The organism is Brenneria salicis ATCC 15712 = DSM 30166, assembly GCF_003315515.1.
Lineage (GTDB): Bacteria > Pseudomonadota > Gammaproteobacteria > Enterobacterales > Enterobacteriaceae > Brenneria > Brenneria salicis.
In genome coordinates this window covers 115,344-156,951 of the sequence record NZ_QNRY01000003.1, presented here as the reverse complement: position 1 = coordinate 156,951, position 41,608 = coordinate 115,344, and the positions used below count along the sequence as shown (strand labels likewise).

The 41,608-nt window shown below is 53.5% G+C and carries 37 protein-coding genes and 6 pseudogenes (1 of these 43 running past the window's edge); 15 read left to right on the top strand and 28 right to left on the bottom strand.

Annotation, left to right across the window (positions count from 1 at the left end):
* On the bottom strand, window positions 1-709 hold a 709-nt coding region (locus tag DES54_RS03065), incomplete at its 3' end, for an IS256 family transposase (RefSeq protein ID WP_113865144.1).
* 85 nt (window positions 710-794) lie between these two features.
* Here DES54_RS03065 and DES54_RS03055 point away from each other — a divergent pair.
* The 5 genes and pseudogenes from DES54_RS03055 to DES54_RS03035 form a co-directional block, all read left to right on the top strand.
* Window positions 795-1,592 (top strand): annotated as a pseudogene (locus DES54_RS03055) (MFS transporter); the annotation flags it as partial.
* Between the two features lie 398 nt (window positions 1,593-1,990).
* On the top strand, window positions 1,991-2,329 hold the full coding sequence (locus DES54_RS19080; RefSeq protein WP_276309727.1) for an aminotransferase class I/II-fold pyridoxal phosphate-dependent enzyme: 339 nt from the start codon (window positions 1,991-1,993) through the stop codon (window positions 2,327-2,329).
* Window positions 2,326-2,409: pseudogene (locus DES54_RS19075) on the top strand (hypothetical protein); the annotation flags it as partial. The gene DES54_RS19080 and the pseudogene DES54_RS19075, both read left to right, overlap by 4 nt.
* 16 nt (window positions 2,410-2,425) lie before the next feature.
* Window positions 2,426-3,268, top strand: coding sequence for a Gfo/Idh/MocA family oxidoreductase (locus DES54_RS03045; protein WP_169050396.1), 843 nt, complete (start codon window positions 2,426-2,428; stop codon window positions 3,266-3,268).
* A 475-nt stretch (window positions 3,269-3,743) separates the two neighbouring features.
* Window positions 3,744-4,642: pseudogene (locus tag DES54_RS03035) on the top strand (GlxA family transcriptional regulator); the annotation flags it as partial.
* On the opposite strand, the gene DES54_RS03030 reads toward DES54_RS03035, so the two are convergent.
* A complete protein-coding gene (locus DES54_RS03030; RefSeq protein ID WP_276309728.1) occupies window positions 4,572-5,393 on the bottom strand; it encodes a LysR family transcriptional regulator in 822 nt (273 codons plus the stop codon). The pseudogene DES54_RS03035 and the gene DES54_RS03030 overlap by 71 nt on opposite strands.
* Before the next feature lie 202 nt (window positions 5,394-5,595).
* Here DES54_RS03030 and DES54_RS03025 point away from each other — a divergent pair, with 202 nt between their 5' ends.
* The 3 genes from DES54_RS03025 to DES54_RS03015 are packed head-to-tail and all read left to right on the top strand — an operon-like array spanning window position 5,596 to window position 8,528.
* On the top strand, window positions 5,596-6,291 hold the full coding sequence (locus DES54_RS03025; RefSeq protein WP_113865139.1) for an RraA family protein: 696 nt from the start codon (window positions 5,596-5,598) through the stop codon (window positions 6,289-6,291).
* Window positions 6,292-6,326: 35 nt separating this feature from the next.
* Window positions 6,327-7,655 (top strand): CitMHS family transporter, encoded by a 1,329-nt coding sequence (locus DES54_RS03020; RefSeq protein WP_113865138.1) that lies wholly within the window; start codon window positions 6,327-6,329, stop codon window positions 7,653-7,655.
* A 24-nt stretch (window positions 7,656-7,679) separates the two neighbouring features.
* Window positions 7,680-8,528, top strand: coding sequence for a fumarylacetoacetate hydrolase family protein (locus DES54_RS03015; RefSeq protein WP_113865137.1), 849 nt, complete (start codon window positions 7,680-7,682; stop codon window positions 8,526-8,528).
* Between the two features lie 50 nt (window positions 8,529-8,578).
* Here DES54_RS03015 and DES54_RS03010 read toward each other — a convergent pair.
* The 6 genes and pseudogenes from DES54_RS03010 to blh all read right to left on the bottom strand — a co-directional run.
* Window positions 8,579-8,962, bottom strand: a pseudogene (locus DES54_RS03010) (MFS transporter); the annotation flags it as partial.
* Between the two features lie 408 nt (window positions 8,963-9,370).
* Entirely contained in the window at window positions 9,371-10,141 is a 771-nt protein-coding gene (locus tag DES54_RS03005; protein WP_205680162.1) for a sulfite exporter TauE/SafE family protein, read from the bottom strand.
* Window positions 10,138-10,569, bottom strand: a complete 432-nt coding sequence (locus DES54_RS03000) for a YeeE/YedE family protein (RefSeq protein ID WP_113865135.1) — start codon at window positions 10,567-10,569, stop codon at window positions 10,138-10,140. Before DES54_RS03000 ends, DES54_RS03005 begins: the two co-directional genes overlap by 4 nt.
* The gene (locus DES54_RS02995) at window positions 10,566-10,943 is read right to left on the bottom strand and encodes a YeeE/YedE family protein (RefSeq protein ID WP_205680168.1); all 378 of its coding nucleotides are present in this window, start codon (window positions 10,941-10,943) and stop codon (window positions 10,566-10,568) included. Before DES54_RS02995 ends, DES54_RS03000 begins: the two co-directional genes overlap by 4 nt.
* 29 nt (window positions 10,944-10,972) lie before the next feature.
* On the bottom strand, window positions 10,973-11,314 hold the full coding sequence (bigR, locus tag DES54_RS02990) for a sulfite-sensing transcriptional repressor BigR (protein WP_113865153.1): 342 nt from the start codon (window positions 11,312-11,314) through the stop codon (window positions 10,973-10,975).
* On the bottom strand, window positions 11,311-12,609 hold the full coding sequence (gene blh, locus DES54_RS02985) for a bifunctional sulfur transferase/dioxygenase Blh (RefSeq protein WP_113865133.1): 1,299 nt from the start codon (window positions 12,607-12,609) through the stop codon (window positions 11,311-11,313). Before blh ends, bigR begins: the two co-directional genes overlap by 4 nt.
* 397 nt (window positions 12,610-13,006) lie before the next feature.
* On the opposite strand from blh, the gene DES54_RS02980 reads away from it, so the two are divergent.
* A complete protein-coding gene (locus DES54_RS02980) occupies window positions 13,007-14,383 on the top strand; it encodes a salicylate synthase (RefSeq protein WP_169050435.1) in 1,377 nt (458 codons plus the stop codon).
* A 153-nt stretch (window positions 14,384-14,536) separates the two neighbouring features.
* Here the strand turns inward: DES54_RS02980 and DES54_RS02975 are convergent, their stop codons facing one another.
* On the bottom strand, window positions 14,537-15,658 hold the full coding sequence (locus tag DES54_RS02975; RefSeq protein ID WP_113865131.1) for an MBL fold metallo-hydrolase: 1,122 nt from the start codon (window positions 15,656-15,658) through the stop codon (window positions 14,537-14,539).
* Between the two features lie 180 nt (window positions 15,659-15,838).
* Complete coding sequence (locus DES54_RS02970; RefSeq protein WP_113865130.1) at window positions 15,839-16,927, bottom strand: NADH:flavin oxidoreductase/NADH oxidase; 1,089 nt, start codon at window positions 16,925-16,927, stop codon at window positions 15,839-15,841.
* 89 nt (window positions 16,928-17,016) lie between these two features.
* Here DES54_RS02970 and DES54_RS02965 point away from each other — a divergent pair, with 89 nt between their 5' ends.
* The 5 genes and pseudogenes from DES54_RS02965 to DES54_RS02940 all read left to right on the top strand — a co-directional run bounded on the left by DES54_RS02965 (window position 17,017) and on the right by DES54_RS02940 (window position 21,742).
* Window positions 17,017-17,319 (top strand): ArsR/SmtB family transcription factor, encoded by a 303-nt coding sequence (locus DES54_RS02965; protein WP_113865129.1) that lies wholly within the window; start codon window positions 17,017-17,019, stop codon window positions 17,317-17,319.
* Window positions 17,320-17,417: 98 nt separating this feature from the next.
* A complete protein-coding gene (locus DES54_RS02960; protein WP_113865152.1) occupies window positions 17,418-17,885 on the top strand; it encodes a YehS family protein in 468 nt (155 codons plus the stop codon).
* A gap of 123 nt (window positions 17,886-18,008) precedes the next feature.
* Window positions 18,009-19,958: pseudogene (locus tag DES54_RS02955) on the top strand (methyl-accepting chemotaxis protein).
* A 390-nt stretch (window positions 19,959-20,348) separates the two neighbouring features.
* On the top strand, window positions 20,349-20,843 hold the full coding sequence (locus tag DES54_RS02945; RefSeq protein WP_113865127.1) for a CesT family type III secretion system chaperone: 495 nt from the start codon (window positions 20,349-20,351) through the stop codon (window positions 20,841-20,843).
* Window positions 20,844-20,851: 8 nt separating this feature from the next.
* Window positions 20,852-21,742 (top strand): hypothetical protein, encoded by an 891-nt coding sequence (locus DES54_RS02940; RefSeq protein ID WP_113865126.1) that lies wholly within the window; start codon window positions 20,852-20,854, stop codon window positions 21,740-21,742.
* Between the two features lie 97 nt (window positions 21,743-21,839).
* Here the strand turns inward: DES54_RS02940 and fdhE are convergent, their stop codons facing one another.
* From fdhE to fdnG, 4 genes are read right to left on the bottom strand one after another with little or no spacing between them, the layout of a single operon-like run.
* Window positions 21,840-22,766 carry a formate dehydrogenase accessory protein FdhE gene (fdhE, locus tag DES54_RS02935; RefSeq protein ID WP_113865125.1) on the bottom strand — a complete coding sequence of 309 codons (927 nt, stop codon included), beginning with the start codon at window positions 22,764-22,766 and terminating at the stop codon, window positions 21,840-21,842.
* 5 nt (window positions 22,767-22,771) lie between these two features.
* Window positions 22,772-23,401, bottom strand: a complete 630-nt coding sequence (gene fdoI, locus DES54_RS02930; protein ID WP_113865124.1) for a formate dehydrogenase cytochrome b556 subunit — start codon at window positions 23,399-23,401, stop codon at window positions 22,772-22,774.
* Window positions 23,388-24,308: a formate dehydrogenase subunit beta gene (gene fdxH, locus DES54_RS02925; protein WP_113865123.1), complete on the bottom strand. Its 921-nt coding sequence runs from the start codon at window positions 24,306-24,308 to the stop codon at window positions 23,388-23,390. Before fdxH ends, fdoI begins: the two co-directional genes overlap by 14 nt.
* A gap of 12 nt (window positions 24,309-24,320) precedes the next feature.
* Complete coding sequence (gene fdnG, locus DES54_RS02920; protein WP_240634910.1) at window positions 24,321-27,323, bottom strand: formate dehydrogenase-N subunit alpha; 3,003 nt, start codon at window positions 27,321-27,323, stop codon at window positions 24,321-24,323.
* Between fdnG and DES54_RS18765 the strand changes: the two genes are divergently transcribed.
* Entirely contained in the window at window positions 27,217-27,468 is a 252-nt protein-coding gene (locus tag DES54_RS18765; RefSeq protein WP_240634912.1) for a hypothetical protein, read from the top strand. The two genes, fdnG and DES54_RS18765, sit on opposite strands and share 107 nt — an antisense overlap.
* A 508-nt stretch (window positions 27,469-27,976) precedes the next feature.
* Here DES54_RS18765 and DES54_RS02915 read toward each other — a convergent pair.
* The 14 genes and pseudogenes from DES54_RS02915 to hybA form a co-directional block, all read right to left on the bottom strand.
* A complete protein-coding gene (locus DES54_RS02915) occupies window positions 27,977-28,606 on the bottom strand; it encodes an NAD(P)H-binding protein (protein WP_113865121.1) in 630 nt (209 codons plus the stop codon).
* A gap of 21 nt (window positions 28,607-28,627) precedes the next feature.
* Complete coding sequence (gene hutX / locus DES54_RS02910) at window positions 28,628-29,104, bottom strand: heme utilization cystosolic carrier protein HutX (protein WP_205680163.1); 477 nt, start codon at window positions 29,102-29,104, stop codon at window positions 28,628-28,630.
* 13 nt (window positions 29,105-29,117) lie between these two features.
* Window positions 29,118-30,446 (bottom strand): heme anaerobic degradation radical SAM methyltransferase ChuW/HutW, encoded by a 1,329-nt coding sequence (gene hutW / locus DES54_RS02905; RefSeq protein WP_113865120.1) that lies wholly within the window; start codon window positions 30,444-30,446, stop codon window positions 29,118-29,120.
* 355 nt (window positions 30,447-30,801) lie between these two features.
* Window positions 30,802-33,114, bottom strand: coding sequence for a carbamoyltransferase HypF (gene hypF, locus DES54_RS02900; protein WP_113865150.1), 2,313 nt, complete (start codon window positions 33,112-33,114; stop codon window positions 30,802-30,804).
* 172 nt (window positions 33,115-33,286) lie between these two features.
* Window positions 33,287-34,300: a hydrogenase expression/formation protein HypE gene (gene hypE / locus DES54_RS02895; protein WP_113865119.1), complete on the bottom strand. Its 1,014-nt coding sequence runs from the start codon at window positions 34,298-34,300 to the stop codon at window positions 33,287-33,289.
* A 65-nt stretch (window positions 34,301-34,365) separates the two neighbouring features.
* Complete coding sequence (gene hypD / locus DES54_RS02890) at window positions 34,366-35,481, bottom strand: hydrogenase formation protein HypD (protein WP_113865118.1); 1,116 nt, start codon at window positions 35,479-35,481, stop codon at window positions 34,366-34,368.
* The gene (gene hybG / locus DES54_RS02885; RefSeq protein WP_113865117.1) at window positions 35,468-35,755 is read right to left on the bottom strand and encodes a hydrogenase maturation factor HybG; all 288 of its coding nucleotides are present in this window, start codon (window positions 35,753-35,755) and stop codon (window positions 35,468-35,470) included. Before hybG ends, hypD begins: the two co-directional genes overlap by 14 nt.
* On the bottom strand, window positions 35,746-36,762 hold the full coding sequence (gene hypB, locus DES54_RS02880) for a hydrogenase nickel incorporation protein HypB (RefSeq protein WP_113865116.1): 1,017 nt from the start codon (window positions 36,760-36,762) through the stop codon (window positions 35,746-35,748). Before hypB ends, hybG begins: the two co-directional genes overlap by 10 nt.
* A gap of 45 nt (window positions 36,763-36,807) precedes the next feature.
* The gene (hypA, locus tag DES54_RS02875) at window positions 36,808-37,149 is read right to left on the bottom strand and encodes a hydrogenase maturation nickel metallochaperone HypA (protein WP_113865115.1); all 342 of its coding nucleotides are present in this window, start codon (window positions 37,147-37,149) and stop codon (window positions 36,808-36,810) included.
* A pseudogene (hybE, locus tag DES54_RS02870) lies at window positions 37,142-37,575 on the bottom strand (hydrogenase-2 assembly chaperone). Before hybE ends, hypA begins: the two are co-directional and overlap by 8 nt.
* Before the next feature lie 91 nt (window positions 37,576-37,666).
* Window positions 37,667-38,185 carry a HyaD/HybD family hydrogenase maturation endopeptidase gene (locus DES54_RS02865; RefSeq protein ID WP_113865114.1) on the bottom strand — a complete coding sequence of 173 codons (519 nt, stop codon included), beginning with the start codon at window positions 38,183-38,185 and terminating at the stop codon, window positions 37,667-37,669.
* Window positions 38,185-39,891, bottom strand: coding sequence for a hydrogenase 2 large subunit (gene hybC, locus DES54_RS02860; RefSeq protein ID WP_113865113.1), 1,707 nt, complete (start codon window positions 39,889-39,891; stop codon window positions 38,185-38,187). The genes DES54_RS02865 and hybC overlap by 1 nt, the downstream gene beginning before the upstream one ends.
* The gene (gene hybB, locus DES54_RS02855) at window positions 39,869-41,068 is read right to left on the bottom strand and encodes a Ni/Fe-hydrogenase cytochrome b subunit (protein WP_113865112.1); all 1,200 of its coding nucleotides are present in this window, start codon (window positions 41,066-41,068) and stop codon (window positions 39,869-39,871) included. Before hybB ends, hybC begins: the two co-directional genes overlap by 23 nt.
* Window positions 41,055-41,608, bottom strand: partial view of a hydrogenase 2 operon protein HybA gene (gene hybA / locus DES54_RS02850; RefSeq protein WP_113865111.1) — the 3' portion only. The gene runs 475 nt beyond the window's last position; only the last 554 of its 1,029 coding nucleotides appear in the window; its start codon lies beyond the right edge, outside the window; the stop codon is at window positions 41,055-41,057. The genes hybB and hybA overlap by 14 nt, the downstream gene beginning before the upstream one ends.

Below are 41,608 nucleotides of genomic sequence, written 5' to 3'. Positions count from 1 at the left end.
AGCCCTTCAGTCCGTCCACGCAGGCAATCAGGATATCCTGAAGCCCCCGGTTTTTGAGCTCTGTCAGCACACTGAGCCAGAACTTCGCGCCTTCGTTTTCGGCAAGCCACATACCCAGCAGCTCTTTCTGACCCTCGGTATTAATGCCCGGAGCGAGGAATACGGCCTTGTTAATCACGCTGCCTCCGTGACGAACTTTCACTACGATACAATCAAGATAAACAATGGGATACAGTGTATCCAGCGGTCGATTTTGCCACTCTGTTACCTGTTCTTTAACCGCATCGGTGACTTTGGATATCAGTGTGGGAGACACATCCGCATCGTACATTTCCTTGAACGTAGCGACGATTTCGCGGGTTGTCATGCCTTTGGCGTACAGGGACAAAATCTGGTTATCCATCTGCGTGATACGCGTCTGATTTTTCTTTACCAGCTGAGGCTCAAAGGTGTTTTCACGGTCACGTGGTGTGCTCAGTTCAATCTCACCCTCGTCGCACAACAGTGTTTTGGATGAATAGCCATTGCGGGTATTCGGGCCTGATTTTGGTGCGTTTTTCTCGTGCCCGAGATGCTCAGTCAGCTCTGCATTGAGCGCCGTTTCAACGGTAAGCTTCGTCAACATGCGGGAAAATGCATTGAGATCGGCTTCGGTTTTAAGGCCTCTAGCCAGTTCAGCCGCAAGGGCTTTGAGTTTCTTTTCGTCCATAATTTGCCTGTCTCCGCTACTGGAGTGAACATATCAAAAACAGGCAATTACACAATTTTAATTACAGTCTCTTGCAGCCTATGCTGTTTCAGCCCCTTTACTTGCCCCTGTCTTTGCTTCCCGAACATCTGCCCGTTTTGCGTTGATTTCAGGTATTGTCATTTTTATTGTAGGAAATCTGATCACGCTGCTGTCTCATTCCCTCAGTTGGCTTTTGTTCTCTAGGTTATTTGCAGGGTGTGGCGCAGGTATCTTCTCACCACTGACCTCTGCCTGTGCGGCCGGTATGGTTGACGAGTCGCATAAGGGAAGAGCACTAGCATTAGTACTTGCAGGACTTAGCGTGGGCACAGCTCTAGGGGTTCCTGCCGGCCTGATGGTAGAAAATAGATTTGGATGGCGGGCAACTATTGGGCTGATCGCCCTTTTAGGTATAATTTCTCTGGCAGGAATGCTTATCAATAGACTAACGTTTTCAGCACCAAAGGCCATTCCGCTGAAGGAACGATTGTCCGCACTGACTTCCAGATTACCCCTGATGACACTAATGGTCACGTTGCTAACTGGTATCGCTTCCCTGGGACTTTATACTTTTATTGCAGAAATAAGCGCAGATAAAGGTATGGGGCGGGAAATTCCAATGCTGATCTGGTTCTGGGGTATTGGCGGATTGATCGGCGCTATGTTTGTAGGGCAGGTCATAGATAAATTAATTTCACCCTGGTTAACCACTCTTATCCTGATTGCTTTGTTAATGAGTAGTTTTATCGCCTTTGGGTATGGTTCATTTTACTTGTGTTTGGCTGGCACATTTTTCTGGGGGCTGGCAGGATGGTCAAGTATCGCTCCGCAGCAGCATTCCCTGATCAATTACGCACCATAACATACCACGTCACTGATTGGTTTGAATTCATCTGCAAATTATGCAGGTGGGTCAATAGGGGTAGTGATGGGTGCCACTATTTTGAATAATCATATCCATTCAAGCTCATTACCGTTATTCGCAATATTCGTGGCTCTTTTAGCACTTATTATTCATCTGATGAAAAGTTTCATAAACAACGTCTCACAATAATTTAGGATATTAATATATACGAAATTTTCTTTAGTGAAAAGGTTGAGGCTTTAAAAAAATCTGGCCAATACAGAAATTTTGTTACGCTGAATAGAATTTGCGGTAAGTACCCTCTTGCAGATATTACAGCAGACCATTCTTCTGCTGTAGTATGGTGCAGCAATGATTACTTGGGGATGTCCCAACACCCAGTGGTAAGAACGGCTATGCATACTGCTGTTGATCTGTATGGAGCTGGTGCAGGAGGCTCCAGAAATATTGGTGGAAACCACGAACTTTTTGAGAAGCTGGAATCCAGCCTGGCTGAATGGCATAACAAGGAGGCTGCATTAGTTTTTCCTACCGGATTTAGTTCCAACGATGCAACATTACAATGCCTATTGCACCTGATGGATGATGTAGTAATTATCAGTGATGAACTTAATCATGCCTCGATAATTAACGGAATACGGGCAGTAAAGGTTCAGAAGGAAATATTTCGCCATAATGATGTTAAACATCTTGAGGAAATTCTTTCTGCTTTTCCATTAGAATGTAAGAAATGATTGTATTTGAATCTATTTATTCAATGGATGGTGATATTTCACCTATTCCGGAAATCATCAGGCTGGAAAAAAAATATAATGCCATGACATTTCTGGATGAAGTACACGCCATCGGTATGTATGGCAATAGAGGTGCCCTTAGCGACGCCTGGAGATGGATGGAAAGCGGCTTGCAACAGCCTCCAGTACCTTAGCGGATTTGCACTGGATCTTGTAGAACGTTATTCCTTTGCAACTGTTTTGCTGAAATCTCTTATTGGTGAGAGAAAATGGAAACTGATACGTGCAAGTTTCTTCTGGGGGAAAAATCGCATCAACGATTATAGACCGACATGCGGTGTGATGAGTGAGGTTATACATCCCTTGGACCTAATAACCTGGATATGTAATGACAATCACTCACTCAGTATAAAAAGTGTATCTGGGGTGAGATCTGACTTTTCCATTTCTGGTGATCATATTCTCGATACAGTATTGCTTACTGCTGAACTTAATGGTGTCCCAGTTACTGGATTTAGCAGTTTTGTGAATATTCAGCGTCAGAGAAATGTTGACTTCTCATTTACGGATGAATTTGGAGAAATTATACATTCCAGAATTACATACGATACACCTTCCTGGGACTGCGATCATCTCCGCATATGGTCAGTGAACTCAGACGGAAGTGAGAATATTATTATTGATAAACAACAAGAGAATAATGTTGAGAATTTGGCGACTATCTATAAGCTATCCAAACTATGCAGTGATGTATACGGCTATGTAAAAGAAGGCACCCCGCCGTCACAATCGTTCCCAGGTCTCGAAGTAGCAGTTCGATTACAGGAAACTCTGGATTACATCCAAGAACACGCAGTTACTCCTGAACCAGCCCGCTATACTCACCTTGGTGAAAGAAAGTTATTGCTTAAAGAGTCATCACTGGAATTGCTTGGATAATATTCATTCTGGCATCAATTGCTATTAGCATCTGATGCCAGATTTTGATCTTTGAGGATAATTTCAAGAAGCCCTGGAAATTTGTCGCTAAGAAGATTTCTGCGCAGGCTGATCCAACAGTTACGGCCTTCTGGCATTGTCCGAGTTAGCCCTGCCTCACGCAATATGCGGGTATGGTGGGTAATCGTCGATCTTGGCATTCCAGGCCCAAGTGACAAGCTGTTTACTCTCTTGGTAGAGGCAAGCATCCTTACCGTATTTAGTCGTATAGGATCGCTGAGCGCGAAAAGCACACGCTCCAGACTTACCTCACTTCGTTTCGGATGGGAATAAACTCGTGACATTTGAACCATTTTACAGAGAGATGAAATATGAAATCTTCCCAGAAATAAAACGTTTACACGTATAATATATGAGACAATATATTTTGTAGGATGCTTTTACCATATTCTTCACATTCAGAGATATTTTTTGCCTGGTGTGGTCGAGAGATGGCACGGCGGTTAAGGCGGAGTATGGGTTTGAGGCGCTGGAAAGCGCCGATATCGTGGTGGTGCCCTTCTGGGAAGATATCGACGAGCGCCCTTCTCCGCGTTTGATGGCATCGCTTGTCAACGCCCGGCAAAACGGGGCGACGCTGGTCGGGCTGTGCCTGGGCACCTTCGTGCTCGCCCATGCCGGGTTGCTCGATGGGTTGCGCGCATCCACGCACTGGGAGTTTGAAAGGATTTTCCAGCAACGCTTCCCGAGGGTGCATCTCGATGTGAACGTGCTGTATGTAGAAGACGATCGGATTATCACCTCGGCGGACACGGCGGCGGCGCTGGATTGCTGCCTGTACGTGATTCGCCAGCGCTTTGGGCGCGCATCGCCAACCAGATTACCCGCCGCATGGTGACGCCGCCCCACCGGGAAGGTGGCCAGGTTCAGTTTATTGACCGGCGGGTGCCGCACAGATCCACGGACAGTCGCATCAATACGCTGCTCGATTATCTGCAGCAACACGTTCCTGAAAGCCATGACTTTGATGCGCTGGCGCAACAGGTGTCGATGAGTCGCCGGACGCTGACCCGCCATTTCCAGAAATCGACCGGGATGTCGATTGGTGAGTGGATCAGCAGTGAGCGCATTCGGCGCAGCCAGGAACTGCTGGAAACCACCGACCGCTCTGTCGAACGCGTTTCTGAGCAGGTGGGCTTCCAGTCCGCCATCACCTTTCGTCAGGCGTTTCGCCAGAAGCCGGGCGTCAGCCCGTTCGAATGGCGCAAAACCTTTCGCGGCGCGGTCAACGCCTTGCTGCACGCTATTTCAGATCGAGCGGTTGCCCGTAGGCGCAGGTGGCTTCAATCACCTTCTGCGTGGCGGGTGAAATAAACGCCTCCTGCAGCCAGGTAATCCCCACGCGCCGCTCCATCACCAGTTGTTCGTTATCAATCTTCGTCAATAATGAGGCGAACTCTTTCTCGGCCAGGCTGTTTTCGGAAATAAAGCTCAGCAGACCGCTGCTGGCGATAAGGCCCGGTACCGCCGCCAGCGAACTGATTTCGATTTTGACATCCGGTGCCGGGCAGTGATGTTCATAAAACATCCGCTCCAGCCACTGGCGCATCGACACGGTTTTCGCCGGCAGTATCCAGCCATAGCGGCTGAGATCGCGCAGCGTCGCCGGTTTTCCTGCCAGCGGATGCGTGCGCGAGGCGGCAACCACCACCCGGTCAGCCGTGACCGGACGTTGTTCCACCGCTTTGTTGTAGCCCACCAGCGGCCCGATGATGATATCCAGCTCATGACGTTCCAACATACTGAACAGCACGTCGTTCATGCCGATTTGGATCTCAAGCTTGATGTTCGGCACGTCGCGCTGCAGCCGTTTACACACCTCCGGCAGCAAAAACTGGGTGGCAGAACCGGCGCTGCCCACCCGCACCACGCCACCGCAGCCGCTGCTCAATTCCGCCATGGTTTTTGCCATTTCATCCCAGGAGCTTTGCAGCATCAACCCCCGCTGATAGAGGATTGCCCCGACTTCGGTCAGCGCCAGCCCGCGCCCGGTGCGTTTAAATAACTTGATACTGAGGTCTTTTTCCAGGCGGGCGATGGACTTAGACAGCGCGGGCTGCGTGATATTGAGATTTTGTTATGCTTGTCCCAAATTCATTATCTTCGCGGCGGCAATGAAGTACTCTAAGTCTCTGTTATTCATTACTCATTCCTTAAATTCATCGATTAAGTAAAAAAGTATATTAGTGAAAATGGTTAGCAGGGGAAATAATGCCTGCACTGAAAGTAAGATTACACATTTTATTATTTAGATGGACAGGGAAAATATGAATAACAAACGCAGTGGCTGGCCAGCCGGGTTTTATATTGCTGAACGCCAGAATACGCTTTCTGCCGAACTGATTGCGGAATTTCATTCTATTCCGGTGGCGGTTGCCGGGGATTGCATGGGGCGTATTACCGGGGCGACCGGGTTACAGCGCTACCACCAGAACGTCAATATCAGCATCTGTGGTCCAGCGATTACGGTCAAAGTCCGTCCGGGCGATAACCTGATGATCCACAAAGCGCTGGAACAGGCACAGCCGGGCGATGTGATTGTCATTGACGGCGGCGGTGACCTGACGCAGGCGCTGATCGGCGGGTTGATTCGCACCACCGCACTGCGCAAAAAAATCGCCGGTTTTGTGGTCGATGGCGCAATCCGCGACCTGGCCGAATGGGCAGTCGGCGAGGTACCGGTCTTTGCCAAAGGCCATACCCATCGCGGGCCGGATAAGAGCGGACCGGGTGAAGTGAATGTCCCCATCGCCTGCTCCGGCATGGTGGTGAACCCCGGTGATTTGCTGCTTGCCGACAGCGACGGCGCACTGGCTATCTCCCCGGCGGATGTCGAAAGCGTACTGGTTCGCGCAAAAGTCCATCTACAAAAAGAAGAAAATATCAGAAAGAATAACGCCAGCGGTACGACAGATCCGGAGCGATTCAATTCTATTCTGCGCAAATTAGGTTGTCCGTTATAAGCCACACAGTAAATAAATAATAAAGGAGAATAAAAATGTACCTTGCTCTGGTTGGCTATGTGCTTATCGCATGCCTGATGCTCTTTCTGATTAAAGGGAAAGCAACGCCGATTTCGTTGTTTATCTTTCTTTCTATAATTGCCGGATTTTGCGCAGGCTATACGCCGATGCAAATGAACGATTATATTATGAAAGGCGTGATGCAAACCGCGCCCAACGCGGTGTTGTTTACCTTTTCCATTATCTTTTTCAGTATCGTCACCGATGCGGGTGTCTTCCAGCCGCTGGTTAACTGGATGACGAAAATCGCCGGAAACAGCGTGGTGGCGATTGTGGTCGTGACCGGCTGTATTGCCACCATCGCCCATCTGGACGGTTCATCGGTGCCTACCGTGCTGATTACCATCGTTGCAATGCTGCCCATCTACAAGAAGTTCGGCATTCGCCCTACCGTGCTGTTGTGTATGCTCGCTGCCGGGATGGGTGTCACTAACTTTACGCCGTGGGCAGGCCCGCTGGCGCGCGTGGCCGCCGTTTCCGGGCTGGATGTCAACGTGATGTACCACAAGCTGATTCCAACCCAGGTGTTCGGTCTGGTGTGCATGATTGTGCTGGGTCTGTATCTGGGAATGCGCGAGAAACGCCGTATCGCCCTGGGTTTACTAATCCCGGAGAGCATCTCCGAGCCGGATAAACTGACGGCGGGCAAAGAGCAGCACGGCACACAGGGTCCACAAAACCGCCTGCTATTTGCCATCAATGTGACGCTGGTTGTTGGCGCTACCTTGCTGCTGCTGGTTACCCATATTCAGGCCTACATTATTTTTATGTGCGCCTTCTCCGCGGCGATGATCTTTAACTACCCGAACCTGAAAGCGCAGGAAGGGGTCATGAAAAAATATGCCTACTCGGCGTATATGATCTCCGGGACGGTGATGGCGGCCGGTGCCTTTGTCGGTATTCTCAGCGGCGGCGGTGATGCCTCTATTCTGACGGAAATGGCCGATGTCGTGCTGCATATTATGCCGGATTCTCTGGGTGCTCATCTGCATATCATTATGGGGGTACTGGGTGGGTTAATCGGCTTTGTTATCGGCCCGGATGCGTTCTTTTACGGTATTTATCCGCTGGTTGCCAAAGTCGGTACCAATTATGGTCTGAGCTGGGAGCAAATGGGTCTGACCATGGTGGTAGGTAAAAATATCACCATGATGCTAAGCCCGGTATTTGCCACTACCTATTTAGCGATTGGCCTGACCGGTGTTGAATTAAAAGATCATATCCGTTTTTCCTTCTTTCCCGTTGTGGTCTTCTCCATTGTGATGGTTTTCTCACTGGTGGTGACCAACACCGTTCCACTGTAATAACTTAAGTAGCCGGATGTATTTATGAAAATTGTTAACTTTATTGCGAATAAAACCGGGGAAAGAAGCTTTGGTCTTTACCGGCAGAATGGGATTATCGATATTGGCCACCATATTGGCTGTCGCGATATAAACACCTTTTTACGCCAGCATCAGTTAACAGAACTGGGAGATTTTCAGGGTTACCCGACAGACCTGAAAACCGATGACATTTCTTTTCTGCCGGTCATCGACCAGCCGGGTAAAATCTTTGGTGTTGGCATGAACTACGCGCAAAAGCGCAAAGAGTTCAACGAGACGGAACAGGCTCCCACGCTGTTTGTGCGCTTTGCGGACTCCCAGGTCGGGCATAACGGCATGATCATCAAGCCCGCCTGTTCCGAGCAGTTTGACTATGAAGGCGAACTGGCGATTGTGATTGGCCGCCACGCCCGGCATGTTGCCAAGGAAGAGGCGCTTGCCTGTGTCGCCGGATACAGCTGCTACATGGACGGTTCGGTACGTGAATGGCAGTACAAATGGTACACCGCCGGGAAAAACTGGCTGGCAACCGGGGCATTCGGTCCCTGGCTGGTCACCCCGGACGAGATTGGCGATCCGCACCAGTTGACCATTAAGACCTGGCTTAACAACCAGCTGGTGCAGGATGACACCACCGCCAATATGCTGCACAGCATCCCGGAGATGATTGCCTATATCAGCACTTTCACCACGCTTTCACCGGGCGATGTGATCATGACCGGTTCACCTGGCGGCGTCGGGAAATCCCGCGTACCGCAGCTGTTCCTGCATGAAAACGACGAGATTGCGGTGGAAATTGAAAAGATTGGCCGCCTCAGTAATCGGGTTGTCGGCGCGCAGTACGCACAGTAAACCCGCCTCACTCGGCAGACGAGCCTCCCCGGAGGCCCGTGTGCCGGCGTTTATGCGGAGACCGGTTTGGCGCGCACACCGAGGAACACGATGAGCATCGCCGTCACCAGCAGTACGCCGCTGCCGGTAAAGACACCGCTTGCCCCGCTGAGATCGAACACCGCCCCGCCGCCTGCCGCCGCTGCGCCAATCGCGAACTGGATAGAGGCCACCATCAGCCCACCCGCGCTTTCCGCTTCATCAGGCACCGTAGTCGCAAGCCAGGTGGTCCAGCCCACCGGCACCAGGCCAAAGGCAAAGCCCCACAGGGTGACCAGCCGACCATCCAACATCGCCAGATGACCGAATAGCACCATCGTCAGCGCCAGCAGACCCATCACAAACGGCACTAACGCCAGCGTCAGGTGCAGATTGCGCGGCAACAGCGCGGCGGCATCCGTAAATTGCCGGCGCAAAATATCAACCCCGCGCAACAGCGGGCTGAAGAAACGCATTGACAATTACCAGCAAGGGAGGGAATAAACCCGCTGCTTCCGTTACTCCGGCGATATACGCCGACGTTTTAAATTCCTCGAATCCCAATTCGGGGAGCTTGATGTAGTCGAGCCGGAAACCCAACACCTCATCCAGGATGTGTTCGCGCCATCGCCCTAAAACCCGAGATTTTAGATAATGCCATGCGACAAGCTCGGCATCTTTTCAAAACGCTGAAAGGCAAGTTCCGGCGCCGAATGGCGAGCGAAAAGTGCAAGACGACTTAAACAAACAGTCTGGTCAAGTTCTGGATAATCATACTTGCGAGAAATGTATCGAAGACTACGTCACGCACCCCAGGCCAAACATCAAATTCCCCAGTTTCGGTACAAGATGTAGGCGGCTACCAAGAAGATAAGCGCTACAAACAGTCGGTTTAATACGTTTTTATAGCTGCTCAGTCGTGTTGCAAGCAGCATGCCGAGTACGCCGCCGACAATGCCGCCGCCAATGAACTCGATGGCGAGCCACCAATCTACGAGACCCGAATTCGCATAATTCAAAGCGGTCGTCAGTCCAAAGGCACCGACGGCCAAGAGCGAGGTACCAATCGCATTGATCATTGGCATGCCGGTCGCCAGCACCAGTCCGGGAACGATCAGGAACCCCCCACCGATGCCGAAGAACCCCGATGCAGCTCCAGCGACCAGTGCCATAGCAGCGGTCGCCAGACACATTCTCAAGTCAACCGGCCGAAGTTCTGCCGAGGTCGGCTTCCTGGGCTTCAACATAACGAAACCGACGACAATCATGAGAATGCCGAACAGGAAGATCAAGCGATCGCCCTCCATCGCCTTACCCAGACTTGAACCGCCGAAGGCACCTGCAACGCCGAGCGCGGAGAAGACAACGGCGCAACGCCACCAGACGTGGCCTTTTATCGCGTGGCTTGCAAAATTCACGAAGGCATTCACCGAAACGGCAAGCGCACCCGTACCAATAGCCACGTGTGGCTGCGTCACACCAACGACATAGAGGAGCAGCGGCGTCGCCAGGATGGAGCCTCCACCGCCGAGCAAGCCGAGTATGAAGCCGACGATCCCGCCGGAGCCAACTGCCGCAAGAGTCGAGGTGCTCATGTGAGTTTGCTCCACACCCTGTCATGCACTGTCATACCGATAAGCATGGCGATGACAAACAGAGCGATCTGGGGAACACCTACAGAAAGGGACGCGACTGCCGGCCCCGGACAAAAGCCGCCGAGCCCCCAGCCGAGACCAAATATAGCTGATCCGACGATCAAGGGCGCATCGATTCGCCGGTTTGTCGGCACATCGAAGCTTTCGCTGAGAAGCGGACGCCGCATACGTTTCATCACCTGCATACCGAAGAAAGCAACGATGACCGCTCCGCCGAGAACGAATGCAAGACTCGCGTCCCAGGCACCAAAGATGTCAAGGAAACCCTGGATGCGGGCCGGATTCAGCATACCGGATAAAGATAGCCCAAAACCGAAAACCATGCCCGAGCCGAGCGCAGCCGCAAATTGATAGATGGTTCTCATCATAATCCGAACTCCCGAAGAACTGCGACGGCGACCACGCCAGCCGTCAGGAAGGTGGCGACGGCGACGATGGACCGTGGAGACAAGCGGGCAAGACCAAGCACACCATGACCGCTGGTGCAGCCCGATCCCATACGTGTGCCGAAGCCGACAAGCAGCCCGGAAATGACGATTAATGGCCAGCCGGCGGTGATCTGAATGCTCGGCCAATCGCCAAAAGCAAACAGATAGACGATCGGCCCCAGCAGCAGCCCGAGGACAAAAGCGAGATTGGTCGCTATGCCGATCCCTTGCGCCAGACGCCCCACGATCCCGCTGATCCCAGCGATGCGGCCATTGAAGAGCAGCAGCATGACAGCCGAAGTGCCAATCAGCATGCCTCCAACTGTCGAGATAAGATATGTGTTCACTTACTGTCCTCCATGCAAAAAATATGATAAAGGGCGCCAACTAGTTTCGCTGCCTTCTTCTCCGTCAGGCGATAGAATATCTGTTTCCCCTCCCGCCGCGTTTCAACAATGCCCGAGCCGCGAAGGACCGTCATATGCTGTGAGAGATGCGGTTGGTGAACGTCGATCTTTTCTTCCAGCTCACCAACTGAATACTCGCCATCGACCAGCGTACAGACAATCATCAACCGCGCCGGATGAGAGAGGGTCTTCAGAAGGCTGGACACCTCGCCAGCACGCAAGGACATCTCCGCTGGTGACAGTTTTGTGTTTATCATTGTCTTCGGGTCCACGCTCATGACCATGCTGCTCCCTGCAATGCATTGAGCGGAAACTTGAGGTAGCGCTTGCCATTGCCTTCCGGATCCGGCAGGCGCCCGCCGCGAATGTTCACCTGCAACGCATGCAAGATGAGTTTTGGCATTGGCAGCGAGGCATCGCGCTTTGTCCGCAGCGCCACGAATTCTTCCTCGCCAATGCCGATGACATGAGCGTTGAAATTCTTCTGCTCAGCCACCGTGCTTTCCCAACGCGGTGAACGTCCTTCCGGTTGATAGTCGTGGCCCGTAAATATCCGTGTATCATCCGGGAGTGCGAGGATATCCTGGATAGAGCGCCACAGGCTGCGAACATCGCCGCCGGGAAAGTCGGTACGGGCAGTTCCGCTGTCCGGCATGAAGAGCGTGTCGTGTACGAAGGCTGCGTCACCCACAAGGTAGGTGATCGAGGCAAGCGTATGTCCTGGCGAAAATAGCACCTTGACGTCGATCGAACCGATCTTGAAGGTCTCACCATCGGCAAACAACCGGTCCCACTGCGAGCCGTCGGTGGCAAGGTCAGGCCAGTTGTAGATGCCCTTCCACAGCGTTTGGACGTCCTTGACGCGCTCCCCGATCGCCATCGGCGCGCCGGTCTTTTCCTTCAGATAATGCGCTGCCGAGAAGTGATCTGCATGAGGATGGGTGTCGAGTATCCAATCGATTGTCAGGTCATTGTCACGAACATAGGCGAGGATTGCGTCGGCATTGATAGTCGCCGTTGCACCGGACTTCTCATCGAAGTCGAGCACAGGATCAATGATTGCACACCTCCGCGTCGCCGGATCGGACACGACGTACTGGATACTCGATGTGTGCTTGTCGAAGAAACCTTTTACATGAGGCCGGCGCGCGGCATGGCACTTAAGCCAAGCGATCACGGCGCTGGTGTCAAAACCGCGAGTGCGCCCGAATTCGGCCGCTTCATCAACAGACATGCGACCGTCAAGAACTTCACCGATCAGATAAAGGCTGAGGGATCGTGTCCCAGTCCTGCAATGGGCTAATACACGTCCCTCTGATTGATCGACCGCCTGCTGAAACGCGCGCACGTCTGCCTCGGTCATGGTGTCGACTTTGATAGGTATAAATGCGTAGGAGAGATTGGTTCGCTGCGCCTCCCGTTGTTCGGCGCGTGTGCCCGGTTGAACAGCATCCTCATTGTCAGGGCGGTTGTTGATGAGGGTCGTAAACCCTCGTTCACGAAGCATCTGGATGTCTTCAATTTTCGGCTGAGGTGCGACAGACAGCTTTGGGGATATTTCGATAACGGTCATGACGAGCTCCATACGTTTTTAGTATAAATTATACTATAATATATATTATTTAAGTGTCAAGCTATCTGGATGCCGTGCCAACTTCATATTCGGTCCTTTGCCTTAGGTGCCTTTGGCGGCAACCCGCTTCCCTGCTTTCATTTTTGATGCGGACACCATATGTCTGAAACTAATCAAGTGATACCGCCACATAACAGTACTGACAGTACAGACGAGGAACATGACGATCCGAGGCCGATGCTTGAAAGTCTGGTAAGAAGACGTACAACGCTTTGTATCGATTTGGCGATCTTTCTCCATCACCCGACGTCCAAGTGCTTTTTGAACACATCAGTTGATTTAACTTAGGGTAGTTGCATGTACATACATGCGTTTTCAAATAAGGAATATTGTTATCATGGCAGAAAAATCTATTACATCTGGCAATCAGAATGCTCAACCAGTTCCCGTCAGGCATTACCAGCAGGAAAGCATTCCGATTGCGAGCACGCCTTTGGATCTGGCCGTAAAACTGGTCGAAAGCATTCAACATCAGGCCAGCAGCTATGTTCTCTATGAACGGGATGGCGAATGGGCAATTGGCGTGGATGCGGTCATGGAAATCATCGTTGATGCGGATGGCGTCATTCGGCGTAGTGACGGTAAAATATGGCGAGCCTCCTCTCCCTGCGCGAGTATCGAACAAGCACTGGCGGATATCCCGTTCGAAGACTGGCGGGCCTATGGCAGGGCTGATTTCGAATTCTCTTACCTGACCTATGGCGTAGAAAATATCCATCATACCGGCCCGTTGATGAGGCTTGTAATTCCCCGCTGCGAAATTCGTATACGTCAGGAATCGGCGCAATTGCGTGCCTTACACAACGCCGATATGTTATGGATGAAGGAAGCTATCGATAAAGCCGACAGAGATACCCCACCTCGGTGCGAGGTGCCGATCAAGCTGGATGTGTACTCAACTGGCAAGCAACATTATCAACAGATCGTTGCATCGGCAGTTCAGGATATGCAGGCTCATCGCTACCAAAAAGTCATTCTCTCACGTTCTGTAGAGGTAGCGGTTCCCGTGGATATGGTCGCCAGCTACTACGCAGGAAGACAGTCCAATACGCCAACACGTTCGTTCCTGTTGAACGAAGGTGAATTTCAGGCTTATGGCTTCAGTCCAGAAATTGTCGTCTCCGTCGACGCCAACCGCAACGTTACCACACAACCACTGGCAGGTACGCGCGCTCTTACAGGCGATCCCGATATCGACATGAGACTGCGCAAAGAACTGGAATCCGATATCAAAGAAATTGCGGAACATGCCGTTTCCGTAAAACTGGCGGTGCAGGAAATGTTGCAGGCATGCAGCAAAGAATCTGTCGCTGTGGATGATTTCATGAATATACTGAAGCGCGGCAGCGTCCAGCATCTGGCATCGCACGTGAAAGGCGTACTGGCTCCCGAAGCCAGTGTCTGGACGGCCTTTGAAAAACTGTTTCCCGCAGTAACGGCATCCGGCATTCCTAAGAAAGAAGCGCTTGAAAGCATCAGCCGTCATGAGGGCAAAAAACGGGGGCTTTATAGTGGCTGCGTATTGATAGCTGACAGCAACGGAGTGCTGGATGCCGCCCTGGTGCTCCGGTCCGCCTATCGGGATGGCGATCGCTGCTGGTTGCAGGCCGGTGCTGGTCTGGTGCCAAACTCAACGCCAGAACGAGAATGGGAAGAAACCAGTGAGAAGCTGACCTCCGTCGGGCCTTATCTGTTTACCTCGAAAACAGATTAATGCATTGATCAGCACACTTTGTTTGCATGCGCCATATGAAAGCAGGCGTTGCAGCAATTGATTATCCGTGCGAATCGGTATTCTCATCGTCGTCTTTCGGGTTATTGTGATGGGCCGCTGACCGGCTAAACATATCGGCTGCGCCGTCCGGCGTTATTCTGAACGTGCCGGACGGCTGGCTACCGTTTCCCACCAATGAGGGAAAGAGGGTTGATTGTCATCCATACTGACAGTTTGGCCGATCATGGGCGTCAATAGACGATATGCTTTATTCTCGCTGGCCGCGACTACCCGCTTAAGCGGATCATCCCAGGTATGGTGGGCAAGCTTGAATTTACTGTTATGTGAGGGAATGATGGCGGCGGCGTTCAGATCCTGACCCGCCTGCGCGGTTTCTTCCGGCATCATATGAATATAGCGCCAGTTTTCGTTATATTGTCCGCATTCAAGGATGGCTAAATCAAAACCCCCGAAACGATCGCCAATCTCTTTAAAATGGGCGCCGTAGCCACTGTCACCGCTGATGAAAAGCTTATGTTGCGGCGTGATCAGCGCAAAAGAAGCCCACTGGGTTTTGTTTCTCCCCAACAGACGCCCTGAAAAATGACGGGCTGGCAATAGGTGGATCGTCAAATCTTGTTCAAGCTCAAGCGTACTGAACCAATCGCCTTCATGGATTTTCTGCTTATCAAATCCCCATTGGACAAAATACGTGCCTACGCCCAAAGGTAAAATGATACGTTTAATTTTTATCTGCAATTGCTTAGTCGTGGGGTAATCGAGATGATCCCAGTGATCGTGCGAAATCAGCAGGTAATCAATATCGGGTATATCATCCGCCGTGTAGATGTTGCTGCCGTCAAACGCTTTATTTACCCCCGGCACTGGCGACGCGCTGAGACTGAATACCGGATCGATCAGAATACGTTTGCCGCCCATGTGCAGGAAATAAGAGGAATGTCCCATCCAGATGACCAGATCCTGCTGGAGATCCAGCGCATGCAGATCGGTTTTGACGGAAGGCAGAGGCGCAGGCGGAATGGCATCGACATCCTTGCCAAATAGAAACTTGGCAATCGTCACCAGCGTATTGCCGCCCCCCGTCAACTGTGGGGTCGCGGTCAAGTTTTTGAATCCTTCATCATGATAAAATGAGGATTGTTGAAGTCTTGCAAGCTCATCCCCTGTTGGCGACTGGCCGAACTGAGGCCGTCTGAGATAGACGTATAGCGTTATTGCCAGAATTAACGTAACAATCAGTAAAATTGTCATCATCGTAATCAAACACCTAACAGGGCTGGCGACACAACGCCGCCAGTCCAGACTATTCCAGCAGAACACGTCCCTCTTGTCAGGGTGAAATTTTCAGATGCCGGAACCGATTATTTATTCGTGACTCCAGTCTCGTTCATAACCCCAGTCATAGATGATGCGTCATGTGGGGCACAATGGGGACTAGTATCTTTCCAGCCAATGGGCGTAAGGCGTGGGCAATGTCCACGACGGGCGATCGATACCCAACTCGCGTGCGGCGTAATAGCTCCAGTGCGGATTGGCAAGATGCGATTTCCCCACCATCACCACATCCAACTGCCCTGATTTTACTGCCTGTTCAGCGAGTTCGGGCGTACCGAATCCCCAGGCGGATGACACCGGAATATCCGCCTGCTGGCGAACCTGCCGGGCAATCGATCCCATAAAGGCGGGGCCCCAGGGAATGTTGGCGTCCGGTGTGGAAAAACCGATGCTGACGCTGAGCATATCAAGACCGTTTTGTTTGAAACGGCGCGTCAGTTCAATGGATTCCTGCAAGGTTTCCTCATCACGCCCGTCGAATTCTATCACGCCGAAGCGTATGGTCAGCGGTAAATGCTCCGGCCAGACTTCCCGTACCGCAGCCAGCGTTTCCAGCAAAAAACGGCTGCGATTCTCAACGCTGCCGCCATATTGGTCATTACGCTGATTGGAATGAACAGAGAAGAAGCTTTGCGCCAGATAGCCATGCGCAAAATGCAGTTCCAGCCATTCAAATCCGGCATCACGCGCCCGGCGCGCCGCATCCACAAAATTCTGACGAACCCGGTCAATATCTTCCTGCGTCATTTCCCGCGGCGTTTTGGGCAGATTGGCGCCGAAAGGCACGACGGACGGCGCGATAGTTTGCCAACCTTGCGCATTATCGGCAGCGATATGGTCATCGCCTTCCCACGGAATATTGGCGCTGGCTTTACGCCCTGCGTGAGCAATCTGAATACCCGGCACCGAGCCTGCGGCTTTGATGGCTTTCACCACCGGTACAAACGCCTGAGCCAAATCATCATTCCAGATACCGGCGCAACGTGGCGTGATTCGACCTTCCGGCGCGACGGCGGTTGCCTCCACAATCACCAGTCCGGCGCCGCCGTGCGCCATTGAAGCGTAATTAACCAGATGCCAGTCGTTGATCAGACCGTCGTTAGCGGAATACGTACACATGGGAGGAACCGCGATGCGGTTACGTAGCGTCACCGCTTTCAGTTTAAAGGGTTGAAATAGTGCTGACATGATATTTCCTCAGTGGTTACAGGATACTTCTATATTTCGATATTATTCGAATAATAGATTTCAAACAACCCTGTTGCTATAATCCGCACATGAGACCCTTTAAACATCCTACAGCCGATCAAATCATTCTTGAGCGCGTCCTTTACGCTTTGAGCGACCCCTTGCGTATGGAGATCGTTCGTCGTCTGGCCGCGCAGGGCGAAGCCACCTGTGGCGAACTGGACGGCGGCCGCCCTAAATCCAGCGTCTCTCATCATTTCCGGGTATTACGCGATGCGGGGCTAATCCATACCACCAATATCGGCACCACTCATATAAACCGATTACGCCATAGCGAAATGGACGCGCGTTTTCCCGGTTTACTGACAGCGATCCTGTCACAAAAGGCGTAACCCGCTGGCTGTTGGCACACAGATCCGCTCTGTATTTTTTCATCATTCCCTTATACTGGCAGGCCCATAACGATGACGACGGCGAGAAAACCCCGGCAATGATAAATAACGACGTGCTGCGTAGCGTGCGCTATATGCTTAATTTAAATAACGACCACCTGCTGGCCATCCTGGCGCTGGTGGACATGACTGTGCCGCCCCAGCAACTGGCAAGTTATGTGAAAAAAGAGGATGAAGCCGGCTACCTGCCATGCCCTGATATTGTGATGAGCTATTTTCTCAATGGCTTGATTGTGCAAAAACGCGGCAAAGATGAAAACCAGTCGCCGCTACAGTTTGAGCGTAAAATCACCAATAACATCATCCTGAAAAAACTGCGCGTCGCATTCTCGCTGAAAACCACGGATATTCAGGAAATACTGGTTGCGCAGAATTTCAGGGTTTCTCAGCCTGAATTAACGGCCATGATGCGCGCGCCGGATCACAAAAATTACCGCGTCTGCGGCGATCAAATCCTGCGCTACTTTCTCAAAGGACTCACCGCACGGGTTCGTCAACGCGGATAACTGGCTGGCGGAGAGGCCTATTCCTTCTATAAGGTCTGATATAAACGTGACAGGGTGCTCATACTGCTGATGGCGGTATGACTTAGACTCTCTTATGTCGTGATAAAATTAAGAGAGGGAACTATGGGAATTTTATCGTCTTTTCGTTCTGGCGCCGGCTATTTCGGTTTCAAATCCCCTGTGAGCGGTGTCTTTGATTGCGATAGCCTGCCCACATCATTAAACAAACTCGGTATTGCCGACAAAGGCGGTATTTTACTGGTCTTTATTCCGCCGGATGCCGATTTCTTTACCGTCAGTAAAGCCTGGCAACGTTTTTCTGACAGCAAAACCACGGTTATTACGCTCTCCTCGACAGGCACGCTATGCAACCGGGTCAACGCATCCATGTATTGCGAAATGACGAGCGGACAAGGTAGTTGGCTGTGGCTGCCGCAAACGCTGATCGCCCATCATGAGGTTCATGTGGTTGATCTGCACGTTCAGGGAAAGGCCACCGCCAGCCAGCGGAGCGCGGCTATCCGCAGCGAACTTGAACGCCTTAACGTCAACATGCGCCTGTGCGCCGATCGCACATTCGCGATGGTTTACTGCGACGGACTTTCCGCATCGGAAGGGTTCCTGATGCAGGCCTGGTATGCCAGTGGTCGTTTCCCCTGCATGGCTATTGGCGGTTCCGCAGGGGGTAAGCTCGATTTCAGCGCCACCTATATTGGCTACGATGACCAGATACTACAGGGCAAAGCCGTGCTGATTTTTTGCCAGATGGCCGACGGAAAATCGTTTGCGCCCTTTAAAAGTCAGAACTTCGAACCCACCAGACAAAGCTGGTTGGTGGCGGAAGCCGATCCGGTGGCGCGTACGGTGGAATCCGTATTTGATACTCATGGCAGGCCCCAATCGATTATTCAGGCCCTGGCGGAGTATTTTCACTGCCAATCCGATCAAATCGCCCGACACCTGGAGGGTAAAACCTTCGGCGTGAAAGTGGATAATGAGTACTTTATTCGCTCCGTCGCCACCATGCAGACGGACAGCCTGACCTTTTTCTGCGATCTGGAGTTTGGCGATCGGCTCTATCTGCTCCATGCCACCGACTTTATTGCCGCCACGCGTCGTGACTGGCAACAATTCGTGTCCGAAAAAGGCAAACCGATTGGGCTATTGCTGAATGATTGCGTACTGCGCAGGTTGAATAATGAGAACGCGCTGGCGCAGGCAAACTTGTTTGATAATGTTCCGGCAGCCGGTTTCTCCAGTTTTGGCGAAATTTTCGGTGTTCCCATTAATCAAACTTTGTCCGCCCTGGCGTTTTTCGATCATGATATCCAGGCCATGAGCCACTTTCCCATCGAATATGCCGCGTTTGCCGGCCACTATTCCCATCGGGCGCTGCGCCGCTGGGAGGCCATGCACCATATTCAGACCGGGGTGATCAATCGGGTTATCGCTTATCAGGAAGCGTTGAGCCCGTTGCTGACCGCGTTGCCCCAGTTGGAACACGCCACTTCACGGCAGACGGAAACGCTTGATATGGCGGAATCCAACATTCGCGCCATCAGTGAAGCGGCGACGCAAACCCGCATCGCCCAGAACCATCTGGAATACGAACTGAACCAATTGGAGCAGATTTCCTAAGGTATCAGCCAGATTACCGTCGGGATCAGCACCATCGCCGATCAAACCAACCTGCTCGCACTCAATGCCGCCGTCGAAGCGGCGCGGGCAGGCGAGGCAGGCAGGGAATTTGCCGTTGTCGCCGAAGAAGTCCGGCGGCTGGCCCGTTCATCAAAAGATCAGTCAGACGCGACCCGAAAAAGCATCAATGATGCGGTCGCCACTATCGCCCGAATCCGCGATGTGGCGTCACAAACGGTCGGGACGACGCAGGATATGGCGGATCAAAGTATTTCCGCCGCCGATCAGATCGCGTCCATGAGTGCGGAAACCAGCAGAGAACGCCATAACGTCACCGCCAATCTGGGCCAACTGAAAGAAGCCGCCAAAGGGATGGACGCCATGCACGAGGCAGTCGAAGAGTTGACCACCCTGCAACAGTTGGCATCATCCTGAATAAACAATACGATAACGCGGTCTTGTGACCGCCATGTTCACGCAACGCCGACAACAGGTTCAGACCGTTTCAGCAAACCCTCATAAAAATCATTATCATTTTCATCCCCACCTGCGTTGTCGCACTAACCGTGGGCGTGTTTACAACCCCGATCATTTTAAATGTCCGATGAAGCGGGTAAGAAAACGAGGAGAAGGAAAATTCAAGCGCATCAGTTGGGAAAAGACTCCCTCGCTGGTCGTCGCCGAGTTAAAACGGGTAGCCGAAAACCTTACTTCTCCGCCATCCACCTCCGGCGCGCTATTCAATAATCCTGAATTAATCGGGAACTTATTTTCCCCTGCCGCCACTCAACCGTTATCCAGGGCATAAAGGACGAAAGTGAAAACATGTTTCATAAAATCATGTTTATGCTGTTTAAACACTATGGTATCGACGTCTCTTCCGCACCGGCGGATGGGCATGACGTGTATATCATGACTGTTGAACAAGGTTTGGATATTCATTTCATTGGCACGCAGGAAAATTATCTCAATATGGTTTGTGTGGTCAGCGAATTAGAAAAAGAGACTCACCACCAGATACTTTACGATTTACTGGCGTCCAACGCATTCAGCCCCATCCACCCGGTGTTAGTGGTGGGTCTGGAGCCGCAAAGCAACAGCGTGATGCTACCCACCCGTCAACTTTTGGCGGAGTTGAATAGCGTGGAAATATTCAGACTGGTGGAAGCCTTTATTGATGAAGTGCATGCGCTGCGCGAATGGCTGCGCAGCGCCCAATCGCGCAGCATGCGGCAATATAACGATCAGAAACCGCATGTCGTCAGGCCGTCCTCATCGTCACCCTTACAACCGATATTCAAACAACCGCTTAATACTTAGGTAATAAAATGAACCGATTAGGTCATATATTTTCCGGCGGCAGTTCATCATCCGGCGCGTCCTGGAATGCGCTTAATCAAGATCACAGTATCGTTAAAACCCACGAACAGTTCTCGGCGCAAAGTCTGGGGCTGAGCAGTTACCAGTACCGGACCGTGCAGGTGAAATCCAGCACCATGGAAAATCTGGCACAAGCGGCCTGGGCCAATCAGGTGGTTAAAAATATTTTACATGCGGGGGCCGGCAACCAGATAAAGGATATTTCATCGTCTTCCGGTGAAAGTTGGGCGCGCGCCAAACTCGCCGATGATGCGTATTCAGGTGGAAATTCCCTGGCGCAGTTAAAACGCGCGCAGAAAATGCAAGGCGGAAATTGCCCGGTCTTTGCCAGCACCGCGTCGGCGGTGTTGCAAGGCAAAACGGACGCGCCGATGATGCGCGTGCGTACCCGCCTGCCGGAAGGGAATTCCCATGAGTTTTTATTATTGGGCGATCGGCGTGCGTCACGTTGGGGCGACAGAAATACCGTGGTTGTCGATGCCTGGCCGGTGAAACCCAGCGCGTCAACCTTCGATCAGACGTTTATTCAGGATGCAAGAAGCGGGGAAAAACTGTCCTTACGTGATGTACTGAGTGAATATTGTAACGAAGAATATAGCGCCTATACCTTTAGCAACAAGGACAGAGACAGATTAACGTCGATCAAACCCTTAGACACAGACGCCATCGATAGAAAACTGCATAAGCAACATCTCCCGTCGATTGGCGACGAGTTGGTCGAACATATCTTCGCTACTGAGTCGGACAATCTGTTTGACGCCAGAGTGTCCACCGATCCAAGCACCTATTACACCGATGGCGACGAAACAAGAACCTTCGATAATATCCTCTCAAGGTAAATGAGGTCGCGCCAATACCCGATCGTCCCGCGCTTAATGAAAAGCCGCCGTTCCCGGCCCGCCTTAGACGGGCCGGGAAATTATTCCTGCCAGGCGGTCAGAGGTTGCTTTCGGGGAACAGGAACGGATTGATGCTGCTGCGGGAAAATCCCTCTTCTTCCATCTTCACATCCAGCACCAGCGACGCCAGATCGTCGGCCACCGCTTCAACACGATGATCTTTTTCCTGATACAGAATTTTCAGATACGTGCCGCAGTGACCGCAACTCTCCGCTTTAATCGCCGCATTTTCGTTGTCCAGCGACCAGTAATTTAGATCACCGGACTCTTCGCAGTTGCTGCATTTCACCCGCACCATGTGCCACTCGCTCTCGCACAGATTGCAATGCAGGTAGCGCAGTCCGCTGCTGGCGCCCAATTGAACGACGCCGGATACCGGCATACTGCCGCATACCGGGCAAAACTGACGATGTTCGCCGGGTTCCGCCCGCGCCTTGCCGGGGATCTGGCTCGCCATCTGCGCCCAGAATAACGACAGCACAGCCCAGATAAACGGCGCTTTATCATTGTTTTCCGCGCTGAATTGGAGGTTGAACAGCGAGGTCGCCAGCCTTTCCAACTCCTGCGCCGCGCATTTTTCCAGATTTTCCAGCGTCGATAACACTTGTCCGCTGGCCTCCGGCTTAAGCTCTTCGATCAAGGCGCGCAGTAGCGTCTGCCAATGCGCATCGCGCGGAAACACCGAGGTATCCAGCGGCGGACGATTACCTGCCTGCGCCAGTATCTCGTTAAGATCAATCTGTAGCGGGTGGTCGTGCATCACCTTCTGTTGCGCCTCCACCACACTGGCGGCGAACAACAGGTAATCACCCAGCGGATGGTCGGTCGCCAGTTGACGCAAGCGTTCAGCGCGGCTGCTGTACAAACTTTTCAAATTAGCAAAAAGTAGCGGTGGGATTGTCCCCACCGCTGCCGATTTTTCATTACTTTCTAACTGTTCCTGAGGAACAATACGGATACTCATCAGGGTTACTTTTCCTGTTGTTTACGTTGTTGCTCACGATACCAGCGTGGATGATGTTTCTTCGCCCATGACGTCGATACCCAACCTTCCACCATCGCCGTAATGGTTCCCTTCACCCATAGCGCTGCATAAACATGCACCATAATAACGATAATCAACCCGACCGCCGCCAGCGAATGAACCAGCAGGGCCAGACGAATGATCGGAATGGGGAACGCGTCGGCAAAGTACGGTCGCCACATGACAATGCCGCTGGCCAGCAACAGCACCAGGCTGATAATAGCCAGCCAGAACACACACTTCTGGCCAAAATTATACCGGCCTGTGTCGCCGACCTCCTGATTTCTGGCAATCTTGTGAATATTTTTGGCCCATTCAATATCATCACGGCGGATCAGATTGTGTTTCCAGTAGCGGAAAAACATTAACAGAAAAGCGACAAACATCACCACCCCCATAAAAGGGTGGAGAATTCTCGCCAATTGCGGCGTACCAAGAACATTCATCATCCAGTTGAGCGAGGGGAAGAAAAAACCCAGACCGCTGATGGCGGCGAACATAAAACAGAATGCCACAATCCAGTGATTAATCCGTTCCGGCGCGCTGTAGCGCTGAATTCGATTATTCTTTTTCATGTTGCTTGTCCTCATGATGCGCCGTATCCGCGCCCTCTTCGTCATCGTCTTCTTCCACGCGATTCGGCCCGACGCCCACATAATGGAATACGCTGGCGGCGAAGGTGGCGGCAAAACCGATAGCCGCCAGTGGTTTCCAAATCCCCTTCCAGAACGTTACCGTCGGGCTAATGGTCGGATTGTCCGGCAGGCCGTGATAAAGCTGCGGCTTGTCCGCATGGTGCAACACATACATGACGTGCGTTCCGCCGACGCCCACCGGATCGTATAACCCGGCGTTGTCGTAGCCGCGGCTATTGAGATCGAGCACCCGTTCCGCCGCCAGATCCTTCATCGCGGCTTTGGCGCCGAAATGGATCGCCCCGGTCGGACAGGTTTTGACACAGGCGGGTTCCTGCCCTACCGCCACCCGATCCACACACAGCGTACATTTGTAAACCCGGTTATCCTGTTTATTCATCCGCGGCACGTCGAACGGACACCCCGCGATGCAGTAACCGCAGCCGATGCAGTGTTCTGACTGAAAATCGACAATGCCGTTGGCATACTGAATGATCGCGCCTTCCGACGGACAGGCTTTCAAACAACCCGGATCGGCGCAGTGCATACAGCCATCCTTGCGGATCAGCCATTCCAGCCTGCCTTGCTCTTCCACTTCCGAAAAACGCATCACCGTCCAGGATTTGGCCGTCAAATCGGTCGGGTTATCATAAACCCCGACGTTATGTCCGACCTCATCACGAATGTCGTTCCATTCCGAACACGCCACCTGACAGGCTTTGCAACCAATACAGGTGGTGACGTCAATCAGTTTGGCGACGGGTTCCTGGTGATCGCGCGCCTGCGGCGGCGGCGTCAGAGAATGGGTCGCGGAGCGACGGATAATATCTTGTGATTGCATGGCCATAATCTGTCTCCGCTACGCCTTTTCCACATTAACCAGGAACGCCTTGTATTCCGGCGTTTGGGTATTGGCATCGCCGACGTGCGGCGTCAGGATATTTGCCAGAAACCCTTTCTGCGTGGTGCCTTCAAACCCCCAATGACAAGGCACGCCGATGGTTTCCACCGGCTTGCCTTCAATCATCAGCGTGCGGATACGTTTAGTGACCACCGCTTTCGCCTTGATATAACCGCGTTTGCTGCTGAGTCTCACCATATCGCCGGCCCGAATTCCCTTCTGTTCGGCCAATGCCTCGCCAATCTCGACAAACTGCTCCGGCTGCACGATGGCGTTCAGCCGCGCATGTTTCGTCCAATGGCGGAACAGTTCAGTAATGGAATAGGTGGTGGCGACATACGGGAATTTCGCGGCGCTGCCCATGCGCTGTTTATCAAACGCATACAACCGGGCCGCCGGATTAAAACGGATGCTTTCATGCAACGGACTTTTTTCCAACGGCGATTCGACGGGTTCATAGTGCTCAGGGAATGGCCCATCGGTAAGCTTGTCGATGCTAAACAGCCGTCCCAGGCCTTCCGCCTGTAAAATGAACGGCCCAACGCCGCTGCCGGGCGCGGCATTGCCGTAATCCGGCGTGTCGATACCGATCCAGCGCTGACCATCCCAGCGGATCAGTTCACGCTTCGCATCCCACGGATTGCCCTGTTCATCCGCCGATGCGCGGTTGTACAGAATGCGGCGATTTTGCGGCCATGCCCAGGCCCAGCCCAACGTACTGCCCAGACCTGACGGATCGGCGTTATCCCGCCGGGCCATCTGGTTCCCCTGCTCGGTCCAACACCCGGCATAAACCCAGCAGTAGCTGGCGGTGGTGCCATCGTCACGCAGTTGCGAAAAGTCAGACAGCAACTGCCCTTTTTTCAGCACCAGATTCCCCTGATCGTCATAAATATCCGCCAACGCATAACCATTGCCTTCTTTCGCCACCTCTTCCGGCGACGGATCTTCCGGGTTGAGATAATTCCACGCCATATTGAGGACCGGCTCAGGATTCGCACCGCCCTCTGTGGCATACATCTCCCGCAGGCGCAAAAAAATTCCGGCCAGGATCACCCCGTCGTGCAACGCTTCCGCCGGCGGTTCCGCGCCGTTGAAGTGCCATTGCAGCCAACGACCTGAATTCACGATCGATCCGTTCTCTTCCGCAAAACAACTGGAGGGCAAACGAAAGACCTCCGTTGGGATCTGCGCGGGATCGACGTCATTCAATTCACCGTGGTTCTGCCAGAAATTGGACGTTTCCGTCGCCAGCGGATCGATAATGACCAGAAACTTCAGTTTTCTCAGCGCGTCGCGCGCTTTATTGGAATCAGCAAACGCGGCGATCGGGTTAAAGCCCTGCGCAATATAGCCGTTGACCTTGCCTTCAATCATTCTTTGGGTGTAGTTGAGCGCGTCATAGCTTTGATCCCACTTGGGCAGCCAGTCGAAACCCCAGTCATTTTCTGGTTGCGCCTTATCGCCATACAAACTTTTCATCAGGCTGATAAAAAATTTCGGCGTGTTCTTCCAGTAATTCACCTGGTCGGGCAATAGCGCCTGCGGCGTGATTTGTGAGAGATAATCCTGCAAGGTGGTCTGCTTTTCGGACGGCAAATCCATGTAACCGGGCAGACGCAGGGACAACAATCCCAGATCGGTATAGCCCTGAATATTCGAGTGCCCGCGCAGCGCGTTAATTCCGCCGCCGATCATACCGATATTGCCCAACAGCAATTGGATGATGCCTGCGGCGCGTATCATCTGAGAACCATTGGTATGCTGCGTCCAGCCCAGCGCATACAGAATGGTCGCCGTTCTGTCCGGTACGCAAGTCGATGCCAGAATGTCGCAAATCGTCAGAAATTGATCTTGCGGCGTGCCGCAGATACGCGAAACCACTTCCGGCGTGTAGCGGCTGACGTGCTGTTTAAGCAAATTCCAGACACAATGCGGATCGGTGAGGGAGAGATCTCGCCGGGCAAAGCCGTTTTCATCCAGTTCATACTGCCATGACGTGCGTTCATACTTACGCGCCTGCGGGTCATAACCGCTGAACAACCCCTCATCAAAACCATAGTCTGCGCGCACCAGCAGGCTGGCATTGGTGTATGACTTCACATACTCCATCTGCACTTTATTGTTGCTCATCAGGTAATGAACCACGCCCAGCAGGAAGGCGATATCCGAACCGGCGCGGAGCGGCGCATAAAGATCGGCTACCGACGCGGTACGGTTAAAGCGCGGATCGACCACGATCAGTTTTGCGGCGTTTTTGATTTTAGCTTCCACCGCCCATTTGAACCCGACCGGGTGCGCCTCCGCCGGGTTGCCGCCCATCACCAGCACCACGTTGGCATTCTTGATATCCACCCAATTGTTGGTCATCGCGCCGCGCCCGAAGGTCGGCCCCAGCGCCGACACGCTGGGGGCGTGACACAGGCGTGCCTGAGTATCAATCCCCAGCATCCCCAGCGCGCGGTTAAAACGGAAATCCAGCATCCCGGTTTCATTACTGGCGGCCGACGAACATAACATGCCGGTTGTCAGCCAGCGGTTAACGGTGACGCCGTCGCTGTTTTTCTCGATAAAATTGGCATCCCGATCGGCTTTCATCAGGCGGGCAATGCGATCGAATGCCTCATTCCAACTGATGCGCAGCCATTTATCCGAGCCGGGCGCCCGATACTCAGGATATTTAAGCCGCTGATCGCTATGGATATAATCGATCAACCCCGCCCCTTTTGGGCATAACGAACCCCGGCTAACCGGATGATCCGGGTCGCCTTCAATATGAAAAATGGAGGATTTGGCGTTTTTCGCCCCGTCGCCAAGGCTATACATTAAAATACCGCATCCAACGGAACAATAGGTGCAGTTGTTGCGCGTTTCTTTGGCGCGTAGAAGTTTATATTGCCGGGTTTCGGCCAGTGCTACTGAAGGGGAAAAACCTAATGCTGTAACCGTTGTTCCGGCCATGCCACCCGCACATATTTTAAAAAATTGTCGTCTGCTGACCTGCATGGAAAGCTCCTCATACCACACCGCTCAAAATAAAAATCTGGCAGGAACGTTTATTTTGTTTTTATATTGCAAGAATAAACTGACTGCCGTGCAGTCATAAACCACACTAACAATATGCATTATGCGATGAAATAAAAAAACCTCAACTATTTATCCCAATAATAACATTATCATCACATAAAGACGTTAAACCGCCGATTTTATAAGCAAACCCCATATTTAAATGAAAATCATTCTCAACCAGAAATTATCACCACAGCACAACGATATATAATAAATTGCATAACGAATGACGAATTTCGCGCTATTAAGAAGGAATTGTAGATGGAATGAAATAAAGGATGGCGATGATACTATTAGTAAATAATAACGGCATTACAGATATCGCTTTTTATATTACTCATTAATTGAATGCTATAAAAACATTTCCGCGCGGGGGTGATAATATTACTTACCCATGTAACGGGAATAACGCAGTCAGTTAAATGACATTAAAGCTGAACGATCGATCAAAAAAGAGAGCAAATCGGTCCGTTGACTAAACAACATAACGCCGACCAACATCCAGCAGCCATCAATCGCCGCATACGTATGAAATACGCATCAGGCTATGGCATGGCGGGAAGTTCAAGTTCAGGATCGATGAGGTGATAAATCTGATTGCCGAACACCGGTTGCTGCAAAAGCTGGTCGATGGCCAGCGCCACATCCTGACGCGACACCAGCCCCAGCGTGGCCGCCCCTTGCGTCAATTTAGCATTATGCGTGGCAACCACATCCAACAGACCGCCAGGGCGCACAATGCAGTAATCCAGCGAACTACTCTGCAACCAGCTTTCCGCCAGTGACTTTTCACGCACGGCAAAACCGAATGCGGCCCTGGCGCGTGGCGATAATTGCGGCCAACTGTCGCCGCAGCCCAGCGACGTCACCAGCAACATGCGTTTGATGCCCGCCTGCTCCGCGCCATCAATCACCGTTCGGTGTCCCTGATAATTGACGCCGCCGCCGCCCATCGTGGAAACCACAATGGCGGATTTGCCCGCCAACTGGCAGGCTTTGGCCACCACATCCGCATCACAGGCATCGCCCAGCACGACGTTAAGCCCTTGCGCTCGCCAATGCGCCGCCAGTTCAGCATTGCGCAACACCAATACCACCGGCTGCTCACATTCTATCGCCCGTTGTAATAAACAAGCCCCCACGCCCTGACCTGCGCCAAAAAGTAACCATGCCATAGATGCTCCTTTTCATGAATATCATTCGCTTGCCAATGCACGAAACGCCTCAAGCTGCGTCGTCAGCAACTGGCGCTGGCTATCCCGTCCCAGGAATACTTTAAACATCGCCTCACCGTCTACATTAATAAACACCACAGAGGCGGTGTCCATCCCCATGAATTTACGCTCAATGAAAGCAATGTGCCGACAGTTAACCGCTCGAATATGTCCGCTGAACCCCGTCTTGCCGCGCAGATTGAAATAGCCGTGGCGGTGCGTCCCGCCCGGCAACTCGCCTTTAAACTCCAGAATCGCATCGGCGGTATGGCTGATGAGCGTGACTTCGCCCCAGTCGGTGATGGCCTGCCACACCGCATCAAACCGTTCGCCCGCGACAGTGGCGCACTGTGCTTCCGGCAGCGCCTTGACCACCTCAAATAGTGATGTGTGGTACTGACTGGCGATATCTTCCAGTGTGCCATCAGGGTTGGTGGCGAGTAAATCCTGTAATGTCATCAGTAAGTTTTCCTTAATGCGCACGATCGTCATGTGCATGATCTTCAGCATTCAACTGCGGAATAATTTGTTGTAATGCCTGCATCAGATTATTTGCCCAAAAGCGGCCATCATCGGTTAAACGCAGGCAGGGGGAATCATCACGGGTTAATCCCGCGTGGTGCCACTGATTCAGCAACGGCTGAAGCGCATCGGCGCGACGCGTCAGTTGCGGCAAGACGACGCGCCCGACTTCAATACCCGCCTGAAGCTGATGCTGCCAGGGACCGCTCGGGCTGGCCGGGGTCATCATCATGATCGGTTTCCGTCCTTGATCCAGCGTGTGGTAATAACGTTCAAGATCGCGTTCCAGCATATAAGCCTGACCATTCAGGTTACCGCCCGCGCCGCTCCCCATCGCCAGACAATCCGCCCCCTGTTTAATCAACAGGTTGTATAGATTGCGCTCTCTGGTGGTTCTGGCCCAGTGACTATTGCTCAGTTGATGCCAGCCTGCCTCAGCCAGAAATGCCGCGCCGCGAAGGTAAAAATCACGTCGGACGGTCACGTCCGGCAGGGTGATCCGTTGGTTTTCCGCCGCTTTCGCCAGCGGCGTGGCGGGTAATAAATTCAGGGCGTAAAGATCGACGCCATCCAGCGGCAATCCGCTGATAATATTCAGATCTTCCTGCCAGGTTTCCGTCGTTTGTCCCGGCAGACCAAACATCAGATCGCAAACCACCGCCGCCTTGTCGCGCTGGCACAGACGCTCCAGAAAGCGGATGGATTGCTGTTTATCCGAGGTGCGCGCCATGCGCTGACGTATACGACTGTCGAACGTCTGAATGCCGATGGAAAACCGGTTGGCGCCCGCATCCAGACAAGCGTCAATGCGTTCATCATCAAAATCCATCGCCCGGCCTTCGACGGTAATTTCACAATCAGGCGCCAGCGGCAGCGAGGTACGGATCGCGGTAATTATCCGCGCGAGCTCGTTGGCTGCCAACGCGGTCGGCGTACCGCCGCCAAAATAGACGGCATGAATCGGCGCCGACTGATGCAACGGGCTATCCGCTTCCATTGCCAGTTCCTGCAACAGATAACGGGTATAGGTTTCGGTGCTATCGTCACGCAATTTATTCTGATAAAAGCCGCAGAAGGTACAGTGCGTCGCGCAGAAAGGAATATGCAGATACAGCAGACGCTTGCGGGCAGGCAAAATCCGCTGTTGCAAAGTTTGCCAACTGGCGGGGATTTGTTCAGGTGAAAGCGGCGAATGATTGCGCCAGGGCATTGCCATACGCCGCGCGCCAAATGGCTGTTCACCGGGCTGAGCATAATATGGCGTAAGATCGATATTCATTAACGGCCCCTATCAAAAGCAATATGACAAATTAAATGACAGCCCGTTTTATTTATCAATAAGCCCTAATGAATAACAGGAACCGTAATAAAGGGATAGCAAAAAACCTTATTCTTGTTAACGTGACAATAAGGAAAAAATGTTGAATCGGTCTAACAGATGAAATGTGTTTCATTGTAATTCAATACACTAAAAACAAAACATGCTATTATTGTTATAAAATTGATACTGAAATATGGATTATTAAAATTTGTTAATCCGCTAATATTGAATATATATTTAAGATGTAAAGAACGCCAATAAACAACCGTCCGAATAAACAGCAAGATAAATAAAACCAGCATAGTTTTATTAATTATTCTTCATGCGAATAATGATTAGATGCCGCCGCAATCAATGCCTGCCCTAACGCCAGCCCGCCATCTCCCGCCGGTAATCGCTGCGGCTGCAACACGGTCATCCCCAGCAAGTGACGGTGCAGCAGGTGGGAAAGCAGCCGGTTATGCATAACGCCGCCCGATAGCGCCACGGTGTTGCTGCCGTAACGTATCGCGCTACGTCTGGCTAATGCCGCCAGCCCTTGCGCCAGCGCAGAATGAAAGGCATACGCTTTGTCTGCGGGATTGGCCCGCCATGTCAGCCACTGCCGCCAGAACGTGTATAAATCAAGCTGATTATCCTCGCGCAATGGCATGGTTACGGGAATACTCGCCACGGGCGCGTGGTGAAGCGTGCTTTGCCACGCCAGCGATTCCAGCCAGCAGGCGGCTTCCCCTTCCCAACTCTGGCTGAGGGCGGCAAATCCGTTGGCCGCCGCCACCGCATCAAATAAGCGCCCGGTTGATGATGACAACGGCGCATTGATGCCGCGTTCGATCGCTTTAGCAAGTAGCCTGGCGGGTTCCGTCGGGATGGCGGTTGCTTGCGGTAGTACGGCCCAGTCAGGCACAAACCGCAGCCACTGCGCCAGCAGATTACGCCACGGCTGACGCGCAGCCAGATCGCCGCCGGGCAACGCCACCGCAGGAAGGCCGCCAATGCGTCGGCATTGCGCATAATCCGCCAGCAGACATTCTCCGCCCCACCACTGTCCATCAGCCCCATAACCCATACCGTCCAGCGCCAGCCCGATAACCGGCCCGGCATCTCGCGGCCACTGATGTTCGGCCAGACAAGCCACAATATGCGCGTGATGGTGCAACACCTCAATACAGGGGATCTGCCGCTGTTCAGCCAGCTGTTTTCCCAGACGATGACTGATATAACCGGGATGCGCGTCAACCACTATCGCATCGGGAATGAAACGGTAAATATCCTCAAACAAGGCGATAGCATGACGATATTGCTGCTCAACGTCGCGGTCTGCCAGATCGCCAAGATGCTGGCTGACAATCGCGTTTTCATCACGCAGTAGACAAAAGGTATTCTTTAAATCCGCCCCCATCGCCAGCAACGCAGGCTGTGCGCTAAACCCAGGCGGCAGCGGCAAGGCATCCGGCACGTAACCCCGCGCCCGACGCAACATCTCCGCCCTGTTTTTATGCAGCCTGACCAGCGAATCATCGGCGCGTTGCACAATCTCACGATTGTGCATTAACCACCGGTCGGCAATGCCGACAAGCTGCGTCATCGCCTGTGCATTGGTCAACGCCGGCGGTTTGCCGCCGGCATTACCGGAGGTCATCACCAACGGGCGCGCCACCTGTGCCAGCAACAGATGTTGCAGCGGATTGGCGGGCAGCATCAGTCCAACTTCACCCAAGCCGGGCGCAATTTTCTCGGATAGCGGGCCATCCTGTCGCCGCGGCAACAGCACGATCGGCGCCGCCGTACTGTTTAATAATCGCAACGCGGCGGGAATATCCGCGACGACGGCGCATTGCTCAAGCCATCCGTCATCCGGCAGCATCACCGCCAGCGGCTTGCCGGGGCGATGTTTGCGCTGCCGCAAGCGTTCAATCGCCTGCGTATTGGTGGCGTCACAGGCCAGATGAAAGCCGCCCAGCCCTTTAATCGCCACGATATCCCCGGCCAACAAAGCGTTGGCCGCCAGACGGATCGCCTCATCCCCCTCAGCCCGCTGCGCCGCTGCGCCATAAACCAGCCAGACTTGCGGGCCGCATTGCGCACAAGCATTGGGTTGGGCATGAAAACGGCGATCAGCCGGGTGCTGATATTCGGCCAGACATTGCGGACAGAGCGGGAAGTCCGCCATCGCGGTGAACGGGCGGTCATAGGGCATCCGGCGAATAATGGTAAAACGCGGACCACAGTGGGTACAGTTGATGAACGGGTAGCGATAGCGGCGATTAGCCGGATCGTTCAGTTCGTGCAGACAGGCTTCACAGGTTGCCGCATCCGGCACCACTTGCGTATCCATCTGACCGGCGCCGCTGTGTTCGATCACAAATGTCGTGGGTATGGCGGCCCACTGCCACGGCTGGCAGGTCAGGCTATCGATATGCGCCAACGGTGGGCACATTACGGGCAGTTCAGCCATAAAGCGTTCAATATTTACCGACTGATAAAGGTGGATCACCACCCCCGCGCCGTCATTACTGACATCACCGCACAGCTTGAACCGATGCGCCAATTGCCAGACATAGGGTCGAAACCCGACGCCCTGCACTTTGCCTTTGATGCGGATTTGAACGCCGTTATGGTTCACGCTCACGTGGAGGATATCCTTGCCTGTTTAGACAGATTTCTATGTCAGTTCAGTGCTATTTCGTGCGCGAAGAGAAAGGTATTTTCATGCCGCGCGATATTCACAGAGAAATACCGATGCTTACCACGCACGAAATGATCACCTATGCTTGCATATAGCTGAAAAATAGCGCCTAGCAGATCCGCGGCATCGGCTCATTATGCGGCAAATCCAACAATCTCGACGCGCCAAACACCCCGCACAGGCGAATCTGCGGCGTTGCGGTCACCACGCCAATCGTCGCGGCGCCCCGCCCCAGTGGATGCGCTCGCAACACGGCCAATACTGCTGGCTCGGCTTGCGCCGATACCACCAGCACCAGTTTGCCTTCATTGGCGAAGTTCAACGCCTCCAGCCCCAGAATTTCGCAGATGCCGCGCACCGCCTGTTTCAGCGGCAACGCGCTTTCATTCACTTCCATACCGTAGCCGCTGGCCTGCGCATACTCATGCAAAATGGCGGTCACGCCCCCACGCGTCGCATCCCGCAGCGCACGCACCCCCGCAATCTCACGCAACGGCGCAATCAAGGGCGCCAGTACCGCGCAATCGCTCGATAACTCGGCTTCCAGCCCCAGTTGTTCGCGCAGGTTGAGGATCGTCGCGCCGTGATCGCCCAGCGTCCCGCTGACGATAATTTTATCGCCGGGGCGGATCTCGCTTGTCCCCCAGTGAAGCGTCGTCGGGATAACGCCCATACCGGAGGTATTGATAAAAATCTTATCAGCCGCGCCACGCGGCACCACTTTGGTATCGCCGGTCACTATCTCGATATCGGCATCACGAGCGGTTCGCGCCATAGATTCAACAATGCGCAGCAAATCCGCGCCGGGGAAACCTTCTTCAATGATAAAACCGCAGGAGAGATAACGCGGCTGCGCGCCGCTGACCGCAATATCATTCGCCGTGCCGCACACCGCCAGCTTGCCGATATCGCCGCCGGGAAAAAAGATCGGATCGATAACATAGCTGTCGGTGGTGAACGCCAGCCGATCACCGTGTTGCGTCAATGCGGCAAGCGGCAATCTGGCCTGATCTTCGCGCTGTCCCAGCAGCGGATTATCAAACGCCTGCATAAACAGTTGTTCAATCAACTGCTGCATCGCCCGTCCGCCGCTGCCGTGCGCCAGCGTAATCTCTGTGGGCATGTGTTCCGGCAAAGGCCGTGTTGCGCTAGCTACCATTGTACTGACTACCATTGTTCTGGGCATTTTCAGGCACACTCCCGCCGATACTGATAATAAGCCGCGCACGCGCCCTCGGAGGACACCATCAATGCCCCGATAGCATTCTGCGGCGTGCAGCGTTGGGCAAACAGCGGACAATCCGCGGGTTTGCAGCGCCCGGTCAGGACATCGCCGCAGCGCGATCCCGGTTCATCAGCCACCCGCTGCTGCCGGGGTTTGAACCGGCGCTCGGCATCAAAATCGGCATACGCCTCGCGCAGTTGCATACCGGACTGGGCTATTTCTCCCAGACCGCGCCATTCGCTGCTGGATTTGGTGGTAAAAACGTCTTGCATGGCTTGCTGTGCCAATGGGTTGCCGCCATCCGGCACAATGCGGCGATACTGATTTTCCACCTCGCAACGTCCGGCGTGAATCTGGCTGACCAGCATCAACAGCGCCTGCAAAATGTCCAGCGGTTCAAACCCGGTGACCACGAACGGCTTATGGAACCGATCACACAACGCTTGATAAGGATACGCGCCAATCACCATACTGACATGCCCCGGCGCCAAAAAACCGTCAATGCGCAGGTCAGGTTGCATCAGCAGACTGTTCAACGTAGGGACAATGGTAATGTGCTGACAGAACAGGCTAAAGTTGTTGATGTGGCGGCGTTTGGCCTGTTGCAATGTCAGCGCGGTGCTCGGCATGGTGGTTTCAAATCCCAGGCCGAAAAACACCACCTGACGATCAGGGTTTTTCTCCGCCAGCAGCAACGCATCCAGCGGCGAATAAACCATGCGCACGTCGGCGCCATGACGACGCGCGTCCTGTAGCGATCCGTTGCGCCCCGGCACGCGCATGGCATCGCCGAAAGTACAAAAGATCACCTCAGGATGCGCGGCAATTTCCAGACAGGCATCAATCCGTCCCATCGGCAATACGCACACCGGGCAGCCCGGACCGTGGATAAATTCGATTTCCGGCGGCAACAACCGATCCAGTCCAAACTTGAAGATCGCGTGGGTATGGCCGCCGCACACTTCCATCAGTTGCAACGGGCGTTGCCGCAACTGCGGCATCTCCGCGACCAGCGCCCGAATGCGTTGCAACACGGCTTTCGCCAGTTCGGGATCGCGGAACTCATCAACGTATTGCATGAACCTCTCCGCTTTGCCGCCATTCATCCAGTTCCAGCCCGACGGCACGCATGGATTGCAGCGCTTCCAGCGTATCCCGCGCCTCCTGTTCATCCAGCAGGCTCATGGCGAAACCGACATGCACCAACACCCATTGTCCCACCAGATCGGCGGGAGAATCCTCACAAACCAGCGCGATATTGACCGCTCGCTGTACCCCGCAGACATCAACATACGCCGGTTGGTAAATATCCTCGCCGACAGAAACCACTTTTCCCGGAATGCCTAGGCACATCGCTGCGCCTCCAGCCAATCAAGCCATGCTTCCATCCCTTCGCCGGTACGGGCGGATAACGCGATGACCTGAATTTCCGGGTTGACGCGCCGGGCGTTGGCGACACAGGCTTCCAGATTGAAATCCAGATAAGGCAGCAGATCGATTTTATTCACAATCATCAGCGACGACGCCGCGAACATATGCGGATATTTCAGCGGTTTATCTTCACCTTCGGTCACCGACAGCACCGCGACTTTAGCGCGTTCGCCCAGATCAAACCCAGCCGGACACACCAGATTGCCGACATTCTCGATAAACAGCAGAGTGTTATCCGCCAATTGCAGACGATGGGCCGCATCATGCACCATCTGCGCATCCAGATGGCATCCCTTGCCGGTATTCACCTGAATAGCCGCCACGCCCGTTGCCCGAATGCGCTCCGCGTCATGGGTGGTTTGCTGATCGCCCTCGATCACCGCGCAAGGCATCTGCTGCCCGATATGGTTCAGCGTCGCCGTCAGCAACGTGGTTTTACCTGAACCGGGGCTGGAAACCAGATTCAGCGCCAGAATATTCTGCGCGTTAAAATGTTCCCGGTTATGTTCCGCCAGATGGTTATTTTTGCTCAGCACGTCCATTTCAATCTGTAACAGGCGTTGCTGCCCGATCCCCGGCGCATGGGTTCCCGCCGCGCCTTGTCCGTAATGCAGATCCTGTTCATTGACCTCTGGCTGAAACGCCGCGTCGCCCTCTTCGGCGTCGTTTTGTTTCATCGGCTTCGCCCCCTTTACGATCTTAGGCGGCAAAGCCTGTACGCCTTTAGGCGGTAAAGCATAGTAGTGGTTATGGACATCGCCATGATAATGGTGGTGATGGATAATCACGCAGCGACCCTTAATCTTGCCGCCGTGATGATGGTCATGGCTATGCTCGTGGTCATGCCCGTGATCGTGATGGTTTTTGTGATGATGCTCGTCACCTTCGATTTTGCGCTCTCCTTCACCGCAACCGCATGTGCTACACATAGGGATCTCCTCCCGCTATCAATCTTCAGAAAGCTTAAAAAGCCGTTACTCGATCGCCAACTGTTTGATTTGCAGACTGTCGCCGTCATCAACGCGCAGATTATAACTGCCGCAAACCGGACATCCGGCGCCATGCTCAATCACGTCGATAACCGCACTGCATTCCCAGCACCAGGCTTTGGCCGGGCGGATGGCGATATGCAATCGGCAACCTTCCGCCAGCGTTTGCCGACAGACGGACGCGAAACAAAAACGCAGCGCGCTCTCTTCAATACAGGAGAGCGCCCCCACTTCCAGCCAGACTTCAGTGACCCGGCGGGCCTGATGTTGACGCGCCTGCTGCTCAATCAATTCCAGCGCGTTGTAGCACATGGAAATTTCATGCATGTGGTTCACTCCGGTTTCGGCTAAACAGTTCGCGGCGACGGCGGTTATGCGGCGCATCGGTATCCGCCACCGGCAACGACAGCGCCATTTTCGCACTCTGCTCAGCCAGTGAAACCGCCTGCTCCGCGCGTAACCGGCTATTGATGGGCGACATCAGCGAGCAGGACAGATATTGCTTTCCCGCCATCTCGCCAACGATAAACGTCACATTCCCGCAAGGGAGCGCCAGCCCCAGACGATCGGCCACGTCCTGTCCGGCCAGACCTGCCCTGGCCCCGGAAGAACCAGCAAACTCATCATCCAGGGCGTCAGCAGACAACCGACCCACTGCTGCTCAAATAGGGTAAAACCGCAGGCGCGCACCGGGATGCCCACACGAAAAAACGGCAACGAACGCATTTTTTCATCGGCAATCGTCGTAAACATCCGCTCCAGCCACGCTGCCGGATGTTCATCATGACGCACAATGGACGACGTTGCATTGCGCTCACCCGCTATCCGGTGCACATCGGTCACATCAGATGTGCTGTTCACTATCGACCTCTTCACTCCAGACCTCGCCTCGTTCACTCACCGTAACGCCGCTTTGCCGCAATGCGGCGACAACCTGTTGTAACGCAGGCTCCAGCGCCTGTTTTACCGTTGCACTCAAACCGATATGTACTTCCAGAGAAGCGGGTTCGACGCCAATCAGCGTTAGTCGGCGCGGAAATTCCTCCGTCAGTTGCAACGCCATCAGCACATCGGATAAACCCAACTGGTGCGGGGAAATTTTGCGGGTAAACAGCGCAGGCACTTCGCTGTCGCGCAGTATCGTCACCGTGCCTGGCGCTTGCCCGGTCAGCACCGCATCGGCGACGATCAGGTGATCGCGTTTTGCCATCGCGTCCATCAGTTCCAGTCCGCAGGTGCCGCCATCAACGATGTCGATGGGCGGCGCAAACGTATAACGCTGCGCCAACGCTTCCACGATCCGCACCCCAATGGCCTCATCACTTAACAGCAGATTGCCCACCCCCAACACCAGTATGTTCATCACAGCACCTTAACCCGCGTCACTTCGCTGCCGTCAACCGTATCCACGATATGCACCGCACAGGACATACACGGATCAAACGAGTGGATGGTTCGCACCACTTCCAGCGGTTTATGCGGATCGGCGATCGGCGTACCCACCAGCGACTGTTCGTAAGGGCCGGCAACCCCCTCAAAGTTACGCGGCCCGGATGTCCAGGTTGTAGGCACCACCGCCTGATAGTTGGTGATTTTACCGTTTTTGAAGACGATCCAATGCGACAGCATGCCGCGCGGCATTTCCCCAAACCCGACGCCGCGGAACTCGGTATCCGGCGATAAATCAGGTTTGATAAACGTCTGGTGATCGCCGTTGCCAATGTTGGCGACCAGCGCCTGCCATTGCTGCGCCAGCGTATCCTTCAACACGCAACAATGCACGGTACGGCCGATCACCCGGCCCAATGTGGAATGCAGGTGTTCCTCTTTCAGCGCTTGTCCCGTCAGTGTCTGGTAGGCCGCCGCCACCTGCGCATAGTGGGCTTCGGTATCCTGATGTTTGGCCGCCAGACTGCACAGCAGCCATGCCAGCGGCCCCACCTCAACCGTCTTGCCGTAGAAGGTCGGCGCTTTCACCCAGGTGTATTTGCCTTCATCCTGCCAACCGGTGTAGTTCGGTCGCGTCAATCCTTCCCATGGCGCCAGCGGTTCATCGTCCTGATACCAGGCGTGTTTGCCGCTTTCCTTGATGCCGTCGATCAGAAAGGGATCGGTGTGGCTGGTGATCGGGCGATAGCTGGCAACGTCGCCGTTTTCCAGATAGCCGCCGGCCAACAGGAAGCTGCCGCCCTGGTTATCGGTCGGCAGTTCCGGGACGCTGAGATAGTGTTCGGCGCCTTTACCCAGACTCAGCCAGTCAGGGTAGTGCGCCGCGATCACCGCGCAATCCACTTTGTAAACCTGTTCGATAAAGTCGCTCAACCGATCGATAAACGATTTCACATACATCAGGCGTTCCAGATTCAGCACGCTGGGCGCATCCAGATTGATCGGGTTCGCCACGCCGCCTACCGCCAGGTTCTGGATGTGCGGCGTCTTGCCGCCGAGGATCGCCACAATACGGTTGGCGTCGCGCTGACACTCCAGCGCCTGCAAATAGTGGGCGACCGCAATCAGATTCACTTCCGGCGGCAACGCCATCGCCGGATGTCCCCAATAGCCGTTGGCGAAAATCCCCAGTTGACCGCTGGCGACCAAGTCTTTCAGCTTTTGCTGCACTTTGGCGAATTCCGCCGCATTGTTCAACGGCCAGTCGGATAACCCTTTCAGCAACGCTTCCGCTTTTTGCGGCGAAGCGTCAAGGGCGGAGGTGACATCCACCCAGTCCAGCGCGGACAACTGATAAAAATGCACGATATGATCGTGGATGCTGTGCGCCGCCAGGATCAGGTTACGGATGTATTGGGCATTGACCGGCACATTCAGTTGCAGGGCATTTTCCACCGCACGCACGGAAGCAATGGCATGCACCGTGGTGCATACGCCGCAGATACGCTGCACAATCATCCACGCGTCGCGCGGGTCCTGACCTTTGACGATTTCTTCCATACCGCGCCACATGGTGCCGGATGACCAGGCCTTGGTGACTTTCCCCTGTTCGATTTCGCAGTCAATGCGCAGGTGTCCCTCGATACGAGTAATAGGATCAATGGTGATGCGTTGGCTCATGCTTTACCTCGGCCTGATAATTCTTATGAACGCCTTCCAGCGCGGGAAGTACCGGCAACAGCCGGATTAACAAGATGTAGGCGCAGACTTCAATCGCCACAAAACCGATGGAGATCAACACTTCCGCCGTCGCGGGGAAATAGTGATAGCCGCCGCCGGGGTTGAAAGCCAGCAAGGAATAACTCAGCCGCCATAAGGCCGCGCCGAACAACAGGCTCAACGCGCCCATGAATAGCAGGCGTGAATCGTGGCGGAAGCGTTGGAAACGGAACGCCACCAGCGGGAAGATCATCAGCGCCGCTTCACACCAGAACGTTATCGCAAAACGATCGCTTTTAAACAGATAGCCCACTTTGTCATTCCAGATTAATTCGCCGAACCGCAATATCACAAACAGCAACAGCAGAACCTGAATGATTTGCGTCAAACGGGCAAACAGGTGTTTTTCATTCGGCCCGCGCCCTTTTAATCCGGCCTGCGCCAGCGAACCTTCAAACATCACGATGGAAAAACCCATGATGAAGGCGGTCAGCAGCGAGAACAGCGGTAATAACTCATAGCTCTGCCACAGCGGATGAACTTTATAGCCGGCGGAAATCATCAATGAACCCATCGATGACTGGTGCATGGTCGGCAACAGCGCGCCCAACGCAATGATAAAGAACATCACGTTGTTCAGACGCTTGAGCGAGACTTTCCATCCCATGCGTTCACATATCACCGGCGCGAACTCCAACGCCATGACGCCGATGTAGATCGTCATACAGACCGCGGTTTCAAACAGCACCGATGAGGTATTGAAAAAGCCCGGAATAAAAAAGTACGGCAGATTCCAGTAGCGTCCTACATCGATGGTGATCGACAGCCCGCCGAGCGAATAACCGAACAAGCTGGCCAACAGCGCCGGACGCACCAGCGGATGATATTCTCCACGGTTAAACACATAGACCGCCCAGGCCAGCGCCCAGCCGCCGCAGGCAAAACCGGTGCCTACCAGCAGATCGAACGCGATCCAAATCCCCCACGGGTAGCCGCCATTGAGCGCCGCGACATCGCCAATTCCAAACACCAGACGTTTTACGATCAGTAGCGCGCACAGCACGATAAACGGCGCCAGCAACATGATCGGCCAACTGACCAGACGTCCGCCTAATGGACTCGCTTTATGCGCCGTCATGATTGTCCTCCTTTTTCCTATCGGCTTCCGGGTGGTGATCCGCCCGGTCAGACCGGGTGTTGCGATGCACCAGAACCGATAGCCCGGCCAGCACCGCCAGCGGCAACACCATGCCTTTGTAGAGTGTGTGCTGGATATTTTCGGAGCGGGCGCCGGTGGAAAGCTCGGCCAGTTCCGGCAGATCCAGATTCTGGTAAGGCACGCCCGCCAGCACCAGCACCTGCGTACCGCCGGCCTCTTTTTCGCCGTAAACATGCTTATCGTATTTCGCTACGGTGTGGAGATAGGTATCCTTTTTCGCCAGCGTCTGACGCGGATAGCGGTACTCTTCTCCCGCCTGCAATGACAAACGATGTTTCGCTTCGGCTAATAATTCTTCACGCGTGCCAAAAATCACCGCGCCTGTCGGACAGACATCCACACAACCCGGCAGGCCGCCTTTATCCAGGCGTTCCAGCCCCTGCTGATTACACAGTTCGCATTTATGCAGTTTGCCGAACGGATTTTCATAGTCATATTTGGGGATATTGAACGGACAGG

What these genes read in the sequence shown, in the direction of transcription:
- hybB (WP_113865112.1), bottom strand. Translation starts at nt 41,068, where the DNA reads ATGACGGCGCATAAAGCGAGTCCATTAGGCGGACGTCTGGTCAGTTGG.
- DES54_RS02915 (WP_113865121.1), bottom strand. Translation starts at nt 28,606, where the DNA reads ATGGCATGGTTACTTTTTGGCGCAGGTCAGGGCGTGGGGGCTTGTTTA.
- DES54_RS02960 (WP_113865152.1), top strand. Translation starts at nt 17,418, where the DNA reads ATGATAAATAACGACGTGCTGCGTAGCGTGCGCTATATGCTTAATTTA.
- fdnG (WP_240634910.1), bottom strand. Translation starts at nt 27,323, where the DNA reads ATGGCCGGAACAACGGTTACAGCATTAGGTTTTTCCCCTTCAGTAGCA.
- hypD (WP_113865118.1), bottom strand. Translation starts at nt 35,481, where the DNA reads ATGCAATACGTTGATGAGTTCCGCGATCCCGAACTGGCGAAAGCCGTG.
- hypA (WP_113865115.1), bottom strand. Translation starts at nt 37,149, where the DNA reads ATGCATGAAATTTCCATGTGCTACAACGCGCTGGAATTGATTGAGCAG.
- hybC (WP_113865113.1), bottom strand. Translation starts at nt 39,891, where the DNA reads ATGAGCCAACGCATCACCATTGATCCTATTACTCGTATCGAGGGACAC.
- hypB (WP_113865116.1), bottom strand. Translation starts at nt 36,762, where the DNA reads ATGTGTAGCACATGCGGTTGCGGTGAAGGAGAGCGCAAAATCGAAGGT.
- hypE (WP_113865119.1), bottom strand. Translation starts at nt 34,300, where the DNA reads ATGCCCACAGAGATTACGCTGGCGCACGGCAGCGGCGGACGGGCGATG.
- blh (WP_113865133.1), bottom strand. Translation starts at nt 12,609, where the DNA reads ATGACCGTTATCGAAATATCCCCAAAGCTGTCTGTCGCACCTCAGCCG.
- DES54_RS03045 (WP_169050396.1), top strand. Translation starts at nt 2,426, where the DNA reads ATGAAGTACACGCCATCGGTATGTATGGCAATAGAGGTGCCCTTAGCG.
- DES54_RS03025 (WP_113865139.1), top strand. Translation starts at nt 5,596, where the DNA reads ATGAATAACAAACGCAGTGGCTGGCCAGCCGGGTTTTATATTGCTGAA.
- fdoI (WP_113865124.1), bottom strand. Translation starts at nt 23,401, where the DNA reads ATGAAAAAGAATAATCGAATTCAGCGCTACAGCGCGCCGGAACGGATT.
- fdhE (WP_113865125.1), bottom strand. Translation starts at nt 22,766, where the DNA reads ATGAGTATCCGTATTGTTCCTCAGGAACAGTTAGAAAGTAATGAAAAA.
- DES54_RS02970 (WP_113865130.1), bottom strand. Translation starts at nt 16,927, where the DNA reads ATGTCAGCACTATTTCAACCCTTTAAACTGAAAGCGGTGACGCTACGT.
- DES54_RS02975 (WP_113865131.1), bottom strand. Translation starts at nt 15,658, where the DNA reads ATGATGACAATTTTACTGATTGTTACGTTAATTCTGGCAATAACGCTA.
- DES54_RS03000 (WP_113865135.1), bottom strand. Translation starts at nt 10,569, where the DNA reads ATGATGAGAACCATCTATCAATTTGCGGCTGCGCTCGGCTCGGGCATG.
- DES54_RS02980 (WP_169050435.1), top strand. Translation starts at nt 13,007, where the DNA reads ATGGCAGAAAAATCTATTACATCTGGCAATCAGAATGCTCAACCAGTT.
- DES54_RS03005 (WP_205680162.1), bottom strand. Translation starts at nt 10,141, where the DNA reads ATGAGCACCTCGACTCTTGCGGCAGTTGGCTCCGGCGGGATCGTCGGC.
- hybG (WP_113865117.1), bottom strand. Translation starts at nt 35,755, where the DNA reads ATGTGCCTAGGCATTCCGGGAAAAGTGGTTTCTGTCGGCGAGGATATT.
- hutW (WP_113865120.1), bottom strand. Translation starts at nt 30,446, where the DNA reads ATGAATATCGATCTTACGCCATATTATGCTCAGCCCGGTGAACAGCCA.
- DES54_RS03020 (WP_113865138.1), top strand. Translation starts at nt 6,327, where the DNA reads ATGTACCTTGCTCTGGTTGGCTATGTGCTTATCGCATGCCTGATGCTC.
- fdxH (WP_113865123.1), bottom strand. Translation starts at nt 24,308, where the DNA reads ATGGCCATGCAATCACAAGATATTATCCGTCGCTCCGCGACCCATTCT.
- DES54_RS03015 (WP_113865137.1), top strand. Translation starts at nt 7,680, where the DNA reads ATGAAAATTGTTAACTTTATTGCGAATAAAACCGGGGAAAGAAGCTTT.
- DES54_RS02945 (WP_113865127.1), top strand. Translation starts at nt 20,349, where the DNA reads ATGTTTCATAAAATCATGTTTATGCTGTTTAAACACTATGGTATCGAC.
- DES54_RS02865 (WP_113865114.1), bottom strand. Translation starts at nt 38,185, where the DNA reads ATGAACATACTGGTGTTGGGGGTGGGCAATCTGCTGTTAAGTGATGAG.
- hutX (WP_205680163.1), bottom strand. Translation starts at nt 29,104, where the DNA reads ATGACATTACAGGATTTACTCGCCACCAACCCTGATGGCACACTGGAA.
- DES54_RS02995 (WP_205680168.1), bottom strand. Translation starts at nt 10,943, where the DNA reads ATGCTGATTGGCACTTCGGCTGTCATGCTGCTGCTCTTCAATGGCCGC.
- DES54_RS02940 (WP_113865126.1), top strand. Translation starts at nt 20,852, where the DNA reads ATGAACCGATTAGGTCATATATTTTCCGGCGGCAGTTCATCATCCGGC.
- DES54_RS19080 (WP_276309727.1), top strand. Translation starts at nt 1,991, where the DNA reads ATGCATACTGCTGTTGATCTGTATGGAGCTGGTGCAGGAGGCTCCAGA.
- bigR (WP_113865153.1), bottom strand. Translation starts at nt 11,314, where the DNA reads ATGAGCGTGGACCCGAAGACAATGATAAACACAAAACTGTCACCAGCG.
- DES54_RS02965 (WP_113865129.1), top strand. Translation starts at nt 17,017, where the DNA reads ATGAGACCCTTTAAACATCCTACAGCCGATCAAATCATTCTTGAGCGC.